Genomic DNA, 57,058 nt, shown 5'->3' on the forward strand with positions numbered 1-57,058 from the left:
TACGGGAGGACTCGCACCTCCAAGATTGCGCCCATGCTGGGCGCACACGACAAAAGCCCGCCTTTTTCAAGGCAGGCTTCTGTACACCGCACCGGTCATTAACAACCGGTCAGACGGGTTAGATGCGCCGCAACGACTTAGTTGTCGTTGTTACCAATCGTGGCGCTGACGCGCTGACGTAGATCGACGCCGTCAATTGGGAAAGTCGCTTCAACACGCCGAGCGCCCGTATACCGCTTTTCCCAATAGCTGTTGTCCATGTCGTCCACACGGATCGTGCTGCCCGTGGACGGCGAATGAACAAACTTGTTGTCGCCGATATAAATCCCGACGTGCGAGAACGAGCGGCGCATGGTGTTGAAAAACACGAGGTCACCCGGTTTGAGCTCGCTCACGCGAACTTTCTCGCCAACGCGGCTCATCTCTTCCGCACGCCGCGGCAACGTCATACCCAGCGTGTCCTGAAACACGTAGCGCACGAAACCGCTGCAGTCGAGACCGGAATCCGGCGTATTGCCGCCCCAGCGATAGCGCACGCCGATCATATTGAGCGCGCCGACGACTACATCGCCCGCCTTGCTCGCCATGCCGGAAAGGAAAGAACGCGTGCCGCTGGAAGGGTTTGCTGTCACATTACCGGAGCCAGAAACGGGGTAAATCTCGTTAGCTGCCCGGGTCGATGCGGAAACGCCATTGCTGGCATTTTGGCTTGAATTGTTGACTTCGTCGGCGAACGCGCCCGAAGTTGCTGTCATCATCAGGCCGATCAACATGCTGGCTGCTGCGCGCGCGCATGTTTGAGTCAAAGTTAATTGCTGCATCGGTCGGTAGTTTTGGGTGAAAAAGTCTGAAAAATCAGAGTCATGCGGAAAAGTTGGCTTGATACTAGCCAGATATTATTTACATGTCAAAAGGCATAGAAAAATACAATTGAGATACGCACCTAATTGGTGAAAATTAGGCCGCGATCGCGGCTTTCAGTAACTTTCTTGTGTATTCGTGGGACGGCGTGGCAAAAATATTCTCCACATCGCCGGTTTCCACGACACTTCCGTCCTGCATCACCACGACCCGGTGCGCCATCGCGCCAATGACCTCCAGGTCATGGCTGATGAATACGTAACCCAGGTTGTACTTCCGTTGTATATCGGCAAGCAGACGCAAAACTTGATACTGAATTGACACATCCAGTGCACTGGTCGGTTCATCGAGGATCAGGATGCGCGGTTCGAGCACCAGCGCTCGGGCGATCGCAATGCGTTGCCGCTGACCGCCGGAGAACTCGTGCGGGTATCGATTCAACGCCGTACGGTCTATTCCGACTTCGCGCAGAACCGCCACCACCTTGGCGTGGCGCGCTGCAGCACTAAGTTCCGGACGATGCAGCGCCAGCCCCTCGCCCACGATCCGCTCAATGGTCTGACGTGGCGACAGCGAGCTATACGGGTCCTGAAACACCACCTGCATATTTGATCGCAAAACGGTTTTTTCGCGGCCGCGATAATCGCCGAGCAAGCGTCCCTGGAATTCCACCTTGCCGTGCGACGTGCGCTGCAAACCCAGCAACGCCATCGCCAAAGTGGATTTCCCCGACCCCGACTCGCCCACGATACCCAACGTTTCACCCTGGCGCACCGTCACGGAAACGCGGTCGACCGCCTTGAACGCGCCGCGCCGGAACCAGCCGCCTACGCCCGCCGTCTTCGTCGCGAATTCCACGGATACCTCGTACGCGTCGAGCAATATGGGCGACAGCGGCAGCACCGGCAACACCGTGCGCTCCGGTCGGCTCTCAAGCAATCGCACCGTATAAGGATGCTGCGGCGACGCGAAGATGCCCTGAACGGTGCCGCTTTCCACCAGCACGCCTTGCTCCATCACCGCCACGCGCAGCGCGAATTTCCGCACGAGGTTGAGATCGTGCGTGATCAGCAACACGGCCATGCCGCGCGACGCGGCTTCGTCGCGTTGCAACTCCAGCAACAATTCCACGATCTGCGCGCGGATGGTCACGTCGAGCGCGGTCGTGGGTTCATCGGCGAGAAGAAGGCGCGGACGGCATGCGAGCGCCATCGCGATCATCGCGCGCTGCCGTTGTCCACCCGAAAGCTGATGCGCGTACCGGTCGATGCGCTTTTCCGGCTCCGTGATTCCCGTGCGCGCGAGCAGATCGATCGCTCGCCGACGCGCATCGCGAGCGGACACACCATCGTGGAGTTGAATGGTCTCCATGATCTGGTCGCCGATGGTGTACAGCGGGTTGAGCGCGGTCATCGGCTCCTGGAAGATCATCGCGATATCCGAACCGCGCAGCTTGCGCATCGCCGGTTCGCTTTTGGTGAGCAATTCCTCGCCATCCAGGCGGATCGAGCCGCTCAGCTCGGCATCGCGTAACAGCCGCAGGATGGACAACGCCGTCACGCTCTTGCCCGATCCCGATTCGCCGACCAGCGCCACGCGTTCGCCGGCTTCAATCTTGAGGCTCACGCCATCGACAGCCATGGTGTCGCCAAAGCGCACTCGCAAATCCGTGATTTCCAGCAATGGCGCGCTCATTGACCGCCTCCGGCTTTGACGGCGTCGGAGATGCGCGTGTCCAGCGCGTTACGCAGCGCGTCGCCCATGAACGTGAGCAGCAACAACGTGGCGACCAGCACGCCGAAAGTCGACAGCGAGATCCACCACGCGTCGAGATTCGCCTTTCCTTGTGCAAGCAATTCACCCAGCGATGGCGTCGGCGGCGGCACGCCAAGGCCCAGGAAATCGAGGCTGGTCAACGCAAGGATCGCTCCGCTCATGCGAAAGGGCAGGAAGGTGATAACGGGCGTGAGGCTGTTCGGCAGGATGTGACGCCAGATGATCTGAGCATTGGACAAGCCCATCGCCCGCGCCGCCCGCACGTAATCCTGCGTGCGATTGCGCAGGAACTCGGCGCGCACATAGTCCGATAACCCGATCCATCCGAACAACGACAGCAGCACGACCAGCAAAATCAGACTCGGCTCAAAGATGGACGCGAAAATAATCAGCAGATACAACTCGGGCAACGCACTCCAGATTTCGATCAGGCGCTGACCGGTCAGGTCGGTGCGGCCGCCAAAGTAACCTTGCACCGCGCCGGCGAGCAGACCGAGCACGGTGCCTATCGCCGTCAGGACCAGCGCGAAGATGACCGAAACGCGGAAGCCGTAGAGCAACCGGGCGAACACATCGCGGCCGCGATCGTCGGTGCCGAGCCAGTTTTCACGTGATGGCGGCGCCGGATTCGATGCCTTCGAAAAGTAGTTGAGCGTGTCGTAGTAATAGTGGTTCGGCGGATAAACGGCGAAGTTGTTGCCCTCGCTGAAACGGTCGCGAATGTACGGGTCGAGGTAATCGGCGGGCGTCGGAAAATCGCCGCCGAACGTGGTCTCGGCGTACGTTTTAACCAGCGGGAAATAAAGATGTCCCTGATAACGGACGACCAGCGGTTTGTCATTCGACCACAGCGGTCCCGCGAGACTGATCGCGAACGCGATCACGAAAATCACCAGGCTCCAATAGCCGAGCCGGTTGCTTTTGAAACGTTGCCAGACGCGTTGTCCCGGCGTGATCGAAACCGGCACGCTGAGCGGCTGGGCGTCGCTGTCGCGAGGCGTACGGAGCAGGGAACGGTTCAACTCAGCGCTCCAGTTGTTCGAATTGAATGCGCGGATCGACCCAGACATAACAGAGGTCGGAGATCAGCTTGGCGGCAAGTCCGATCAGCGTGAACAGATACAGCGTGCCGAGCACGACCGGATAATCGCGCCGCACGACGGACTCGTAGGAAAGCAGGCCGAGGCCATCGAGTGAAAACAGCGTTTCGATCAGCAAGCTGCCCGTGAAGAACGCCCCGATGAACGCGCCCGGAAAACCCACGATCAGCGGCAACAACGCGTTGCGGAACACGTGCTTCCACAGCACCCTTCTCTCCGATAACCCCTTTGCCCGCGCGGTCAGAACGTACTGTTTGCGGATTTCATCGAGAAACGCGTTCTTGGTCAGCATGGTGACGACCGCGAAACTGCCGACCACCGAAGCAGTGATGGGCAACGTGATGTGCCACAAATAGTCGGCTATCTTGCCGCCGAGGCTCAACGTAGCCCAGTTATCCGATGTGAGGTTGCGCAACGGAAATAGCTGCCAGAACGATCCGCCGCCGAATAGCACGAGGAGCAGCACGCCGAGCACGAAACCCGGAATGGCGAAGCCGATAAGCACCAGCAAACTGGTGGTGAAATCGAAGGTGGAACCGTTGCGCACCGCCTTCGCGATCCCGAGCGGCACCGATATCAGATAAGTCAGAAAGAACGTCCATACGCCGATGCTGATCGACACCGGCAGCTTCGACACAATCAGCGACCACACGCTTTGATGACGAAAATAGCTGTCGCCGAGATCGAAACGGGCGAAGCGTCCGAGCATCAGACCATAGCGCTGGAGCGGCGGTTTATCGAAGCCATAAAGCGCGCGAAGCTGTGCGATCTGCTGCGCATCCACGCCCGTATGCTGGCGCATGCCGAAGCTCGCACCTTGCTCGCCGCGCCGCAATTCGTGCACGGCTTGCTCGACCGGGCCGCCCGGCACGAACTGGATCACGCAGAACGTGAGCGTGAGGACCCCGAGCAAGGTCGGGATCATCAGCAAGATGCGTTTCAGGATGTAGCTCCACATGGGCGCGGTCCGCTTGAGTGATTGAGTGCGTGGGTTACTTTGTTGCGGCGGCAGGCGGCTTGAACCACCATGTCGATGTGATCCAGTCTTCGGCGGTGTAATACAGCGGCAAGGTCAACGGATACGCGAGCGTGTTTCGATACGCCACCCTGTGCGTCGCCGAATACCATTGCGGGATCACATAGTAGCCATGCATCAGGACCCGGTCGAGCGCGTGGGTGGCATCGAGCAGTTGTTCGCGTGTTTGCGCACCGAGCAAGGTATGCACGATCGAGTCCACGGCCGGCGACTTCAGCCCGTTGATGTTATCCGAGCCCTGCTGGTCCGCCGACTTGCTGCCAAAACGCGTCTCTTGTTCCGTACCGGGAATCTGCACGTCGGGCATGCGCAAGGTGGTGACGTCGAAGTCGAACGCGTCGAGCCGCTTCTGAATCAGCGCAAAGTCCACCGTGCGGAAATTCGCGACAATCCCGAGTTTCTGCAAATTGCGCTGGTACGTGGCGACCACGGGTTCCATCGATCCCCCGCCGCCCGTGTCGTCGAGAATCTCGAATACGAACGGCTGACCCTTCGCGTTGCGCAACGCGCCGTTGCTATATGTCCAGCCCGCATCGGCGAGCAGCTTGCGCGCCTTGATCAGGTTCGTGCGCAGCGAACCGGGCGGATCGGTGTCCGGCTGCTTCACCATGTCGCCGAAAACAGCGGGGTCGAGTTGTGCGCGTAACGGTGAGAGGATCGCGAGTTCGCCCGCACTCGGCTTGCCCGTCGCTTGCAGATCGGTATTCGCGAAAAAGCTGTCCGTGCGCGTGTACTGGCTGAAAAACAGTTGCCGGTTCAGCCACTGGAAATCGAACGCGAGATCGAGCGCTTGACGCACGCGCACATCCTGGAAGATCGGCCGGCGCAGGTTGACGAAAAAACCCTGCATGCCCGTGCCGTTGTGATTGCGGAATTCACGCTTGATCAATTCGCCGTTGTCGAAGCGTTTGCCGATGTCGCGACGCACCCAGTTGCGCGCAATATATTCGACCAGCGCGTCATACTCGCCGGCCTTGAAAGCCTCGAGCCGCGCGACGCCATCCGAATAGAGCTTGTAGGTAATGCGCTCGAAGTTGAACGTTCCCACCCGCACCGGCAGCGTATTGCCCCAATACGCCGGGTCGCGCTTTAGCGTGAGCGTCCGGCCATTGTCGTATTGTTCGATGAGATACGGACCGCTAGCTATCGGCTTCTGAAACGCGAGTTGATCGAAGGGAATGTGGCTGCCGTCGGGCTTCATGCCCCACTTGTGCGAGAACACCGGAATCGCGCCGGCGATAAACGGCATCTCCCGCGTGCGCACCTTGAAGTCAAAGCGGATGGTGAGCGGATCGAGAACGACCGCGCGTGAAATCTGGCCGAAATACACCGCATATTGCGGCGCGGCTTGCGGGCTTTTCAACGTATCGAACGAATATTTGACGTCATCGGCGGTGACTTGATCGCCATTCGAAAAATGCGCCTTGGGGTTGATATGGAACGTGACGGAAAGACCGTCGGGCGCAATGCTGATGTCGTCGGCGAGAAGACCATAAGCCGTCGATACCTCGTCCAGACTGCCCGTTGCCAAGCTCTCGAACATATAACCGAGCCCGGGCGCGGGATTGCCGCGCTGGGTGAACGGGTTGAATTTATCGAAGCTCGTGAGCCGGTTCGGATTCGCCAAAACAAGCGTGCCGCCGCGTGGCGCATCCGGATTGACATAGTCGAAATGCTTGAAACCGGCAGGATATTTCGGCTCGCCGTACTGCGCGATGGCGTACGCGGCGAACGCCGCTTTCGGAACCGCGAGCCCGCCGAAACCGAACAGCAAGCTGCCAGACAGAAGAACGAGAAGACCGAGGACCCGTCGGGAGCCAGTCGCCATGAGTGCCTTTATAAGTACCAGTGAAACGATAATCGGAAAAACAGCTCGAGGCCCCAAGCGCTATGAGCATTAAGCGACATGAGGCGATGTGAGAGAATTCTACTAAAACCACTGTCCCGGGCATTGTAACGACGTGCGCAACGCGTGGCGCGCGCAGTCCGGCGCATGTGCGATATCGACTTCTTAAGGAGCATTCATGGGATTTCTCGCTGGAAAACGGATTCTGCTGACGGGCTTGTTGTCGAACCGCTCGATCGCCTATGGCATTGCGGCGGCTTGCAAGCGCGAAGGCGCCGAACTCGCCTTCACCTATGTCGGCGACCGCTTCAAAGACCGTATTACCGAGTTTGCGACCGAATTTGGCAGCGATCTCATCTTTCCGTGCGACGTGGGTAGCGACGAGGAAATCGATGCCCTCTTCGTCTCGCTGAAAGAACGCTGGGAAACGCTCGACGGTCTCGTGCATTCCATCGGCTTTGCGCCGCGCGAAGCAATTTCTGGAAATTTCCTCGATGGCATGACGCGCGAGAATTTCCGCATCGCCCACGATATTTCCGCGTACAGCTTCCCGGCACTCGCCAAAGCCGCGCAATCCATGCTCTCCCCCGATGCCTCGTTACTCACGCTGAGCTATCTGGGCGCCGAGCGCGCAATCCCGAACTACAACACGATGGGTTTGGCGAAGGCTTCGCTTGAGGCGAGCGTGCGGTATCTGGCGGTGTCGCTTGGCGACAAGGGCGTGCGCGTGAACGGCATTTCGGCGGGTCCGATCAAGACGCTGGCAGCAAGCGGTATCAAGGGATTTGGCAAGATTCTCGAGTTCGTCGAAAACAACGCGCCGATGCGCCGCAATGTGACCATCGACCAGGTGGGTAATGTGGCCGCTTTCCTGTTGTCGGATCTGGCGGGCGGCGTGAGCGCCGAGATCATTCACGTCGATAGCGGCTTTAATGCGGTCGTCGGCGGGATGGCTGCGCGAGCGGCGTCTGAATAATTTGTAATGCCTCTATAAAAGCACCTGCTTCTTTAGCCGCCGATATGAAGTCAAAAGCCGTCCCGCTTGCGCGGGACGGCTTTTTTAATGCGTCTAACGAGAGTGCTTAGTTGCGATGGCCGCCGTTCCCGCCGTGGTTGTAATTGCCGCCGTGGTTATAGTTTCCACCACCGTGGCCGCCGTATCCCGGGCCGCCATGACCGTAGTTCCCACGGCCGCCATTGTGCCGATACCACTCGTCACGGCCCCAATAGCGGCGGCCATCGTAGTATCGATTTCCATACCAGCCGACCACGATGCCCGGCTGCACATAGACAGGAGCCGGTTGATAGACGACCGGCGGAGGCGGTGGCGCGTAATAAGGCTGCGGCGCCACGTAGACGGGCGCAGGAACCCCGATGTTGATCCCCAGCCGCACTTGAGCGTGCGCGATGCCGGATAGGGTAACGAGGCAAAGACCAGCAACGCCAGTCAGGATCCGGATGCTTTTTAACTTATTCATGTAAAGGCGCGCCTCTAGCCGTCATTGTTCAGGTGGAAGCGAATATAGCGGATCGCCTTCAATCCGGTACTTCAACTTTGTAAGTTGTTCTTCAGCGAAGGGGTATCGTCTGCTGAAAGCTTACTCTTTGTTACATCATGAAAAACCGTGAATCGGGGACGCCATTGGATGAAAAGCGGGCGGCGCTGGAAAAACAGAGGCCACCCGGCTTTCGCCGGATGGCCTTAGGGCCAGCTTCCTGACGGGCGCTGTCGCAGCCGGTTTAGTAGCCGCGATGATCGTAATGACCGCCGTGACCGTGATAGCGGTACCAGTCGTCACGGTTCCAATAACGGCGGCCATCCCAGTAACGATCACCATGCCAGCCGATTACGACGACCGGAGCGGCAGCATACACCGGCGGGGGCGGCGCATACACGACAGGCGGTGGCGGCGGAGCGTAGACCGGCTGCGGCGCGACGTACACCGGCGCGGGCACGCCGACGTTGATACCAACCCGCACTTGGGCCATTGCCGTACCGGCCATTCCGAGCGCCCCGATTGCAATCGCGCCGGCGAAAATTGAAGTCTTGAGTTTGTTGTTCATTTGGAGTGCACCTCAACGGAGTAGGTTCGTTGAGTAAATCTTAGCGGAACGCCCGGGTCTAAATGTTTCAAGTTGGTAACTCCGAATTACGACTGCCAACAGGGTGTGACACAACATTTCTTCAGCCAAACGTCCATTCTCTCGCGAGTGAGACAATCGGTGAATTTTGGAGAGACACATCATGATCGACGGCCTGGTTTCCGGACGTCTCTACGGCACGGCGCAAGTGCGTACGGGTCAGCACGGCACGCATTTCGTGACATGCCGGGTTCGCGCTTCGGCCGGCGATGGCGAGAGTCTGTTTGTGAACGTGATCGCCTTCGACGACACCGTCAAGGACGCGCTCCAGGCGCTCGATGACGGCGACAGCGTGTCGCTCGCCGGCGCGCTCACGCCGAAAACCTGGATCGACAAGCAAGGTAACGCGAAACCGGCGCTGGACATGGTCGTGCATGCGGTGCTGACTGCCTATCACGTACAGCGCAAACGCCGGGCGATACGGGGTGAAACGGGACAAACAGAGCCGCAAAGTCCCGACGACCTGGACGACGACGAAGTCTGAAGTGCGTTCGGGCGCTCGCGCCGGCATGTCGGCTACGCGAAGCGCCCTGCCCGACCGCTAGCGGTTCAACGCCTGAATCAACGGATGATCGCAGTAGATCCGGTTTTCATAGACCTGGCCGTTGCTGTGACGCACGCAGTCCACGCCTTCGAAGCGCAGCGGCACATCGCCATGCGTTCCCGTCGCAATCCATCGAATGAAGACCGTATCGCCGCGACTCGCGTGGTCGGCAACTTCCAGCCTGAAATCCGGAACGCGGCGCAGCAGTTCATGCAGTGGCCGAACATAGGCTTCCACGCCCTCTAACGGCGCATGCAATCCCGGCCAATATCCTTCGATATCCGTCGCCAGCTCATCGCTCGGCCGGTTGAAGTCGGGCGCGGCCCAGAAAGCGGCGTACTTCTCCACGCACCATGCCGGGCCCATCAGGGTGCTGTCGAGGAAACCGGTAATGCCGGCAAACCGTCCATCGATGGAAAATTCGCCTACGTCCGTCCCGCTCGCCATTTGCCGGCCGGTGGCATCGATCAGACGCCAACTGAAGCGGATGATTGCACCCGTTGCATCGATTCCGCCGACACGCTCGAATGTCAACCCAGGCATCTGTGCCTGAAACGCGCCGATCATATCGGCGAATTCTTTCGGGCCGGCGCTGCTCATCATCGGGTCGGTGTAGCGAGCGCCGTCGAGCAAAACCCGCTCGGCCAACGCGCTGCGGCGCGACGAGTCCGTCTCGTTCCATGTATCGATATAGCGGCCCACCAGAACGTCATGCTCAGTCATGATTCTCTCCTTCGATAATCTATGAGGCTATGGCGGCGCTGGATTAGCGCGGCCTGGGAGCAATAATCCGGACGAGCATGTCGTGCGTCGATTACCTGACAGGTAATGGAGCGGCACGCGGCGGTTTGATAAGGTTATGAGCATGAACACACTGACTGCAACGGCTGTGGGGGCTGCTGGGACTGTTGGAATAGGCCCGATGATCAAGCACTGGCGCGAACGGCGACGCATGAGCCAGCTTTTCCTGGCCAGCGAGGCGGAGATTTCGAGCCGGCATCTGAGTTTTATCGAAACGGGGCGCGCCGCGCCGAGCCGTGCGATGGTGCTGCGGCTGGCCGACTATCTTGAGGTGCCGCTGCGTGAGCGTAACGAGTTATTGACCGCGGCAGGCTTCGCGCCGGTGTTCCGGGAACGCTCGCTCATGGATCAATCGATGCAGCCCGCGCGAACCGCTGTCGAGCAAATCTTGAAGGGGCATGAGCCCTATCCGGCGTTGGCTATCGACCGGCATTGGAATCTGGTGTCGGCGAATGGTGCGGTGGCTGCGCTTATCGCCGATGCTGATCCGTCCTTGCTTGAACCGCCCGTGAATGTGTTGCGGCTGAGTCTGCATCCGCGAGGGTTAGCGTCGAGGATTGTGAATCTCGGGCAATGGCGCGCGCATTTGCTGGAACGGCTGGGGCGCCAGATCGCACTCACGGCTGATCCGCAGTTGGGCGCATTACGCGATGAGTTGAAGAGTTATGCGGGCGGAACGGGTCAGGACGACGCGGGGGAATCTTCTATCGTGATTCCGTTTGTGTTGAACACGGCCGCGGGACAGTTGTCGTTCATCAGTACAACGATGATATTCGGTACGCCAATCGATATTACGCTGTCGGAGCTGGCGATCGAGTTGTTCTTTCCAGCGGATGAAGCGACGGTAGCGGCGTTCAAGCAATGACCAGAACGCGCAAGCGGCTTGGGCGCGCATGCCGTAGCGAGTGAGCGACCGTCGGATGCCCTTTACTCGAAGTTGCCGCACGTCTTAGTTAACCTGCATCTGCAGCCAATCGAGCGCGTGAATCCGGTTGCCCACTGCTCAAGCTCGGACGGATCTCAGGATTGAGAGCATCAATGACTGGCAGCACCATCTATGACAATAAAATACTAACGGCAGACCCGATGCCTCCATCGCAAAGGTGCGTTTTACTCGCGTCATTGCCGAAGAGGGTATTGCTCAATACGTTGATTCGATTCGCAGGGACCATCTCCGTTAGTGTCTGGAGAACATCCGAATCCGAACCGCTCTTCGCAAGGCAATCATGCTAGTGAAAATTCTTGCCAAGAAACTCGCGCACGCGTTTGACCAATCCTGCGTCCTTTGCCCAAATGTTTGAGTCCGCATTTAAAGCGTATTTTTTGCCCGTTTCGACGGCTTGTGTTTCTTCGGGACTCGGAAAGGCGCTACTCGCATAGTCCTTCTTGCGATACAACATGTAGCAGTGCCATGAATCCGTTTTCAGTTCTGTTGCCATGTTCGCCCGGTGTCGAAACCCATCAGCCGTCTGAAGCAATCCTTTGCGCTTGCGAAAAGGCGGCGCATTGTTTTTAACAATGCAGAATCTCTCTACTGATGCCGATCCGAAGGTGCGACATTTGACTAAAAAATTACAAACAAGAAGGGCACGGATTGCCCCAGATACGGCGTCCGCAGACCCCGCGAATAGCTGAGTAAGTAGGGAATTGGAATTCGGGCTCGGGCGTAGCAGAATCGCGCGGCGTATTATGGACAGCAATCTAAGATGAAGCTAGATCACAGGACTGCGTCGGCATTGCGACCGTCACATCAGCTCATGGGCACAATATGATGCCCCAAAAAACAAAAACCCCGTAAGTCGTTAGACCTACGGGGCTTTGCATTCTTCTGGCGGAGACGGAGGGATTCGAACCCTCGATCCAGGTTTTAGCCCAGATGCTCCCTTAGCAGGGGAGTACCTTCAACCTCTCGGCCACGTCTCCTGCACTTTTTGTCACGCGGGAGTCAGCGCGACGAAGCCAAGATGATAGCGGGTTAGCGGCTGCGGGTCAATTTCATGAGACAAAATTTTTCATCTCGTGAATTGCATCAAACAACGGTTCGCAGCGTGTTTCGGCTACAGCCCAACAATCCACTGCACGCTGTCACACCCTCTTCCGCTGTGTTTCAACCGCGATCCAGCTCGAACACCTTATGCAGCGCACGCACGGCAAGCTCGGTGTATTTTTCGTCGATAAGCACCGAAATCTTGATCTCCGACGTCGAGATCATCTGGATATTGATGCCCTCTTCCGCCAGCGTGCGGAACATCGTGCTCGCGATACCCACATGCGAGCGCATGCCCACGCCGACCACCGACACCTTCGACACCTTCGGATCGCCCCGTACCTGCTCTGCTTTCACGTGGTCCTTCACCTGGCTCGTCAAGATCTCCATGGCGTGCGCGTAATCGCCGCGGCCAACCGTGAACGTGAAGTCGGTCTTACCGTCCACGCTCGTGTTCTGGATGATCATGTCGATGTCGATATTCGCATCGGCCACCGGTCCGAGGATCTGGTATGCAATACCCGGCTTGTCGGGCACGCCCATCACGGCAATACGCGCTTCGTCGCGCTGAAATGCGATGCCCGAGATAACAGCTTTTTCCATGGTCTCGTCTTCTTCAAAAGTAATCAGGGTGCCCGAGTGCATTTCGGTTTCGAGCGGAATCAACGGGTCCGTCAGGCTCGACAACACACGCGTCTTCACCTGATATTTGCCGGCGAATTCCACCGAACGGATCTGCAGCACCTTCGACCCGAGGCTCGCCATTTCCAGCATTTCTTCGAACGTCACGCGATCCAGCCGGCGCGCTTCTTCGACCACGCGCGGATCGGTCGTGTACACACCATCGACATCCGTATAAATCAGGCATTCGTCGGCTTTCAACGCCGCCGCAATCGCAACGGCCGACGTGTCCGAGCCGCCGCGTCCAAGCGTTGCGATATGCCCGTCGGGATCGACGCCCTGGAAGCCCGTGACCACCACGACCTTGCCTGCATCGAGATCGGCTTGCACACGCGTGCCGTCGATGTCGCTAATGCGTGCTTTCGTGAACGCGCTGTCGGTCTTGATCGGCACTTGCCAGCCGGCGTAACTGACCGCTTCGAGCCCTTCCGCTTGCAACGCAATCGCGAGCAGGCCGACGCTGACTTGCTCGCCGGTGGAGGCAATCATGTCGAGTTCGCGGGGGTCGGGATGGGCGGTGATTTCGCGCGCGAGACCCAGCAGGCGGTTCGTTTCGCCAGACATGGCCGACGGGACGACGACCATCTTGTGGCCGGCCTTGTGCCATTTCGCGACGCGCTTGGCGACGTTCTTGATGCGCTCGACCGAGCCCATCGAAGTGCCGCCGTATTTATGTACGATGAGTGCCATTGTCGTTTTGAACAGGAGGAAAAGCCGCGCTGGCGCGCCGTTTGATGCGCCGCGTACTGCACTACTGCACGTATTTCACGTGTTGCATCAGAAGCCGGCTTGAAGAATCACAAGCAACGCCCTGGATCGGTGCGATCGACGACTTAAGCGTGACGACGAAGCGCGGTGGCCGCACGCGCAAGGTTGGCTCGCGCGCAAAAAGCAATTCTGGCGGCTAAAAACGCGTCTTCTGGACGGAAAAGCTGCTTGAAAAGCGTTGCGGGAAACCGGTAAACGTACCTGATCGAGGCCCAAAACACAAGCCGGAACGGGCGATTCGACGGGTTCATTGGCCGTTCGCAGGCATGTGTCAAGAAAAGTTGACCGGATTTATTCGCGCGCGTGAAGTGCCAAAGAAAATCGGGGCAGATCGAGTTTTTGCGCGCAGCGGCTAGCGGCTCAAGCTACGACAAGGTCCGGCTGCCATTCGATCCGTCTATATGCAGCGTCGCCGCCTTCATCACGCCCATTACTGACTTCAGTGCACACCCGATTAATGCCAATCGACGGCACGAACAGCAGGATCTCGCCGAGAAACACGAGCGGGACATCGCGTTTCCATCCCGGCACGCCGCGTTCCTGGAACAGGTTTTTCAGGGTCCGGCCAGGTCCGTCCGCACTCAAGCGCAAGCGCTCGCCGCCCGCGCGCGAACGCGCGCAAAGCGGCGCGGCGCGCAGCGTGGCTTCGGAAACGGCATCTTCATCGACTTGGGCCGCAGGTTTGAACACAAACGTCCCGCGCCAATGCGGCAGGCGCCAGATGCTTTCGCCATCCCAGTTCAGCACGCTCGCCATGCGCGCCGGGTTTGCGCCATCGTCGAGATCGGCGGGGTCCGCGCTGTCGCCCTTTTCCCAGAAGATCGCATCGCGATACGCCCGCAAGCAAAACCCCGCGTGATCGATGCGAAGCGCGTGGCCGTCGCGGGACATCGCAGCATCGCGCAGTTGCCGCAGCACCTCGCCGATACGCGCCGCCGACGCGGCTTGCAGCCCGAGCGAGCGCATCCAGTAGCGCAGCAAGTTGATCGCGCGTTCATCGTCGAGAGCGAGTACCGCCGACAAGGTTAATGCCCCTTCTTCGTCACCTTGCGCCGATGCCATGTCGATGCGCGCGAGTTCATCGAGCAACCTTTGCGCCGATGCCGCATGCGACGCGGTCCGCGCCAGCGCATCGCGGAAACCGGGGAAATGCACGGCAAGCGCCGGGAGCACGTCATGACGCAACGCGTTGCGTGCATAGCGGGTATCGGCGTTGGATTCGTCGTCGATCCAGCGCAGATCACGCTCATGCGCGTAGTGCTCGAGTTGTGCACGCAACAGATGCAATAACGGCCGCACGCGCGGCGTGGAGGCACCATCGGCGCGCTGCGGCGCCATCGCGGCAAGGCCGGCCACGCCCGCGCCGCGCAGCAATTGCAGCAACACGGTTTCGGCCTGATCGTCGGCATGATGCGCGAGCCAAAGCGCGCTTGCGCCGTGCTCGGCGCACAACTCGTCAAGCGCGCGGTAACGCGCGTCACGTGCAGCCGCTTCCAGACTCTCGCCGCCTTCACGTACCACGTCGACCTGACGCGACGCGAACCTCACGCCCAATGCTTGCGCGAATGCGTGGCAATGCGCGGCCCAGGCATCGGCATTCGGACTCAGGCCGTGATGAATATGCAGCGCCATCACGCGTGATGGCCCCGCGCATCGAACCGCGGCATCGAGCAATGCGGTCGAGTCGAGGCCACCGCTTAGCGCAACGGCAATAGAGAATTGAGGAGAGGCTGTCACATCGGCAAACGCCGCGCGCACCGCATCGATCACGAGGCGGCTGGCGGGAGTGTCAATGTCGGAGGATGTCACGGGAGTCGGCTTGTCAAGTTGCCTTCAACGCACATTCGAGGCACCTGCAGGGCGCGTTGAAGGCACCCCTTGTCAGGGCAAACTGCATGGAGCGAACCATGAGCGTCGCGCTCAATCGCGCTCAAGCTTCACGCACCCGGCAGGTTTTCCTTGAACTTGCCGTACGCCATCAGCTTGTCGAAGCGGCGTGCACGAACGTCAAGCGCATTCATGCCGTGGAACTGGCGCAGCGTATCGGCCAATGCACGGCGCAGCAATGCTGCCATGCCTTTCGGATCGCGATGCGCGCCGCCCAGCGGCTCGTTGACGATCTTGTCGATCAGTCCCAATGCCTTCAGCCGATGAGCCGTCAAACCCAGCGCTTCGGCCGCTTCCGGCGCCTTCGCCGCGCTCTTCCACAAAATGGACGCACAGCCCTCCGGCGAGATCACCGAATAGGTTGAAAATTGCAGCATCAGCACGCTGTCAGCCACGGCAATGGCGAGCGCTCCGCCAGAACCGCCTTCGCCAATAATGGTCGCCACGATCGGCGTCTTCAGCTCGGCCATCACGTACAGGTTACGACCGATTGCTTCCGATTGCCCACGCTCCTCTGCCCCAATACCCGGATACGCACCCGGGGTATCGATGAACGTAAAAATGGGCAAGCCGAATTTCTCCGCCAGACGCATGAGCCGCTCAGCCTTGCGATACCCCTCCGGACGCGGCATGCCGAAATTCCGCGCTGCGCGCTCTTTCGTGTCGCGGCCCTTCTGCTGGCCGATCACCATGCAGGGCTGGCCGTTGAAGCGCGCCAGACCGCCGACAATAGCCAGATCGTCCGCATACGAGCGGTCGCCGTGGAGTTCGTGGAAGTCGGTGAAAAGCTCGTTCACATAGTCGAGCGTGTACGGGCGCTGCGGATGGCGCGCGATCTGCGAAACCTGCCAAGGCGTCAGGTTTGCATAAAGATCTTTGGTGAGTTGCTGGCTCTTCTTCGACAGCCGCTCTATTTCTTCCGAAATATCGACAGCGGAATCGTCCTGAACGAAGCGCAATTCTTCGATCTTCGCTTCGAGTTCAGCAATAGGCTGTTCGAAATCCAGAAACGTGGTCTTCATATTGTTCGAATCCTAAAGCATCGGGCAGCGCGTATTCTAACCGCGCCGGCCTCACTAAATTTCGGGTCGCAACTATCGATTATAAGATATCAATAGCCTTCCGACTCGCGCCGGACGAAGCGACCGGAAATTTTAGTGATCGGCGGGAACGGGGTAAAGGCTGCGCCACATGTACCAGGTCGCGACGGTGCGCCACGGTTCCCAGTTGGCCGCGACTTCGCGCGCTTCGCTCCGGGTCACGGGTTCGCCGCTGAAATAGTTGACGCTGATGGCCTGGATCAGGCCGAGGTCATCGAGCGGCAGGACGTCCGGGCGCGACAAGTTGAAGATCAGGAACATTTCCGCCGTCCATCGTCCGATGCCGCGAATCTGCGTGAGTTCCGCGATCACGGCTTCATCTTCCATGGATGTCCAGCTATCCACGTGCAGTGCGCCCGACACGAAATGCTGCGCGACGTCGAGAATATATTCGGACTTGCGCTTCGATAACCCGCACGACTGCAACTTCACCGGCCCCACCTTGATGAACTGCTGCGGCGCGAGCGTCGGGCACGCCCCTTCGACGCGCTTCCAGATAGCCTGCGCCGCTGTCACGGAAATTTGCTGGCCGACAACCGAACGCGCGAGCGTCGTAAAAGGATCGTCGCGATTGATCAGATGCACCGGCCCGAACTTCGGAATCAGCTTCTTGAGGATACGGTCGCGCTTGACGAGATCAGCGCACGCCTTGTCCCAATACTCTGGACGAGCCGCTTCAGCCGACAAGCCGGGGGTCTGCACCGGCACGGTTTTCTCAGTCGTGATCGCACGCGACTTGCGGACAATCTCACCGTCGGTCTGCGGTGCGCGCACGAGCGCCTGCGTTGCACCAGTGCTAACGTCGGTCTCGTCGGCTTTCACATTGAGCACGCCATTGCCGTCACCGCTCGGCTTGCTGCTTACCTTCTTCGGTGACGCTTTCGGCGCAGTTGCGCGCACGGACTTGCGTGCACGAACGAGACCATTCGTTTTAGCGTTCGATCTCACAGCGCCGTCATGGTCCACGCCATTGATCGCACGTTTCTTTGGTACCGCCTTGCGTTCTCCGTCGTGACCCGCACCGTTGGCGAGCTTCGCCTCGGGCGCCGATACCTTCGACGTTTTCACTTGCGTACGCCGCGCGACCGTGCTCGGCGGCGTTGCAATACTTCCGGACGCGGCTCGTTTAGCCGGCGTCTTTCTGGCCGTTGCCATCATGCCTCCTACCTGGCGAGTCGATCAAAGGGAACGAGAGGCGCTTAAGCGCGGCGCCATTCGGTCAACCCACCCGGTTTGTCTTCAAGTGCAATCCCGGCTTCGAGCAATTCGGCACGAATCCGGTCTGCTTCGGCATAGTTCTTTGCCTGCTTCGCAGCAACGCGAGCGGCGATCATCATGTCTATATCGGCAGGCGTGAGGTTTTCCGCACCCTCTTTGCCTACTGTTTCGCGATTGCTTCGCGGTGTGTCCTGAAGAAACGCACGTGGCTCACGTTGCAACAATCCGAGCAAAGCGGCCAGCGTCTTCAATTGACGTGCCAGCACGGCATCTTGCGAGCGATTCACTTCGCTCGCCAATTCGAACAACACGGCGATAGCCACCGGCGTGTTGAAGTCGTCGTTCATCGCCGCGCGAAAACGTTGCGCATGCGTTTCGTTCCAGTCGAGCGGCCCGGCATCCGGCGTCACGTCTTTCAATGCCGTATACAAACGCGTGAGCGCCCCACGTGCATCGTCTATATGAACGTCGCTGTAATTGAGCGGCGAACGATAGTGTGCCCTCGCAATAAAAAAACGCACAACTTCCGCATCGAATTTTTCGAGGACTTCACGGATGGTAAAGAAGTTGCCCAGCGACTTCGACATCTTTTCACTGTCGATCTGCACGAAGCCGTTATGCATCCAGTAGTTCACGAACTGAACGCCCGTTGCCGCTTCGCTCTGCGCAATTTCATTCTCATGGTGCGGAAACTGCAGGTCCTGACCGCCGCCGTGAATGTCGAAACGATCGCCCAGCAAGGTGCAGCCCATGGCCGAACATTCGATATGCCAACCCGGCCGGCCACGTCCCCATGCGGAGTCCCAGCCCGTATCCGGCGGCTCCCCTTCCTTCGCGCTTTTCCACAATACGAAGTCGAGCGGATCCTGCTTGGCGTCGTTGGCAGCCACGCGTTCGCCCGCGCGCAGGTCTTCGATCGACTTGCCCGACAGCTTGCCGTAGCCCTCGAACTTGCGGACCGCATAGTTCACGTCACCGTCCTTGCCCTGATACGCGTAACCGTTTTGCACGAGCGTCTGGATCATGCCCAGCATCTGCGGAACGTAGTCGGTGGCACGCGGTTCGAGGTCGGGACGCGCGACGCCGAGCGCATCGAGATCGTCATACATGGCCTGGATGAATCGCCCGGTCAGCGCTTTGATCGGTTCACCGTTTTCCACCGCGCGACGAATGATCTTGTCGTCGATGTCTGTGATGTTGCGCACATAAGTCACGCTGTATCCGAGCGTGCGAAGCCAGCGCTGGACAATATCGAACACGATCATCATGCGTGCGTGCCCGACATGACAATAGTCATACACCGTGATTCCGCAAACGTACATGCGCACTTCTCCGGCACGGAGCGGCACGAAAGGTTGCTTGTCACGCGCGAGCGTGTTGTAGATGCGCAATGAGTTCATAAACGATGGTGCGTGGGATAGTGCGTGGGCCGGGACATCCGTGTTTCGACTGCTGGCCAATTTTGTGACTGCGAATGTGACTGCGATCGTGGCGGCGTGCTGCATGTCCGCATTCGTTCGCGCTCGTTTCCGGCCGACGATAACAACAGTGCAACAACGGTGCATTTTTGCACTGCTGCGACCATGCTACAGGTAGCCGTGAAACGGCAGCAACATCGAGAACGACAATGAGACGAGCAACGAGAACGATGACAACGCGAACATCAGCGATGTGACACGTTCCAGCAAGTTCCAGCACGTTCAACATGTTTGACCTGGCCCGGCTTCGAAACTTCAAGCGCTGGGAACCGTGCGCGCCGGCGCGAGAAAACTTGGGCAGTCACACTGCATCAAAACGGAGGCGGCCGCGAGTGGCTTAATGACTGTCTGAACGTTCAGCGGAACGTGGCAGACGTTTTGTTAGAATGGGTCGGAGTATAACATCCAGACCAGAGCCTATGAAACCTTCAAGCGGCCGCGCATCAAGCGCTGCCAAGCTAGCGGCGACCGCCCTTGCAACCGTCACATTCGGCCTTGGCGCAACGTTTTTGCCGCTTGCGCCGGCGTTTGCACAAGTCTCCACCGCCACCGCGGATGACACTCCTGCTATCGACCTGGCCATCTCGCAGAAGCAATGGCCAAGCGCGCTGACGCAACTCGACGCACGCCTGAAAACCAATCCGCGCGACGTCCAGGCCAAGTTCAAGCGTGCAACGGTGCTCGCGCGTTTGAACCGGGACGACGAAGCTATCGCCGCGTTCACGGAGCTCACCGAGGCCTACCCCGAACTGCCCGAGCCGTATAACAATCTTGCCGCGCTCTACGCGAAGAAGGGCCGCTACGACGAAGCACGCGTCGCGCTCGAAACAGCGACGAAGGCGAATCCCAGTTACGCGCTGGCGTACGAAAACCTCGGCGATCTTTATCTGCGGCTCGCGAGCGAATCGTATAAGCGGGCGCAGTCGCTCGGATCGAAGAGTCCGTTGACGGCGCAACGCGTGGGCGACATCCAGAAGATCGTGTCACCGCCGCCGCGACGTCGTCCGGAAGCTGCGGCTGCCGCGGCCGCGGCCGCATCGGGTGCTTCGCATGTCAGCGCTGCTTCGGGCGCAGCGGCGGCTTCGGCGGCCACGGCCGCGTCTTCGCCGAGTGCGACCTCTGGTGACTGGACAGTGCCGGCAACGGGTACCACGCCGGACACAACGCCTAACACTAACGACATGTCGTCGCCGCTTTACTCGCCGTTTGGCGGACCCAGCGTGCCGCTTTCGACCACGCCTTATTTCGCGCCGACGAATCCTTGAATCCAATCCGGCAGGATCGAACGTTCAGTCGACCAGACATCTGGATGGTCGAACGTTCGACAAGTCTTCACCCGTAACTGCTCCAACCAGAGGATCGATTGCTCATGAAAAGTTTGTTGTTGGCGCTCGGCAGCGCTGCACTCATTGCCCAGGCACCCGCCTTCGCGCAGTCGTCGCAGACTGCTGCCCATCCGACCGTGCTGCTCAAGACGTCACAAGGCGACATCAAGGTTGAGTTGTATCCTGAGAAGGCGCCGAAAAGCGTCGCCAACTTCCTGGACTATGTAAAGTCCGGTCAGTACAACGGCACGATTTTTCATCGTGTGATTCCGGGCTTCATGATTCAGGGTGGCGGGTACACGACCAGCTTTGTCGAAAAGCCCACGCGTGCGCCCATTCCGCTTGAAAGCAAGAACGGGCTGAAGAATACGACCGGCACGCTCGCCATGGCGCGTACGGGCGATCCGGATTCGGCCACTTCGCAGTTCTTCATCAACACGGTCGATAACACCGGCCTCGATTACCCCAACGGCGACGGCAACGGTTATGCCGTGTTCGGCAAGGTGGTCGCGGGCATGGATGTAGTGAAGAAGATCGAAGGCACGCCGACTACGACACGCGGCCCAATGGGCGATGTGCCGCAAACGAACGTCGTGATCCAGTCGGCTAGCGTCGTCGGGAAGTAAAACGCCGGGGGAACAAGGCGCCGCCGCTCGCCGTCACGGCGAGGGGGGCATGAAGCAGGCATACGCCGTGCGCATCGCGTATTGCCCTATCTACTCTTGAAAAGGAAAGGAACTCATCATGGTCGAACTGCATACGAATCACGGCATCATCAAGATTGAACTGAACGCTGAGAAGGCGCCCAAGTCGGTCGAAAACTTTCTGAACTACGTAAAGAAAGGCCACTACGACAACACCGTTTTTCATCGCGTGATCGACGGTTTCATGATCCAGGGCGGCGGTTTCGAACCCGGCATGAAGCAAAAGCCGACGGACGCGCCTATCGACAACGAAGCGAATAATGGCCTGAAGAACGAACACGGTTCCGTCGCCATGGCACGCACGAATGACCCGCATTCGGCCACCGCGCAGTTCTTCATCAATGTGGGTGACAACGAGTTCCTGAACCACTCGTCGCCGTCGCCGCAAGGCTGGGGTTACGCGGTCTTCGGCAAGGTCGTGGAAGGCCTCGATATCGTCGACAAGATCCGCAAGGTCAAGACGGGTTCGAAGGGCTTTCATCAGGACGTGCCGGTGGATGACGTCGTGATCGAAAAGGCTGTCGTCGCCGGGGAATGATCGACTCGACGCACAGCGGGATCGGAACAGTTGAAACAGCGGGCGCGAAAGATACAGCGCGCCCGCTGTTTTTCATTTCCGACCTCCATTTGAGCGATGCCATTCCGCACACTGTGGCGGCGTTCGAGCATTTCATCGAAGTGACGGCGAACGATGCCGACTCGGTGTTCATCCTCGGCGACCTGTTCGAATTCTGGGTGGGCGACGATGTGCTGGCAACATCGGTGGCCGGGTCACGTGCTGCGTTCGCGAGGCGCATGGCGGCGTTGATGCACACGTTGTCAGAACGCGGTATTGCGTTGTATGTGATGCATGGCAACCGTGATTTCCTGCTCGGCAAGCGCTTCATGCTCGCCGCCGGGGCGCTGCCGTTGCCCGATCCGTTTGTTATCACGGCGTTCGGCACGCGCATTGTGGTGGCGCATGGCGATGCGCTTTGCACGGCCGACCCTGCGTATCAGCGCTTTCGGCGGTTTGCGCGTAATCCCGTTGCACAACAACTATTCCTGAGCTTGCCGCTGAAGCTGCGCTTATCGATTGCGGAGCGCATGCGATCAACCAGCGAAGACGGCAGGATGCGACCGGTGGACGCGAAATATGACGTCACGCGTGAGGCGGTGGCGAAGCTGTTCGCAAGCACCGGCACTCACACGATGATCCACGGCCATACGCATTTGCCCGCACGTCATCGGGAAACTGATGGCGTTCGCTGGGTCATGCCGGATTGGGAACTGGATCACGGCGAGCCGCGCGGCGGATATCTGCGCGTGGACGCCGAAGGTATTCTGGCTTTGCCGCTCGCCTGAGTTTGAACGGCGACGCTTTTCAGCGCCGCGCTGCTTCGCCTTTCATCGCATCGGAGAGACGCTTCAGGTCGATGAACGCGGCAGTCTCGACGCCGCTGATCGCATCGATACGCGTGCCCAGTTTCTCAAGCGCCGCGACAATCTCATCCACACGATGTGCCTGCGTAGACGCATGATCGATCAATCCGTGGATAGCAAGTGACACGGGATCATCGGCGTTAGGCGTGATGCCGTACGCGCAGAACGCTGCACGCTCCGGCACACCCGAGCCTTTTTGCGCGGGTTTGACGGTAGCCGGCATCACCACACGCGCCGGATTGCCGACGGCCGTTCCGCCCGCCGGAACCCGCTTCACCACCACCGCGTTCGAGCCAATCTTCGCTTCCGCGCCGACCGTGAACCCACCGAGCACTTTCGCGCCCGCCCCGACAATCACGCCGCGCTCGAGCGTCGGATGCCGTTTTGCGCCACGCGCGAGCGACGTGCCGCCCAGCGTCACGCCCTGGTAGATCGTGCAGTCATCGCCAATTTCCGCCGTTTCGCCGATCACCACGCCCATGCCATGATCGATGAACACGCGCCGTCCAAGCGTCGCGCCGGGATGAATCTCGATGCCCGTCATGAACCGCCCGAACTGCGAGACAAATCTCCCGAGCCAGCGCCAGCCCGCGCGCCAGCAAGCGTGCGCAATGCGGTGCAGGACGACGGCGTGAAAGCCCGGATAACACGTCACGACTTCCCAGGTGCTGCGGGCGGCCGGATCGCGCTCGCGGATGGCGACGATGTCTTCGCGGAGTCGATTGAACATGGCGGTGGCTCTGTGGGTGTCGGGGTGTCGATTCCCGGATCCACGGCTCAGCACGGATTCGGGAATCGATAGTTCGATTTCCGCAGATTGTAGGACGGCCAATAGAAGTTCGCTGCGATGCCCCCGCTGGCAAAGCGGTCAGGGTTAGATGCGGGCATCGAAACGCAGATCGCTTTATTCGACACGACACACGGAATAAAACCACTGCTCCTCCGCGCTTTTGACACGCCCGCAGTCTTCCTACTGTTTGATCTTTAGAAGAATATGCTTGGCGATGCCGCGCAGGATATTCACTTCCTCGTGCTCAAGTCCGGAGCGTGAAAAAAGCCGCCGCAGCCGCGACATCAGCTTCTTCGGGTTGGCGGGATCGAGGAAATCGAGTGTGACCAGCGCCTGTTCCAGATGGGCATACATGCCCTCAATTTCGTCGCTGGACGCGCTGGGAGCGGACGTTGCCAGGTTCGGCGTTGTTGAAACAGCTGGAATACCGTCCGCGCGACTGAGCAGCGCCAGCCGCAATTCGTAAGCCAAAACCTGAACCGCTTGCGCCAGATTCAGCGAGCTATAGGCGGGATTCGCCGGAATGTGCGCGAGCGCGCTACAGCGCTCCACATCGGCATTCGACAAGCCCACGCGCTCGTTACCGAACACGAACGCAATAACGCCCGAATTCCCCGCTTGCCCTCGATCCGCGAACTCGCAAGCCTTCTCCGCGGCGGCGCGCGGCGCCATTTGCGGCGGCCCGTATTCCCGCGAACGCGCCGTCAATGCAACCGACCAATGCACGCCAGTCAAGGCATCGGCGAGTGTTTCGACGACTTGCGCCGACGCGAGCACGTCGTCGGCGCCGCTTGCCATCGCGATCGCTTCCGGCTCGCGCGTGACAAACGCGATTTTCGGTGCGACGACGACCAGCCGGGAAAATCCCATTGTCTTGAGCGCGCGCGCGGCCGCGCCCACATTGCCGGGATGGCTCGGTTCGACCAGCACAAAGCGAGTCGATGCAAACACGTGGTCCGGGAAGTTTGATGAGGTGTTCTGGTCCAAGGGGAAATGCTTGCCGGAAGGTTGAAAGAGACGTCATGGTATCGCCGCGCGGCCCATCCGGCGACCCTTGCGCCGACATTAGCTGCGCACTCGACTTTGTACTCGTCGCGCGCCGGCGGCCGACTCGGGTAAAATACCCCATTCGCGTGTGTCTGCTGTTGCTGGTCGCTGTTATCAGGCGCTATTGCAGGTTCAAAGAAGGCACGCGCCCCGCTCTTCTTCAATTCGTTGCCGTCGACACACGTCGTTTTTGCCCGCTGGTTTGGGCCGTTTTCCGTTCGGCGTTGGGACTTCACACACGACTTCGTGCGCGTGCGTGGAGCGCCGCCGCCGGCCAAAGGACTATTTTCATGCATCCGATGCTCAATATTGCTGTCAAGGCCGCTCGCCGCGCCGGACAGATCATCAACCGCGCGTCGCTGGACCTGGACCGCATCCAGGTCAGCAAAAAACAGCATAACGACTTCGTGACGGAGGTCGACAAGGCCTCCGAGGCGGCGATTATCGAAACGCTGACTACGGCCTATCCGAAGCACTCGATCCTCGCCGAGGAATCCGGTGCGCAGGACAAGGATTCGGAGTTCCAGTGGATCATCGATCCGCTCGACGGCACGACCAATTTCATCCACGGTTTCCAGTATTACTGCGTCTCCATCGCGCTTGCCCACAAGGGCATCATCACGCAAGCGGTGGTGTACGACCCCACCCGCAACGACCTGTTCACCGCATCGCGCGGCAGCGGCGCTTATTTGAACGAGCGACGCATTCGTGTGGCAAAACTGGATCGTCTCGGCGACGCGCTGGTCGGCACGGGCTTTCCGTTCCGCGACGGGGCGGGCCTTGAAGCGTATGGCAAGCTGTTCTCGCAGATGACTGAAGCCTGTGCCGGCTTGCGCCGCCCAGGCGCTGCCGCGCTGGATCTGGCGAATGTGGCCGCAGGCCGGCTTGATGCGTTCTTCGAGCAAGGCATCAACGCATGGGACGTGGCTGCGGGCAGCTTGCTGATCACCGAAGCCGGCGGGCTGGTGGGTAACTACACGGGCGAATCGGATTTCCTGCACAAGAGCGAGATCGTAGCGGGCAACCCGAAGGTCTACGCCCAGATGATCAAGATCCTCGATCCCTTCACCACCGCGCGCCAAAGCGCTTGATGGCAGGAGGAGATTGAAAAAGGCGGCTACGGCCGCCTTTTTGTTATCAGCGTGCGCTTCCTCAAGGCAAGCTCACAGCGGCTACGAATGCGGGCCGACATGCCCTGCTACCGTCCGAAAGGCTAACGTTGGCCCGCGCAATCTGCACGCCATCGCCTGCTCCGCTAAAGTGTCCTGCTCGCCGTCCGCGGCATCCCTCACCCTTTCTGCCGCCGCTTCTCTTCCGTCTAATGAAAAAAGGCTTCTATACGATCATTGCCGCGCAGTTCGTTTCGTCGCTCGCCGACAACGCGCTGCTGATCGCTGCCATAGCGATGCTTTCGGTGATGCATTCCGCGTCGTGGGTCACCCCGCTGCTGCAGATTTTCTTCACGGTGTCGTACGTGCTGCTCGCGCCGTTCGTGGGTGCATTCGCCGATTCCATCCAGAAACGCCACGTCATGTTCGTCTCGAACGCGCTGAAGGCCGGTGGCTGCGCGCTGATGATCCTTGGCGTGCATCCCATGATCGCTTACGGCGTGGTCGGCCTTGGCGCCGCAGCGTATTCCCCGGCGAAATACGGCATCCTCACCGAGCTTTTGCCGCCCGAAAAACTCATCCCGGCGAACGCGTGGCTTGAATCGGCAACAGTCGGATCGACAATTCTCGGTACGGTGATCGGCGGTGCGCTGGTCAGCCAGTACGTTCAGCATTTCATTAGCGGCTCGCATCTCGTGCTGATTCGCTCGGCAGCCGACGCCGCCATGTTCGCCGTCATGATCGTTTATGCCGCGGCTGCGGTGATCAACATCGGCATTCCGGATACCGGCGCGCGATACCCCAACCGGCTCAAGGAGCCGTCAAAGCTCATTGGCGATTTCATCCACGCATTCAAGGTGCTATGGGGCGACAAGCTGGCGCAGATCGCGCTGTGGGTCACCACTTTGCTGTGGGGCGCGGCGGTGACGCTGCAATTGCTGGTGCTTAAGTGGGCGGCGGCGAACCTGGGTTTGTCGTTATCGAAAGCGGCGGTGCTGCAGGGCGTGACGGGGCTTGGGATTGCGATCGGCGCGAGTGCCGCCGCCGCGTGGGTGCCGTTGCGCAGTTCGCTCAAGGTCCTGCCGATCGGCGTGGTGACAGGCGCTGTGGCTATCGGCATGGCGTTCTACAACAAAGACCTGTTTCCGGCAGGTTCCGGCGTGCATATCGGCCCACTGTTCGCGCCGCTTTACATCCTGGGCGCTTATCCGCTGATGATTTTGCTGGGTGCGCTGTCGGGCTTTTTCATCGTGCCGATGAACGCCATCCTGCAGCATCGCGGCGCAACGCTGCTGTCTGCCGGTGCGTCCATCGCGGTCCAGAATTTCAACCAGAACCTTGCCGTATTGTCGATGCTCGGCGCGTACGCGCTTTTGCTGACGACCAACCTGCCCGTAGAATGGATTATTGTGGTGTTCGGCGTGTTTATCTGCCTGATGATGTGGCTTGCCATGCGGCGGCACGCGCGCAACGAGCGGACGGTGGATCTGGGCGCGCTGGTTGAAGAGTGATCGCGTGACTCGCGTGACATTCATCAGGGTGCGGGAACGGAATCTGCTGCATGCTTTGTTCGGCCGGAAAGAAAGTCGCGCCCTTCGCAGAATGCATAAATTGAAACGCGGAGTGCGTGGTTTGAAATTAAGCAAACGACACGTCAAAGGAGCTGCAAATGGGTCTGTTCACACGTTCCACACTCGATAGCAACATCAATGGCGCGGCCAAAGTGGGCCATCGCGCGGTTCAGGGCGCAAGCGACGCTGTCGATACGGCCAGCACGCAGTTGCGCGGCCTGCTCGACGAGCTCGACAGTTCAATCCGCGATGCGAAGGATATCGACGTCGACAAGTTGCGCAAGGATTTGCAAGCCAAGCTGAAAGCGGCGCGCACCCAGTTCGACGGTTCGTCGTCCGCCATCGCCGGGCGGCTCAATGACGCTGCCGGTTACGCCGACGAATTCGTACACGACAAGCCGTGGCATACGCTCGGCGCAGTGGCGGGACTCGCGCTGCTTGTCGGATTTCTGGCAGGACGTTCTTGATTGGGCTTGTGTGACATTCGTGGAATATGTAAAAACGCCGGCATGCCGGCGTTTTTGCTTTTGGACGGTGCTTTCTTTGCCGCTGGGGCACGAGGGCAAGTGCGCAAGGTTCCGCGTCAAGCCACGTCCGTCTGCGTCACGTTAAGCCACGTTAAACCGCGTTAGCCGTTTGGCTGACATTCCCGCGACGAGCCGACGCGGTACACTCGTGGCCTTAAGCACCTTCGCACAAATCACGCACGCAAGATGGGTACGCATATCTCCGTTTCGTCTACCACTCAAGACTTGAGTCCCGCCGCGCAGACACCCGGCGTTGCCGTGGACCTGTCGCACCACACTCCCATGATGCAGCAGTATTTGCGCATCAAAGGGGAGCATCCTGGCACGCTCGTGTTTTACCGGATGGGCGACTTCTACGAGCTATTTTTTGACGACGCCGTCAAGGCTTCGCGCCTGCTCGACCTCACGCTCACTCAGCGCGGGGCGTCGGGCGGAAACCCGATCAAGATGGCCGGCATCCCCCATCATTCGTGCGAGCAATATCTGGCGAAGCTCGTGAAACTCGGGGAATCCGTCGCTATTTGCGAGCAGATCGGTGATCCTGCGACATCGAAGGGACCGGTCGAGCGCAAGGTCGTGCGTGTCGTCACGCCCGGTACGCTGACCGATGCCGCGCTCCTCTCCGACAAAAACGATGTCTTCCTGCTTGCCCTCTGCCCGGCGCATAACCGCCGGGGAGTGGTCACGAGCGTCGGACTGGCCTGGTTGAATCTGGCGAGCGGCGCGTTGCGCCTTGCCGAAGTCGCGCCTGATCAATTGAGCGCGGCGCTCGAGCGCATTCGCCCGGCTGAAACGCTGATCGCCGACTCGTTTTCCACGACCAACGCACCGTTCGAAATCCCGAACGTAGGAGCCACCACGCGGGCGCCGGCATGGCACTTCGATATCGACTCGGGCACGCAACGTCTGCGTGAGCAACTCGATGTCGCGAGCCTCGACGGCTTCGGTGCGCACTCGCTGACCTGCGCGTGCGGCGCCGCGGGCGCGCTGCTGCTGTACGCAGCCGCAACGCAGGGTCAGCAACTGCGGCACGTGCGCAGTCTGAAGGTGGAGTACGAATCGGAGTACATCGGTCTCGACCCAGCCACGCGCCGCAATCTCGAATTGACCGAGACCTTGCGCGGAACGGAGTCCCCCACGTTGTGCTCGCTGCTGGACACGTGCTGCACGACCATGGGCAGCCGTCTGCTGCGTCATTGGTTGCATCATCCACCCCGCGATTTCACCATTGCGCAAGGAAGGCAGCGTGCAATTGGCGCATTGCTCGATGCGCCCGCAACCGCGAGCCTCGATGGTTTGCGCGCAGCGTTACGGCAAATTTCGGATATCGAACGGATTACGGGGCGGCTCGCGTTGCTGTCGGCAAGGCCGCGCGATCTCTCCAGCCTGCGCGATACCTTCGCAGCATTGCCCCAACTGCGTGAACGGCTGGCTGCCGTAAAGATGCATTCGGCATCGCTGGAACGCATCGACGTATCGCTTGAGCCGCCGCCTGAATGCCTCGCGTTGCTGAGCCGCGCAATCGCACCCGAACCCGCCGCGCTGATCCGTGACGGTGGCATCATTGCGCGCGGTTACGACGCTGACCTCGATGAGCTTCGCGACATCTCCGAAAACTGCGACCAGTTCCTGATCGACCTCGAAACGCGTGAACGCACGCGAACGGGCATCGCGAACCTGCGGGTCGAGTACAACAAGGTGCATGGCTTTTATATCGAAGTCACGCGCGGCCAGACGGACAAGGTTCCCGATGACTATCGCCGTCGCCAGACGCTGAAAAACGCCGAACGTTACATCACGCCGGAGTTGAAGACCTTCGAAGACAAGGCGCTGTCCGCGCAGGATCGTGCACTGGCACGCGAGCGCATGCTTTACGACGCGCTGCTGCAAACGCTGTTGCCGCACATTGGCGATTGCCAGCGCGTCGCGGCTGCGCTCGCCGAACTTGACCTGCTTGGCGCGTTCGCAGAACGGGCGCTCGCGCTCGACTGGATCGCACCGGCATTCGCGGGCGACGCAGGCATCGACATCGAGCAAGGGCGGCACCCCGTGGTGGAAGCGCAGGTCGAGCAGTTCATCGCGAACGATTGCTGCCTGAATACCGAGCGCAAGCTGTTGCTGGTCACCGGACCAAACATGGGCGGTAAGTCGACGTTCATGCGACAGACCGCATTGATCGCACTACTCGCTTATGTGGGCAGCTATGTGCCCGCAAAACGCGCGCGCTTTGGCCCGATCGACCGGATCTTCACCCGCATCGGCGCCGCCGACGACCTCGCTGGCGGCCGTTCCACCTTCATGGTCGAAATGACGGAAGCGGCAGCCATTCTCAACGACGCCACACCGTCGAGCCTTGTGCTGATGGACGAGATCGGCCGCGGTACGTCCACCTTCGACGGCCTCGCGCTCGCATGGGCTATCGCGCGTCATCTGCTATCGCATAACGGCTGCCATACGTTGTTCGCCACGCATTACTTCGAACTGACGCAGTTGCCTGCCGAGTTCGCTCAGGCAGCGAACGTGCATTTATCGGCGGTCGAACATGATCACGGCATCGTGTTCCTGCACGCGGTGAACGAGGGACCGGCGAACCAGAGCTACGGCTTGCAGGTCGCACAACTTGCTGGCGTGCCACCGGCTGTCATCAAGGCCGCGAGGAAGCATCTGGCGCATCTGGAGCAGCAGTCGATCGGCCAGCCGTCACCGCAATTCGATCTGTTCGCGCCGCCTGTTGTTGAAATTGCTGACGCCCACGAACACGAGGAACCAGCCGAAGCGCAGCCACACCCTGCGCTTGACCGGCTGCGCGCAATCGACCCGAACGACTTGCGCCCACGCGACGCACTCGATCTGCTCTACGAACTACATGAGCTGGCGTCGAACGCTCCGGATGCGTCGCGTTAGCATTAGCGCTGGCATAAAGGCGGACGCTGCCATCGACTGGCCGGGTGCGCGGCGCATGGTGCCCAGCCGCGTCATCGTGACTGGTTTAGGCGCACTCCTCCTGCTGGCCGGAGGATCGCGGCACGCGAGCGCTGAGGCGCCGACGCTCGCGCCCTCGGCGCCGCTCACATTCGCGATCGCGTCGAATGGTCTCGACAAGCCCAGCGGCGAAACTGCGTTCCAGCATCTTCTCGATGCCATAGGACAAGAGCGGAACACGTCCTTCATTGTCTACAACGGCGACCTCAAAGGCGAGGCAGAACCGTGCCGGGATTCGCTCTACGATACCCGCCAGCGAATCTTCGACAGCTCCCGCAAACCGGTCGTCCTGCTGCCCGGCGGCAACGACTGGGCATCTTGCGCTCTCGCGCAAGCAGGCAGTTACGATCCGGTCGAACGGCTCGATTTCGTCCGCCAATTGTTCTTCAGTGACTCGACTTCACTCGGTCGGACGCCCATGAACGTGATCCGCGAAAGCGATGTCGCGCGCTTCCGGCCGTTTCGCGAAAATGTCCGATGGCAAGCCAACGGCGTTGCGTTCATTGGCTTGAACGCGCCCGCGCCGAACAATCACTATCTGACCGCGGGCGGGCGCAATGGAGAATTCGAGGACCGCTCTGTCGCGAACGCGTTCTGGCTGGAACATGCGGTGGAAACTGCACGACGCTCGGAGATGCGCGCGGTCGTCGTGATCCTCCAGGGCGACCCTGACTTTGCCCGTTATGAGCGTCGCGATCGTTTCGCATGGCTACGCTTTTCTCGCGGCGACGCGTCGCGCGATGGTTTTCTCGAGCTCAAGCGCAGCTTGGTCAAAGCCGCCGAATCGTTTCGCGGGCCGGTGATCGTGATCCATGAATCCGATACACCGATACCGAGGGGCTTTCGTATCGACCAGCCTTTGCGCAACGATAAAGGCACGGTGGTATCCAATCTGACGCGGATCGCGATTGGTTTGAAGAAACCACAATCGCAATGGCTGGAAGTGGAGTCCGACTTCGCACTGCGGCCGCCCTTCCGGGTGCGCGTGCGCGACGTGATCGTGCGGCCGGCGTCAGCCAGCCAGGCGCCGACCGTGCCCGCGTCGTCGTCGATACCCTCGTCGGCGGCTTCGCCTTCGTCGTCTTCCGCCTCGTCGCCATCGATACCCGGCGTCGAAACCGACACTCCCGGGCCTTCATCGTTTTTCCAGCAGATGCAGCCCGTGCAGCCATCGCAACAAACGCAACAGCAGTTGCAACGCCCTGCGCCAGACACGGGCACGCCCGCTTCCCCGGCGCCGCCCATACTCAACTTGAACCCTCCCGCAAACCTGCCGCCGATCCTGCCCGTGCCATCAATTCCGGCAAGCAGCGCATCGGGATCGGGTACCAGCCAATGATCGCAATCACGGATCATTACGCGAGATAAAACAAAGGCGCAGCAACCTGCCTGCGCCTTGTTTCACATCGTTTCAATCGGCCGTATAAACGCCTCAGTGCAAGGTCGGGCCAGCGTCCTTGCCTGGCTCTTCGTCGTCCTCGTCGAGGACTTCAAGACCGTCGAGGCCATGCGCGTGCTGATGTTCCTTTTCATCCTCGGTGGCTTCGCGGACTTCCTGCACGTTCAGCGCGAAACGCAACGCCATGCCCGCTAGCGGATGATTGCCGTCGAGCACGACTTTATCTTCTGCCACGTCGGTGACCGTGTAGATCAGCGAATCGAGTTCGTCCTCCCCGTCTTCCGGGGTGCCTTCAAACTGCATGCCGACTTCGAGCGGTTCCGGAAACCGGCCGCGCGCCTCGACTTTCACGAGATCGGGATCGTACTCACCGAACGCATCCTGCGGTTCGAGCTGCAACTGGGTCTGATAGCCGGCTTCCTGACCGTCGAGTGCTTCCTCGATCTTGGGGAACGTGCCATCATAGCCGCCGTGCAGATAGACCATCGGCTCGTCGCTTTCCTCGATCAGATTGCCATGAGCGTCCGAGAGCTTATAGGCTACTGATACGACGGTGTCTTTTGCGATTTTCATTGGATTCTCCAAGATACAAGCCTCAATTATACGATGCCAGCGCGGTCCCCTAACGTTCCCTCAAGTCCCTTCGCGGTGCCGCTTCCCGACGAACCTTCCACCCTGCTCGGTAACCTCACGCCTGCGCAATTCATGCGCCGGTACTGGCAGAAAAAACCGCTCCTGATCCGTCAGGCGATTCCTGACATTCAAGCACCGCTATCGCGCGACGACCTGTTCGAACTCGCCGATAGCGAAGACGCGGAATCGCGCCTCATCACGCATTTTCGCAAGTCCTGGGCAATGGAGCACGGCCCTTTTGCGCCCGATGAATTGCCATCTGTGAAAAAGCGTGACTGGACATTACTTGTGCAAGGGGTGAACCTGCACGACGACCGTGCCCGCGCGCTGCTCGACCGCTTCCGTTTTATCCCCGACGCCCGCGTCGACGACCTCATGATTTCGTACGCCACCGACGGCGGCGGCGTGGGCGCGCACTTCGATTCCTACGACGTCTTTCTGCTGCAAGTTCACGGTAAACGGCGCTGGCGCTTTGGCGCGCAGCGCGATCTCTCGCTAAAAGAGGGGTTGCCGTTGAAAGTTTTACAGCACTTCGAAGCGGATGAAGAATGGGTACTGGAACCGGGCGACATGCTTTACTTGCCGCCTCACATCGCCCATGACGGCGTGGCTGAAGGCGAGTGCATGACCGCCTCCATCGGCTTCAGGGCGCCTTCTGCAAGCGAACTGTCAGGCCAGTTCCTGTATCACCTTGCTGAGCGCCTGGACGACGCCCGCAGCGCTGGCAACACGGGCAGCAAGGATGGCGCTCAACGCTATCGCGACCCGGCCCAGCCGGCGGTAAGCCACCCGGCGCAACTGCCTCAACTCATGATCGACCGGGTTGGCGCGATCCTTGCAAACATCGAATGGGATGAGAAGGACGTTGCTTCATTTCTCGGCACATATCTGAGCGAACCGAAGCCGAATGTTGTATTCGATCCGCCGCGACGCCCTTTGAATGAGAACCGGTTTATCGAGCGCGTGAAACAATCCGGTTTGAAACTCGATAAAAAAACCGTGTTGCTTTATGACAAGCACACTTATTTTATGAATGGCGAGCAGGATTTAATGGCGGGAAAGCTGAAAAAATGGCTCCCCGAACTCGCCGACAAACGCTATTTGGAGGGGAAACGCTTTGTAACACTCTCAGGCGATTCGTCAATGACAGTGCTACTGCACGAGTGGTATTGTGCGGGCTGGATACAAGTTGACGCAAACGCCTAGTGTTTGGCCTATCTTGCTGTTCCGCGGGTTGAAATGTATGAGAAAGACAACGTATTGTCCCCTGATTTATCGACGGTCGATACGAAAGTGCATATAATTTCCGCCCAAGCCGTAGGAAGTCTCACAGACATACATAATGTGAGTCCACAACGGCCCGGGTCGGTGTTGGAGCACACATTACCGGTACTTTGCGCTGTTGCTTACCTTTAACCATAAAAGGACGTGATCATGAAGAAATCTCTCCTCGTAGCATCCCTGTTGGCTGCTGTTGCTCTTGCTGCATGCAACAAGTCTAGCGATACGGCTGCTCCGGGCGCTGCTAGCGATACCTCGGCTGCTTCGGCACCTGCTGCTGCTGCTTCGGATTCTGCAGCTTCGGCTAGCGACGCAGCTTCGAGCGCTACGGCTGCTGCAAGCGACGCAACTGCGGCTGCTGCATCGGCAACCGACGCAGCATCTGCAGCTGCTCCTGCTTCGGGCGCAAGCCAGTAAGCACCTAGTCAGGGGCCTAGTTTTTCGCTCTTTTAGCTGTTTCATCTAGCTGAAAACGAAGCCTCCGCAATAAGCCTCGCAGAGTTTCATTCTGGGAGGCTTATGAAAAAACCGGCCCTCGGGCCGGTTTTTTTACGTCTGCTGGTTTCGGGTGTAAAGCTTGAATGCCACTATGTGGCGATATGAAGCGATATGCCGCAGCGCTTATACGGAACCGCAGCGCGGTTTCATAGCTTTCATAGCGACAGCCAGTCGAATCCATCGGCTTGTGTAGCCACTACAATATCGGCCGGCGTACCACCCAACACGGCGGCGAGCGCCGCCTGGGCCAGTTCAGGCAAGTTGTTTTCCCGGCTTAGATGAGCGGCCACCAGATGCCGTAGCTTCGATCGATCGAGCGCTGCGAGAATTCCTGCTGCAGCGTCGTTGTTCAGGTGTCCATGCATTCCGCCAATACGCGCCTTGAGCGACGCCGGATAGCGGCTCGTAGCGAGCATCCCGACATCGTGATTCGACTCGAGCACCAACGCATCGCAACCACTCAGTACATTCGTGATGTGGGCTGTAGCGCCCCCGACATCCGTCAGGACCCCCAAACGGCTCACGCCGTCCGAGAACACGTACTGGAGGGGCTCGCGCGCGTCGTGGGGCACAGTGTAGGGAAGCACTTCCAAGTCCCCCACCATCACGCTCTCGTCGCCCCACAGCACGCGTAGATCGACCGGCGCGTCATCGGCACCCACTGCGTGCGCCGTGCCCCAGCTCATGTGCAACGGAATGGAGAATTTGCGCGCCAAAGTCAGCGCGCCACCAATGTGATCCGCATGTTCATGCGTGATAAGAATGGCGTCGATCTGGTCTGCCCGCACGTCGAGCCGCGCGAGGCGCCGCTCGACCTCTTTCGCAGAAAAACCGCAATCCAGCAGCACGCGCGTGGTGGTCGTGCCGCTGACCGACTCGATCAGCAACGCATTGCCTTCGCTGCCGCTGCCGAGACTGGCAAAACGCATGGGCAAAAACCTAGTTCAACTGCGCGTGCAACAACGCGACGATCCGTTGTGCGTCGGTGGATGTATCCACCTGCCCGTTGGCATCGACGACGGCAATTTCCGTCATTGCGTCAGCCTTCGGACGCACGTTGACCATGAACTCGCGCCCGGGCTTGGGTGTGCCGCCACCGAAGAACTTGCCGAGCAAACCTTCTTTCTTCAACTCCTGCATGGAGTCCGAGAAGCGCACGTAGTACAGCCCCTTCGCCCGATCGCGGTTGTCGACAGTGAAGTTGGTCCGGTCGAGCGCAAGACCTACACGCAGCCAGGCACTATCGAACGGCTCGGAAAGATCGAGCGTGGACGGACCACCTGTCGGATCCACCGAGGCCGTCGCGCTTGCCGGGCGTGCATCGGTGAGCAACTGCTTGGCCTGTGCGTCGGTGAGACCAAACTTCTCCATCAGCTTCGCGAGGAATGCGGCTTCAAGCGCAGGGTTGCGCGGCCGTTCAACCCATTTCGATGACGTCTTGTCCTGGCCCGTCAGCACTTCTTCCATCGCGCTGTGGCTGATGGAAATGTCCGTAGAACCGCTTGCGCCGCGCTCGACCAGCGTACGGAACTGATCGCGCGTACCCGATGAATACGCAAAGTCGACCAGCTTCCCAATGCTCTTCCTGAACCAGTCGTCCGGAATGTTCGCGCGATTTTCAGCCCAGTCGGTCTGCATGATGCCGGTAGACGCGGCATCGGTCTTGAGCGTGAAACCGTTCTCTTCCCAGAACTCCTGCAACTGCGGCCAGAGTTGGTCGGGGGAACGGCCATCGACGACGAGCCAGCGGCGATCGCCGTCACGCTCCACGTGCATGCCGAACGGGTCTTGCGGATTCGGCACGCCCACGGTTGCATTGCCTGCGGGTGTAAGCGCACGGGGCGCGGCACCGCCAAGCGTATTCAGCTTGGGCGGTGCGGCATAACGCTGGCTGATATCCGCCGTGGTCAGATCCGACGGCACGGTCAGCGTAGGCGCCGTTTCAGCACCCTTGTAATTGACCCGATCCGGCGCGAGCCAGTCGTTCAATGTGTCACAACCGGCAAGCGAGATCAGCGTGCCGATTCCAAGCGACAGCACGCTCAGGGTGCGAGCGTGATTGAATAAGGCAGAACGTTTCATGAGGTCCTTCGTGATGCTGAATGCGCGTTGCCTGGAAGCTAAGCCGGGAACGGGTCGATGAACGACGGGTTGATGACACTCGCTGGCTGGCCAAACGCTAATAAGGCCGAAACCACTGCATTGCAGCGGGACACACATTTAAATGCGTCCCGCCGCCGGCCGTCAGGCCAGAAGTCCTGTTTCGCGCAATGCGTCGCGCACGGCGTCGTGATAGCGCGCATCGAGCGGCGTCAGCGGCAGGCGAATTCCGCTTTCCATCCGCCCAAGCGCAGCAAGCGCCCACTTCGCGGGGATCGGGTTCGACTCGCAGAACATCTGCTTGTGCAGCGACAGCAAGCTCAGGTGAATCTTGCGCGCGGTGATCGCGTCGCCGGCAAGCGCGGCGCGGCAGAGTTCGCTCATTGCTTTCGGCGCGACGTTCGCGGTCACCGAAATATTGCCGTGGCCGCCGAGCAGCATCAACGCGATGGCGGTCGGATCGTCACCGCTGTAGATCGCGAAATGCGCCGGCGCGTACTTGATCAGGTTTGCCGCACGGTCGATATTGCCCGTTGCCTCTTTCACGCCCACGATCCCCGGAACCTCAGCGAGGCGCAGCACGGTATCGTGGTTCATGTCGGCAACGGTCCGGCCCGGAACGTTATACAGGATCACGGGCAGGTCGACGGATTCCGCGATTTTGCGGAAGTGCTGGTACATGCCTTCTTGCGTCGGCTTGTTGTAGTAAGGAACGACTTGGAGGGTGGCGTCGGCGCCGACTTCCTTCGCGGCTTTTGCAAGCTCGACCGCTTCGGAGGTGGAGTTGCCGCCCGCGCCGGCGATGATCGGAAAACGCTTGGCCGTATGTTCGACGGCCGTTTTCACCATCAGGATGTGTTCGTCCACTGAGAGCGTAGCCGATTCACCGCTGGTGCCGACCACGACGAGGCCGTTCGAGCCCTCTTGCGCATGCCAGTCGATCAGTTTTCGAAACGCCGGCAGATCGAGACTACCGTCCTCTTGCATCGGGGTGACGATGGCAGGAATGCTGCCGCGGATCTGGATGCCGCCGTGTGTTCCGTTTGTCATGAAACGCTATGAAATTGGTCGGTAAACCGCGATTGTAGCGGATTAGCCCTGCAGTACGTAACGAACGGGATCTGACCCATTGTTACGTTCCGTAAGGCCTGTTGGCATGGGCCGCAGCGGAGCGGCGGCGACAATGCGCTGCACGCAGGATGCACGCGGCACGTTGATAAATCCATCCTGATAAGCGATGACCCGCAAGCGGCCCCGCACGGCGTCGAGCAGTTCGCCGGGATTGAGCAGGAAGTCCGGGCTCGATGGCTTGCCAAATCCGACCCGCTCGTTGCCCGCGGCGAAGGTTTCGTAGAGCAGCACGCCGCCTGGCGCGAGGGCATCGAATAGAAACGGGAACAGCGCCCGATGGAGATAATTCGTCACCACGACCGCAGCAAATTTCTCGTCGTCCCGCAGCGGCCAGCTTGCATTTTCCAGATCGACGCAACGGGTCGTCACATGCTCCACGCCAGCGAGGTTCGCCAAGGCGGTTTCATCGCGATCGAGCGCCAGCACCGGATGCCCGCGCAACGCGAAATAGCGCGCATGACGGCCGTTGCCCGACGCGACGTCAAGCACCGCGCCGCCCTGCTCCACCAGATGCGACCACTGCTCAATCCACGCACTGGCGGTGGTGGGCGGCGTGGGCGACTTTTCTTGCGCTGACGTTGCGGGCATTGCGGTCATCAGTTGTACGAGAGGCCCATCGCGTCGCGGACATCGCGCATGGTCTCTACCGCGAACTTGCGCGCCTTGTCGCAACCGTCCGCCGCGATCGCGCGTAACAGTGACGGATCGTCCATGTATTTCTGCGCGCGTTCCAGCATGGGTTGCTGCTCGCGCAAAATGCCTTCGATCACGGGTTGCTTGCATTCGAGGCAGCCAATGCCCGCGCTGCGGCAGTTCGTCTGCACCCACTTGTGCGTGGTTTCATCGGTATAGACCTGATGCAGTTGCCACACCGGGCACTTGTCCGGATCGCCTGGATCGGTGCGGCGAACCCGCGCCGGATCAGTCGGCATGGTGCGCACTTTCTTCGTGATGGTCTCGGCGTCTTCGCGCAAGCCGATGGTATTGCCATACGACTTCGACATCTTCGCGCCATCGAGTCCCGGCATCCGCGACGCTTCGGTCAGCAGAGCCTGCGGCTCGACCAGAATGATCTTGCGCGCGCCTTCCAAGTATCCGAACAGCCGTTCGCGATCACTCATGGAGAGGCTCTGCGATTCCTGCAGCATCGCACGCGCTTTTTCGAGCGCTTCGTCGTCGCCTTCCTGCTGATACGCGACTCGCAACTCGTGATAAAGCTTTGCGCGCTTGCCGCCGAGTTTCTTCGCGGCATCGAGCGCCTTCTCTTCGAAATCCGCCTCGCGCCCGTACAGATAATTGAAGCGCCGTGCGATCTCGCGCGTCATTTCCACATGCGGCACCTGGTCCTCGCCGACCGGCACGAGCGAGCCGCGGTACAGCAGGATGTCGGCAGCCATCAGCACCGGATAACCCAAAAACCCGTACGTGGTCAGGTCCTTTTCCTTCAGCTTCTCGATCTGCTCTTTATAGGTCGGCACGCGTTCGAGCCAGCCAAGCGGCGTGCTCATGCCGAGCAGCAGCGCAAGCTCGGCATGCTCTGGCACGCGGCTCTGGATAAAGAGCGTGGCCTGCGCCGGATCGATGCCCGACGCGAGCCAGTCGATCAGCACTTCCCACACGTTCTTCTCGATAACTTCGGGCGTTTCGTAGTGGGTCGTAAGCGCGTGCCAGTCGACGACCGCAAAAAAGCACGGGTACTCGGACTGCAGCCGCACCCAGTTCTTGAGCACGCCGTGATAGTGGCCTAGATGCAGCGAGCCGGTCGGCCGCATGCCTGAGAAGATACGGTCAGGGAACATGGATTTATTGTAAAAGCGAGGCAAGGGGATTCAGGACGGCCGACACCGCGACATACCCGGCGCTCACCAGCGGCCCGAGCCAAAAACGCGTCAAAGTGCCGGTCATGACGAGTGCCATCACGATGAAAAAACCATAAGGCTCGAGGCGCGACAACATGATCGATGCACGTACGGGCAGCAGCGCCATGAGCACGCGTCCACCATCGAGCGGCGGCAACGGAAACAGGTTGAGCACGCCGAGTACGAGGTTCACGCCAACGCCGGCCGCGGCCATGCGCGTAAAAAACGGTTCGCTGACGTTAAACGACCCGAGCAGCACCGCGATCACACCCCAGATCAGCGCCTGGACGAAGTTGCTCGCGGGGCCCGCCGCCGCCACCCACAAGCTGCCCCAACGCGGATTACGCAGGTTCCCGAATGCCACCGGCACCGGCTTCGCGTAGCCGAACATGAAGGCGCCACTTGTGACGAAATAGAGGATCAGCGGAATAGCCAGCGTGCCGACGGGATCGATGTGGCGCATTGGGTTGAGCGACACGCGACCGAGCACGTAGGCCGTGTTGTCACCCAGCAAACGGGCCGCATAACCATGAGCGGCCTCATGCAGCGTGATCGCGAAGATCACGGGGAGCGCGTAGACCGCGATGGTTTGTATCAGGGAGGAATCCATAGCTCGCTATTGTATCAAGCAGTTGTGGCGCCACTCATTGGCGGACGGTTTGGCGTTCGCCCAGGGCGATGGGGCGCGAGCGTCGAAGCAGTGTGTCGCGCCCGGGCGATTCGCCCGAACGCAGCGTCACTGCGTATTGTGTCATCGTGCGCGGTTTTCAGGCGTTTTCAGCGGTAATACCGAATGGTTCCAGACTGCCCAGACCGGGGCGCACCAACACAGGTTCGCTGCCGGTCAGGTCGATGACCGTGGACGGTTCCATCGGGCATGCACCCGCGTCGATGACCAGATCGATCTGTTTTTCCAGCCGCTCGCGAATCTCTTCGGCGTCATTGAGTGGATGGGTGTCGGGCGGCAGGATCAATGTCGAACCGAGCAGCGGCTGACCGAGCGCTTCGAGCAATGCGAGCGTGATGGCGTGATTCGGCACGCGCAGGCCGATCGTCTTTCGCGACGGGTGCGACAGGCGCCGCGGCACTTCCTTCGTCGCCTGGAGCACAAACACGTAAGGACCGGGCGTAACCGATTTAATCAGACGATAATTCCGGTTATCGACGATCGCAAAATTCGACAATTCCGACAAATCGCGCACGAGCAGCGAGAGCAGTTGTTTCTCATCGAGTCCGCGAATCCGGCGGATCCGTTCAACGGCGTCTTTATCGTCGAGATGGCACGCGAGCGCGTAGCTTGAATCGGTCGGCAACGCGACGATGCCACCATCGTTGATGATCTGCACCGCCTGGTTGATCAGTCGCGGCTGCGGATTGTCAGGATGAATTCGAAAGAATTGAGACATGACCAGATAGACGTAAGTGGGTTGTCCGGAAGCTTGCTGTCAACCGTCGCCGACACGCTCGACGCACGCGTTGCGTTTTTTGTATTTTTTCGCACTCGGATAAGAGCGCTGAACGGCTCCGTGCGAACACGCGAGAATACCCGCAAATGCAGGCAGTTGCGCGACAAACAGAAGTTGTTGGATGCAAAGATCGGGCGCAGCGCTTGCAGGATCAAACGGGGATCAAGCGAGGTTCAAAGCGCGGCCCAACCATGAGCCGACGCTGTAAAGCGTCAAACCAGGCATTCCCACACCGGCTTGAGATCGGCGGGAAGTTGCGGCAACTGTCCGAGGTCGATACGTCCCTCGCCTGCCGCATGAAAATCTGAGCCGCGCGACGCAAGAAAGCCGTATCGCCGCGCAACTTCCGCATATTCGCGATACTGGTCCGGCGTGTGGCTGCCGGTCACGACTTCAATGGCCCGGCCGCCGAGCTGGATGAATTCATCGAATAACGCGGCGAATTCGACCGGCGAGAAATCGTAACGCCCGGGATGCGCGATCACCGCCTCGCCGCCCGCCGCTTTGATCCATTTCACGGCATCGGCCAGTTTCGACCAGCGATGGCCGACGAAACCCGGCTTGCCGTCGCCGAGATATTTCGAGAACACGTCCGAGGTGGATTCCGCGTAACCCTTTTCCACCAGATACCGTGCGAAATGGGTGCGCGAGATCATGGCCGGGTCGTTCACATAGTGCAGCGCGCCCTCATAGGCGCCCGGGATACCGATGCTGGCCAACGCCTCGCCTATGGCTTCACCGCGTGCCTGACGGCCGCTGCGTGTGGCTGCGAGGCCGTCGATCAAACCCTGATTGTCCGCATCCACATTCAGCCCGACGATATGCACCGTCCGCCCCGCCCATGTCACCGAAATCTCCACCCCGCCCAGATACGCCATGCCGAGCCCCTGAGCGGCTTCGCGCGCCTCGCGCTGGCCGCCAAGCTGGTCGTGGTCGGTGAGCGACCACAGCGTCACGCCGCCCGCGTGAGCGCGCGCGGCGACCTCGGCCGGAGAAAGCTGGCCGTCGGAAACAGTGGAATGGCAATGCAGATCGGCGTTCATCATGGAAGCTCTGGTAATTAGCAACCATTCTACTGCAACGCGTCAAATGGGTTCTAGCGCTTGACCGATCGTTCGATTACCCGATCCAACCCCGCCTGGGCTCACGCGCAAAACGTCTCGATCAGGGCCGCCACCCGCTCCGGCTGATCGTGATGAAGCATATGGCCCGCGTTATCGACGGTCTCCTCGCGCCAATCGCTGAACGCCTTGAAACGCTGCTTGAATTCATCGATAGGAACATCGCCGGCGATCATCGCGAGCGTCGGAGAAGCGAGCGCTTCGACGTGCAGAACCTTCGCCCGTACCTGCGACCAGACGGCCATCACCTCGTCCAGCCGATACAGCAACGGCCCGCGCATTTTGTGCGCGGGGTCGGCGAGCAGATGGAAACGGCCGGTATCGTCGGGCCTGGCCCAGTGTTGAGCCAGGAAGCGTGCTTTCGCCAGCGGCAGGCGCGCATTCGTGCGGATTAGCCGCTGGGCGACGTCATCGAGCGTGGCGTACGTGTTGAGCGTCGGCAACGCGCGCAAATCATCCAGCCATTGACCGAGGCGCGCGGGCGACCGCTCCGCTCGGGCGGCTGCCATGCCGAAGCCCTCGAGATCGACCACGCGCCGCACCCGCTCGGGCCGCACGCCTGCGTAGAGGCAAACAACGTTCGCGCCCATGCTATGGCCCACCAGGTTCACCGGTTCTCCACGCTGCGACACAGGCGCGTAGTGGTCGAGGAGCGCGTCCAGATCCGCCAAATAGTCCTGAAACCAGTAATGGCCGCTCTTTCCCTGCGCGACCGGCCAGTCCGAAAGCCCAAAACCACGTGCATCGGGCGCGATCACCTGCCATTCGCCAGCGAGGGCATCGACGACAAATTGAAACGACGCCGAGATATCCATCCAGCCATGCAGCATGAACAAGGCGGGCGCGTCGGGAGAGCCCCATCTGCGTACGTGAAGTCGCGTGCCGCGCGTGGTGACGAATTCGGAGACGGGCGTTTTTAAAATGGTCATTGGGGAGTCGCGGAAGCTTCCGTGGAATCGATGTCGTCCAGACCCGCCAGCGCGCGCAATTCGGCTTCGTCGAATCCGGCTTCGCGCCGTGCTTCGAAGTTGAACGGGCCGCGGAGTTTGGGCGCGTGATATTGCTCGGCAACTTGCGCGTAAGTGCTACGCGGATCGGCGCCGGACTCGCTGCACAAGTGCCGGAACCAGTGATTTCCGATCAGCACGTGGCCGATTTCATCGTGGAGAATCACATCGAGAATGGCCGCCGATGCATGGTCGCCCGCTTGAGCCAAGCGCCGGCGAATCGGCGGCGAAGCGTCCAGCCCGCGTGCCTCCAGCGTGCGCGGCACGAGCGCCATGCGGGCGAGCACGTCGCCACGCGTGCGCTCCGCCATTTCCCACAGGCCATCGTGCGCGGGAAAATCGCCGTATTGATGGCCGAATTCGGCCAAGCGCGCGCTCAGCAACGAAAAATGACGCGATTCCTCGGCAGCGACCTTGAACCAGTCGCGATAAAACGCGTCCGGCATTGAAGGGAAACGCCAGACGGCATCGAGCGCGAGATTGATCGCGTTAAATTCGATATGCGCCAGCGCGTGCAGCAACACCGCACGCCCGGCGTCCGACTGCATGCTGCGCCGTTTCAACGATGATGGCGCGACCAGTTCCGGCGCGGCTGGCCGGCCTGGAAGATCAAGCGGATCAGGAAGGTGGGCAGTGGCGTCGAGCGTGGTTTCGTCCGCCAACAATCGCTCGTAGAAACGCTGGGCAGCGTTCGCCTTGGTGGCGGGATCGCGTTCCCTGAGCAACGCTAGTGCAGTCGGCCGGACACTGGTGAACGCAGAATAATCGAGCTGTTCGGACATGATTGCGGGTGCTTTTGGATATTTGTGCGGCGCTTTTGAACGGTGGCGGTTGGTCGGTAGCACCGCCCGGAGCGTCGCTGCCCGATGGGCTGGTTCACAGTCCGTGGATCCGGGGCATAAAAGCGCCATAAAAACCGGGCCGCGCGTCGCATTGGCGCAACCGGCTAAAATAGCACTTTCCGCGGAAGATTTTTGGCTTGAGGCGTGCCGGGGCCGCAGTCTATAGCATCGACGATACCGGCCTGGAATCGCTTGAGATTTGAGAATCACACTCGATTTCAACCAATTTTCATCCAATTGTACCGGTCACGCCCGCGCTTTCAGGTCTGTCCGCCAATCCGCGCTCATGGCTCGCATCAAGCCCTCACTGGAGACAAAGTGGCAATCTATAAGCTCGGCGATGCCGCCCCGACTATCCACGAAAGCGTCTTTGTCGCCGATACGGCGACCATCATCGGCCGTGTGACGCTGGAAGAAAACTCAAGCGTGTGGTTCGGCGCCGCGCTGCGCGGCGACAACGAGCCCATCGTGCTCGGGAAAGGCAGCAACATCCAGGAAGGCGCGGTGCTTCATACCGACCCGGGCTTTCCGCTGACGATTGAAGCCAACGTGACCATCGGCCATCAAGCCATGCTGCACGGTTGCACGATCAAGGAAGGCGCGCTGGTCGGAATTCAGGCCGTGGTCTTGAATGGCGCGGTAATCGGCCGCAACTGTCTGGTTGGCGCGGGCGCTGTGGTGACCGAAGGAAAGACCTTCCCCGACAATACCCTGATCCTCGGCGCACCCGCGAAAGCCGTGCGCGAGCTCACGGAAGCAGATATTGCCCAGATGCAGGCCGGGACGCGTGGTTACGCGGACCGTCGCGAATTTTACAAGGCGCAACTCGTGCGGATCGGCTGAACGCCGGTCGACACGCATTACGCCGTCGATCAAAGGACCCAAGCGTGGTTAACGACCAGCTTCAAAAATTCATGTTCAACGCGGCGCCCGTGCGCGGCGAAATCGTCTCGCTACGCGACACCTGGCAGGAGGTGCTCACGCGCCGCTCGTACCCCACGCCCGTGCAAAACGTGCTCGGCGAAATGATGGCTGCGTGCGCCCTGCTGTCGGCGAATCTGAAGTTCGATGGCACGCTCATCATGCAGATCTACGGCGACGGGCCAGTGACCATGCTTGTCGTCCAATGCAATTCGGACTTGTCGCTGCGGGCAACCGCGAAACTGGCTGAATCCATTGAAGGCGCGAGCGAAGCACCCGTGCCAATCACGGATGACATGACGCTCCCCGATCTGCTCAACCGCAACGGCCAGGGCCGCTGCGTGATCACGCTCGATCCGCGCGACAAGAAACCCGGGCAGCAGGCTTATCAGGGCATCGTGCCATTGAGCGGTGAGCATGGACCGCTGGCATCGATGGCAGAAGTGCTCGAACACTACATGCATCACTCGGAGCAGCTCGACACGCGCATGTGGCTTGCCGCGAACACCGAGCGCGCCGTGGGCATGCTGCTGCAAAAGCTTCCCGGCGATGGCGGTATCGTTCCGCATCCGGGTGAACACGACGCCGATACATGGCAGCGCGTTTGTCACCTCGGCGGCACGCTGTCGAACGAAGAGTTGCTGAAAGAAGAACCGGAAGTGGTGTTCAAGCGGCTCTTCTGGCAGGAAAACGTGCAGCATTTCGAGCCGGCGCAAGCGCGTTTCGAATGCACCTGTTCGCGCGAAAAGGTAGGCGGGATGCTCAAGATGCTCGGCCGCGGCGAAGTGGACAGCGTGGTCGAAGAACGCGGCAGCGTGGAAGTGCACTGCGAATTCTGCAACCAGCGCTACGAGTTCGATCCGGTGGACGTGGCGCAACTTTTTGTGGCCGCTGAAATCTCACTAGGCGTGAGCCCGGCGCCGGATCAGCGGCACTGAATTCGCCCCGTCTCGCTGGCTCTGTAACAAGACGTCGCAGTATCGATGTTTGCCGTCCCGCCGCGTGGCATGATCCGTTTCCGCCTAGTGTCCGGCCCGCTGGAGGTCGAAATGAAACCGTTGCCATGTGTATTGACGAAACTGACTGCAGCGCTGTCCGGCGCAGCGTTGCTCGCGCTCGGCGGCTGCATGATGGATCCGCCGGGGCCCTCGCCCATTTATAGCCGCTTGCCGGCTGCGCAGAACCAGGCGGCGCAGCCGCTTTCACCGGCCGAGCAACAGCGCTATAACCAGATTGACCGGCAAGTGCTGGCCGAACAACAGCAAGCAATGACTGCCGAAGCCGCCGCGCAGGCTTATTCGCAGTACTATCGCGTACCCGTCACGGTGTACGGGGGCTATTCGAGCGGCGGCTGGGGTAACCGGTGGGGAACAGGTTTCGGCTATGGATACCCGGGATATTACTGGTAGGACCTTGGAGATGTCCTGAGACATCCCAAGAAAAAAGCTGTTTCAACTCACGTTGAAACAGCTTTTTTTGCGTCCGGTGCTTCGATTGACGCGCGACGCGCTAACCCGCCGGCTTCTTCTTCGCCGCGTCCATCTTGTCCTTCGTCGCTTGCCGCTCGAATGCCCGGCGCTCTTCCTTCGAACGCGACACCGGATTAGGCACGACACGCAACGGCGCGGCGGACACTTGCCCGCGCGTGGAAGCACTTGATTGCGCGTTCACTGAGTTAGCAGGCGCCGGCGAATTCGGCGAGACGAATTGCACGAAGACCTCGCTGTCCTTCATCATGCCCATTTCGTAACGCGCGCGCTCTTCAACAGCCGATGTACCGTTCTGCAAGTCCGCTACTTCACCCTGCACGCGTTCATTGCGCAGTTTCAGGTCGGCGTTTTTCTTTGTCTGGTTGACGAGTTGCTGCTGCAGTTCGTGGACACGTAACCAACCGCCGTGTCCCCACCACAGTGGATACTGGATCATCGCCAGCAGCAGGATCAGAACAAAGGTGACAATCCGCATTTAAGAGGCGAGAAAAACGCTAACACTTCAACTAGATTTGGCGCTGCCTCGCGTTCACGAGAATGCGAGGCAGCGGACTGGATAAATCAACGGCGTCCGGACTAACTAACGTCCATTCCGGCCGAAGCTTTAGCGCAGATTGTAGAACGCCGACTTACCCGGATAACTCGCGATATCGCCGAGATCTTCTTCAATGCGCAGCAACTGGTTGTACTTCGAGATCCGGTCGCTACGCGACAACGAACCCGTCTTGATCTGACCAGCGTTCAGGCCGACTGCAATATCTGCAATCGTCGAATCTTCCGTTTCGCCCGAACGATGCGAGATGACCGCAGTGTAACCCGCGCGCTTCGCCATTTCGATAGCTGCAAAGGTTTCCGTCAACGTGCCGATCTGGTTGATCTTGATCAGGATCGAATTGGCGATACCCTTGTCGATGCCTTCTTTCAGGATGCGCGTGTTCGTCACGAAAAGGTCGTCACCGACCAGCTGGATCTTCTTGCCGAGTTTATCGGTGAGAATCTTCCAGCCGTCCCAGTCGCTTTCGTGCATGCCGTCTTCGATCGATACGATCGGGAATTTATCGGCAAGCGTAGCCAGGTAATCCGTGAACTCCGCCGACGACAACTGCAAACCCTCGCCTGCGAGCTGATATTTGCCGTCGTGGTAGAACTCGCTCGCGGCGCAGTCCAGCGCCAGCAAAACGTCTTCGCCCGCGCGGTAGCCCGCTTTTTCGATGGCCTGGACGATGGTCGACAGGCACTCGTCGTTGCTGCCGAAGTTCGGTGCGAAACCGCCTTCATCACCTACGGCCGTGCTCATGCCGCGATCGCTCAAGATTTTCTTGAGCGCGTGGAACACTTCAGCGCCGCAACGCAGCGCTTCGCGGAACGTCGGCTGGCTGACCGGGACAATCATGAATTCCTGGATGTCCAGGCTGTTGTTCGCGTGCGCGCCGCCGTTCACGATGTTCATCATGGGAACGGGCAATTGCATGGCGCCCGAGCCGCCAAAGTAGCGGTACAGCGGCAAACCAGCTTCTTCCGCAGCGGCCTTCGCAACCGCCATGGAGACAGCCAGCATGGCGTTTGCGCCAAGGCGCGACTTGTTGTCGGTGCCGTCGAGTTCGAGCAGGGTTTTGTCGAGGAAGGCTTGTTCCGATGCATCGAGGCCCATGATGGCTTCGGAGATTTCGGTATTGATGTGTTCAACTGCCTTTAGCACGCCCTTGCCGCCGTAGCGGCCGGCTTCGCCGTCGCGCAGTTCGATCGCTTCACGCGATCCGGTGGATGCGCCCGACGGCACCGCAGCGCGGCCCATCGTGCCAGACTCCAGCAGGACGTCACATTCGACGGTGGGATTGCCTCGCGAGTCGAGAATCTCGCGACCGATGATATCTACGATAGCACTCATGGTTTCCTCAAGAAATGACGGTGAATCAGGTCAGACAGCAGGTCGGTGTTTAACATCTCGCCAAGGCGCGAACGCTTGGCTTCAGAGGCCTTCTACGACCATCATGTTCAATTCTGCTGCGCCCGTTGGCACGTGGCGCGCCGCTTCGTATTGAGCGGAGTGATCCCGTTTTGCGGCCCTTCTCGTGGTCAATATGGTCTAAGAACGCGAGTACGGCCATGATGGGCGCATTGATCCTGCAAACGCCCCGCTCCGCCCTTCACGCACCAGAAACTTACCACCGTATGCTTCAATCGCCTTCAATATCAACGATTGAAGCCTGGCGAATTTATCGGGGTCAGTGTGGCTCGCGCGCATGAAGACAAGCTCTCTCCATGACACTCTCCACCGGTACGTGACGGAGGTTGATGCTTAAGCGAACGCCCGCGCTTGAATTCACGGGGCGCTCGCAGCGTCTTTAACTGAAATCGGCCTCGAGGAACGGCCCGCGCTTAACGGCCCGATCCAATGCGACGAGTGTCTCCAGCAGTGCTTCCATTCTGTGCAGCGGTACGGCGTTCGGCCCGTCGGATTTTGCGTTCGCCGGGTCCGGATGCGTCTCCATGAACACGCCCGCCACGCCTGCCGCAATGGCCGCGCGTGCCAGCACCGGCACGAACTCGCGCTGGCCACCTGAACTCGTGCCCTGCCCGCCCGGCAACTGGACGGAATGCGTGGCGTCGAAGACGACCGGAGCGTTGGTTTCCCGCATGATCGCGAGCGAGCGCATGTCGGAAACCAGATTGTTATAACCAAACGACACGCCGCGTTCGCACGCCATGAAACGATCGTCCGACAAGCCGGCTTCGCGGGCAGCGTCGCGGGCTTTATCGATGACGTTCTTCATGTCGTGCGGCGCAAGAAACTGGCCCTTCTTGATGTTGACCGGCTTCCCCGAACGCGCGCACGCGTGGATGAAGTCAGTCTGGCGGCACAGGAACGCGGGCGTTTGCAGCACGTCCACAACCGACGCAACCGCCTCGATCTCGTGCTCCGAATGAACATCGGTGAGAACAGGCAGGCCGAGTTGCTTTTTCACTTCGCCGAGAATCCGCAGGCCTTCATCCATGCCAAGACCGCGGAACGACTTGCCGGAACTGCGATTGGCTTTGTCGTACGACGATTTGTAGATGAACGGGACGCCTACCTTCGCGCAGATTTCCTTGAGGCGGCCGGCGACGTCGATCGTCATTTGCTCCGATTCAACCACGCACGTGCCCGCGATCAGGAAAAACGGCTGGTCGAGACCCACTTCGAAATCACACAGCTTCATGCTTGCGCTCCGACAGAAACCGCCACGGCCGGCGCGGGTGCAGGCTCAGCAGCAGTGCTCACCGCACCGTTCGCCTTCAGCGCCAGATGATGCGCGCGCGCCGCTTCGACAAATTCCTTGAACAACGGATGGCCATCGCGCGGCGACGACGTGAATTCCGGGTGGAACTGTACGCCGACGAACCACGGGTGCATGGATTCCGGCAACTCCATCATTTCCGGCAGATCTTCGCTCGGCGTACGCGCGCTGATCACCAGCCCGCCCGCCTCGAGTTGCGGCACAAAACGGTTGTTCACTTCGTAGCGATGCCGATGACGCTCGTTCACGTCCGTTCCGTAAATGCGTGCGGCCATGGTGCCCGGCTTGATCGGACATTTTTGTGAACCCAGGCGCATCGTGCCGCCCAGATCCGACTCTTCCGTGCGCTTTTCAACGCGGCCCGCGCGGTCATACCATTCGGTGATGAGCGCTACAACCGGATTAGTCGTCGATGAATCGAACTCCGTGCTGTTTGCATCGGTAAGACCCGCAACGTCGCGAGCGAATTCGATCACGGCCAGTTGCATGCCGAGGCAAATGCCCAGGTACGGCGTCTTCGATTCACGTGCGTATTTGATCGCCTTGATCTTGCCTTCTGTTCCGCGCGCGCCGAAACCACCCGGCACGAGCACGGCGTCAAGATGCTTCAGACCGGCTACGCCGTCCGTTTCGATCTGCTCGGAATCGATGTATTCGATATTGACCTTCGTCGACGTATGAATGGACGCATGCTTGAGCGCCTCGATCAGCGACTTGTACGACTCGGTCAATTCCACATACTTGCCGACCATGCCGATGGTGACTTCGTTCTGCGGGTTCTCGAGTTTCTGGACGAGGCCGGCCCACATGCTGAGGTCGGCGGGTTTCGCCGTGAGCTTGAGCTCTTCGCAAATGATGTTGTCGAGACCCTGGTCGTGCAGCATCTGCGGAATCTTGTAGATGCTGTCCACATCCCACACCGAAATGACCGCGTCTTCCGGCACATTGGAGAACAACGAGATCTTCGCGCGTTCGTCGCCGGGAATCGGGCGATCCGCGCGGCACAGCAGCACGTGCGGCGAGATACCGATTTCGCGCAGTTTCTGCACGCTATGCTGCGTGGGTTTCGTCTTGAGTTCACCGGCCGTCGCAATGTACGGCACCAGCGTCAGGTGCACGAAACACGCGCTGTTGCGCCCGAGCCGCAGGCTCATCTGGCGCGCGGCTTCGAGGAACGGCAGCGATTCGATGTCACCCACCGTCCCGCCAATTTCCACTATGGCCACGTCGGGCTCGCCGCACGTGGCCGCAGCCGCGCCGCGTTGCAGGAACGCCTGGATTTCGTTGGTGATATGGGGAATGACCTGAACCGTCTTGCCGAGATATTCGCCCCGGCGTTCCTTGCGGATCACCGACTCGTAGATCTGACCGGTCGTGAAGTTATTGGCCTTGCGCATCTTCGTGCTGATGAAGCGCTCGTAATGGCCTAAGTCGAGATCCGTTTCCGCACCGTCTTCTGTCACGAACACTTCCCCGTGCTGAAACGGGCTCATCGTGCCGGGGTCGACGTTGATGTAGGGATCGAGCTTTAAGAGGGTGACTTTCAGACCGCGCGATTCGAGGATCGCTGCGAGGGAAGCGGCGGCAATACCCTTGCCGAGGGAAGACACTACGCCGCCGGTGACGAATACATATTTGGTCATCGCTAGGTGCTCGCGGGAAAAACGGATTATACCCGAAAGACGCCTCGGAACCCAGCGCGGGAGGGGGCCGCGTTGGAACCCGATTCACTGCAAGCGGCGGACTTTAATTGCGGCTTTTAATGGTGCTTCGCCATGGTATGCCGTCTTACGTGTCAAGCCGCAGCCCGTTAAGCGTGCGCTGCAATGCGCGGGCTGTTTCCACCGGGTGTTCCATTGGAAACAGATGACTACCCTCGATCCATTCGAAATGCCCGCCCACAATACGCCGCGTCATATCCAGTCCAACGTGGCGAACCTCCTTCGAATGCGTTCCCGCGATAAACCCGACCGGCACCGGCACGCCATGCGCGACCCGCGCACCCAGCGTACGCGGCAACGTCTTGTAGATGCGAAACTCCACCTCGCGATCAAAAGCCAGCTTGCGTTGGCGGTGGATGGCGGCTGCTTCAATGGTCCCGTCAATGCCGCTTTCAGTACCACTCCCAGTTCCACTCCCGTTACCCGCCTCCGTCGGAATTGCGAAATCGATGTAATCCGACAGCATCCGCTCGTCCCAGCGGGCGAACGCGGTTTTCGCATGAAAGTGACGCCACGCATCTTCCCTGCTCGGCCAGTGCGTGCGCCGGTTTTTAGTGGCGGCGGCAGGCGAAAGCCGCGTGTCGAGCCCGGTCCATTGCGATAAACGCAGGACACTGCTACGCCAGCCGGCGATCACCGGCGAATCCAGCATCACAACGCCTTTCACCCAATGCGGCCGCTTGAGCGCCGCCATCAATGAGAGATAACCGCCCAGCGAATGCCCGACCAGCCACACTTTCACGTCGGCTGGACGCCTCGCATCGATGTCTTCGAGCAGTTGATCCACCAGATGCGGCCAGTCGCGTGTCACCGGAAAACGCGGATCGTGACCAAAACGTTCGACCGCGCGAATTTCGTAATCGTCGGCGAGCTCGGCGAAGATCGTCCGATAGGTCGATGCAGGAAATCCGTTCGCATGCGAAAAATGCAGGATGTCTTTCAAGCGGCGTGTCCTCTCTTTTTACAACTCTATCTTTGTGACGCTCTTTCCAGCGTCTCATTTTTAACGGTGGATTCACCGTCCCATCCAGTAACGCGCGTGCGTCTGCCTGAAACGCTCGATAGACACGTCCGCCGACACTTCCATACGCGCCGCTCCGTCTTCGTCGCTGCGTGATAACTCGATATTTCGCAGGCGATACCGCTCGAAAACCGTCGGATGCGGATGGTTAAATCGGTTGCGGTAGCCTACCTGAAATACCGCGACGCGCGGCCTCACGGCGTCGAGGAAAGGCTCGGTAGACGAAGTCTTGCTGCCGTGATGCGGCACGATCAGTATGTCGGCCTGGAGCCAGGCGAGGTCAGGTTTCCTGAGTTGCAAAAGCTGACGTTCGACGTCGGCTTCAATGTCGGCGGCCAGCAGCGCCGAGCGTCCCGCCCCGCTCGTCACTTTCAGCACGCATGACGTGGCGTTCGGTTTTGTGGCGAAAGGTCCGGCCTGTGGCCACAGCACGTCGAACATCACGCCGTCCCATTGCCATCGCTGTCCCGCGACGCAGCGCAACAATGCGCTTCCATGATCCCGCGCCGCTTTCCACAATGGTTCGCGCGGTCGCAGCGACGCCAGGAATTGCCGTACCCGAATGCTCTCAAGCACTGCGGGCGCACCGCCCGAGTGATCCGAATCCGAGTGGCTGATCATCAGCGTATCGAGGGTCGAAAGGCCATGCGCAAATAGATACGGCACGACAAGCCGCTCGCCTGCGTGCGTGGATTCGGGGCCCGGACCCGCATCGAAGAGCAAGGTGTGATGCGTGGTTTCGATCACGATTGCAGACCCCTGGCCGATATCGAGCGCCGTCACGCGAAACGTGCCGTTCGGAGGCGCGTGCGAGACAGGAAGCGCGAGCGGCAACCACGTGAGCGGAGCGGCGAACCGCAGCGGCCAGCCGCGCGGAGCGAGCGCCCACAACACGCCGAATGCCGCTGCTACAAGCGCGAAACCATCTGGCTGCGGCAAACGCCAGAGCGTCCATGTGGGTCCAGACAGGTGGGCAAGCGCGTTGAACATTGGGACTAACAAGCTGTGCGCCGCGCGGTACGCAAATACGTCGAGCGGTGCGGGAAGCAAGACGGCCACAAGGACGGTCGGCGTAACAAGAAAGCTGATCCAGGGAATCGCGAACGCATTAGCAAGCGGCCCAAGCAGTGGGATCTGGAAAAACCAGTACGCGGTGAGTGGAGCGAGTCCGAGCGTGATGGCGTATTGCACGCGCGCACTCGATGCAATCCCGCGGCCGATCCGCCGAGCCGTAGGTCCAAGCCGCGCCAGCAAGCGAACGCGGACTCGCCCAATCATGTCGCCGAGCCGGTCGCGAATGTGGCGGCGTGGCTGAGCGTTGCGTTCATTGCCTTGATCACTGGATTCGGCGGGTTCGTCCGGCGAACCGCCTTCATCTGCGTGAGGCGCCGCGAACTCCTCCGCGAATCCGACCGACGCCTGGCGCCCGCGCGATGCAATCGCGAACAGGATGGCGGCCACGGCACAGAACGATAACCAGAATCCCGCTGCCGTCACCGCCCATGGATCGGCCAGCAGCACCAACCCCAGCGCCCACGCAAGCACCAGCGAAGACGCGGGCCGGCGGCCGCTCAACACCGCGAGCGCGACGAAGCAGAGCATCCACATCGATCGTTGCGCGGGGACGTTGAATCCGGCGAGCGCGGCATAGAAGGCTGCGAATACCGCCGCACCAGCTGCCGCCGCTTTTTGCGCCGATACGATCAGCGGCGCGGGCATCCCGCGCCAACGCAGGCGGCGCCATAACCCGCCACTCAATAACGCCGCGAGTCCCGCGACAAAACCAATATGCAGTCCGGAAATCGCGACCAGATGGCTGGTGCCGGTCGCGCGCAGCAAGGTCCAGTCAGCGTCGCTAACCATGTCCTGTGCGCCTGTTGCCAACGCTACGATAATTCCCCGATGCGGGGCGTCGTCTAGCGCCTTTAAAACCCGCCCGCGCAACCGCGAACGCCAACGATCGATCGTGAGCGCGAAACCATGCGCATCGGCAGGCAAACGCCGCGCCGCGCCCGGCATGGAAACGTAACCGATCGCGCGAATGTTGCGGGCGAGCAGCGCCACTTCAGCATCGCGGCCACGAAAATTGGCATTGCCATGCGGGCGTTTTAATCGCGCGACCAGTGTCCATCGTTGACCGGCCCAAAGAGCGGGCGGCGGCGCCTCGGCAGGACCGCTTTTTGATCCGTCCAAGGTCAGCCAAGACAGTTGTACGACCCGAGGGAAGTTCGGCAAAGCGGCTTCATTCGATTCGACTTCAAACAAGAACCGTGTGCTGTCCGCGTCTTGCAATGGCAGTCCGCGCACGAATCCCGTCAACTCGATGTTGCGGTTCTCGAACGCAACGGGCAAGACGCGTTGCAATCGCGTCTCTGCGCGCCAGGCGGCGTAACCAAAGCCAATAATCAGTGCAGCCGCAATCACGCCAACGTGGGACATAAACCGCGAGCGCGCAGGCAAGCGCGAGCAGGAGCAGAAGCCCCCACAAAACAAGAGCACCAGGCAACACAGCTTGCTGCTGCAAACACGCGATTCCCAGCGCAAAGCCAATCAAGATACCCCGCACGCCCGCTCCTCAAGAACTCGACGCGAGCGCAGACGCATCGAAGGAAAGTGTCGCCCTTCAATGCCTGCAATCGAACGAATACGAAGAACTGATTATGCGGAGATAAGGCTGAGCCGCGGCAGTGCGGCGTGCGCGTTAGCCGTTGTGCCTAGAGAAAGCGTCTCTTCACCAATGCTGCGCAATTCTGCAAGCACTCGCGCGATGCCAGGCACCTGATCCGGCGCGTTGCGATGCTTGTAGAGCCATGAAGGCGCGATATCGGGCGCATCGGTTTCGAGCACGATCGCGTCCAGTGGCAGCTCTGCGGCGAGACGTCGAATCTGGCGAGCCCGCTCGAAGGTCAGGTTGCCGCCAAAACCGAGCCGCATGCCGTGCGCGAGAAACGCTTCGGCCTGCTGAAAACTGCCGTTGAAGGCGTGCGCGATACCGAGTTTGACGGAGAACACGCGTAAGCCCTTGAGCACTTTGTCCTGCGATTTGCGCACATGGCAGATCACCGGCAAATCAAATTCGCGTGCGAGCTTGAGCTGCTCGTAATAGAAGAAGGTCTGGCGCGCATCGTCGAGGCCGGGCACGAAATAGTCCAGCCCGATCTCGCCGATACCCACAAACCTCGGATCGTCCATGCTCGCGGCAATTTGCTCGCGCAGCACGCGCAGATCGTCGTCCTGCGCTCGTGGGGTGAACAATGGGTGAATGCCGAGCGCGTAAGCACCGCCCTCAATGCGATGCGCAAGCTCGCGCACCCGGTCGAAATTCTGGCGCTCCACACCTGGAATCACGATCCGCGAGACGCCCTCTTTCAACGCCGATGCCGCGACATCATCGCGGTCGACATCGAATTCAGATGCATCGAGATGGCAATGCGTGTCGATCCACATGCAACGCCTCCAGCATTCCAGCGCTTATCCAGCTATTAAACAGGGACGACCGGCTCCTCGAACAACACACCGTCACGCAAACGCATGATGCGGTCGCAGCGCGCGGCGAGATCGGGGTCGTGCGTGACGATCACGAAGCTCGTTTCGAACGTCTGCGACAACTCCAGCATCAAATTGAACACCGTGTCCGCGGTGGCGCCGTCAAGGTTGCCGGTCGGCTCATCGGCGAGAACGCATGCCGGGCGCGTAACCAGCGCGCGTGCAATCGCCACACGTTGACGCTCGCCGCCCGACAATTCCCCCGGCCGATGTTTAGCCCGATGGCCAATCCCCACGCGATCGAGCACGGCCATGGCTTCCTTGCGCGCGTCCGTTTCGCTCATGCGGCGAATGCGCAGCGGCATGGCGACGTTATCGAGCGCGCTGAATTCCGCCAGCAAATGATGAAACTGATACACGAAACCGAGCGCACGATTACGCAGCTCGTTGCGTTCGCGTTCACGCAATGCAGTGAACGGCTTGCCGAGCAGCGAGACCTTGCCCGCGCTGGGTTCGTCGAGACCGCCGAGCACGTGCAGCAGCGTGCTTTTACCTGATCCCGAGGCGCCGACGATCGCCAGCTTCTCGCCGCGTCGGACCTGCAATTCTGCGTTGTCCAGCACTTGCACGTTGAAGCCGCCTTGCACGAACGTCTTCGAAATCGCCGTCGCCTCAAGCACGATGTTGCTGTTGTTATCACTCATAGCGCAGTGCCTCCGCCGGGCGAACCTTCGCGCCGCGCCAGCTCGGATAGAGCGTCGCGAGCGATGACAATACGAATGCGATAAGGCCGATCCGCGCGACGTCGGCGGGAACGAGTTCGGACGGCAATTCGCTGATGAAATACACCGACGGCGGCAGGAACTGCACGCCCAGAAGATGCTCGATCATGGGCACGAGCCACGGAATGCTCCACGCGATAAGGCACCCCAGCGTCACGCCGAGCGCCGTACCGATAAAGCCAATGGTCACGCCCTGGATCACGAAGATCTTCATGATCGAGCCGGGTTGCGCGCCAAGCGTGCGCAAGATGGCGATGTCCGCTTGTTTGTCGGTCACCGTCATCACCAGCGACGAGACGAGGTTGAACGCCGCCACCGCA

The 57,058-nt window shown here is 60.1% G+C and carries 53 protein-coding genes and 1 tRNA gene (1 of these 54 cut by a window edge); 17 read left to right on the forward strand and 37 right to left on the reverse strand.

The genetic code is table 11. The features are described from left to right. Positions 1-137: 137 nt before the first annotated feature. From ACSQ83_RS25490 to ACSQ83_RS25510, 5 genes are all read right to left on the reverse strand, one after another. Positions 138-821: a C40 family peptidase gene (locus ACSQ83_RS25490; RefSeq protein ID WP_414948233.1), complete on the reverse strand. Its 684-nt coding sequence runs from the start codon at positions 819-821 to the stop codon at positions 138-140. A 136-nt stretch (positions 822-957) separates the two neighbouring features. After that, positions 958-2,556, reverse strand: a complete 1,599-nt coding sequence (locus ACSQ83_RS25495) for an ABC transporter ATP-binding protein (RefSeq protein WP_436230047.1) — start codon at positions 2,554-2,556, stop codon at positions 958-960. Continuing rightward, entirely contained in the window at positions 2,553-3,707 is a 1,155-nt protein-coding gene (locus tag ACSQ83_RS25500) for an ABC transporter permease (protein WP_414948230.1), read from the reverse strand. The genes ACSQ83_RS25495 and ACSQ83_RS25500 overlap by 4 nt, the downstream gene beginning before the upstream one ends. Then, positions 3,661-4,695, reverse strand: a complete 1,035-nt coding sequence (locus tag ACSQ83_RS25505; protein ID WP_436230048.1) for a microcin C ABC transporter permease YejB — start codon at positions 4,693-4,695, stop codon at positions 3,661-3,663. Before ACSQ83_RS25505 ends, ACSQ83_RS25500 begins: the two co-directional genes overlap by 47 nt. A gap of 34 nt (positions 4,696-4,729) precedes the next feature. Next, positions 4,730-6,601 carry an extracellular solute-binding protein gene (locus ACSQ83_RS25510; RefSeq protein ID WP_436230049.1) on the reverse strand — a complete coding sequence of 624 codons (1,872 nt, stop codon included), beginning with the start codon at positions 6,599-6,601 and terminating at the stop codon, positions 4,730-4,732. Between the two features lie 196 nt (positions 6,602-6,797). On the opposite strand from ACSQ83_RS25510, the gene fabI reads away from it, so the two are divergent. Continuing rightward, a complete protein-coding gene (gene fabI / locus ACSQ83_RS25515; RefSeq protein WP_436230050.1) occupies positions 6,798-7,595 on the forward strand; it encodes an enoyl-ACP reductase FabI in 798 nt (265 codons plus the stop codon). A gap of 106 nt (positions 7,596-7,701) precedes the next feature. On the opposite strand, the gene ACSQ83_RS25520 is transcribed toward fabI, so the two are convergent. Together ACSQ83_RS25520 and ACSQ83_RS25525 are read right to left on the reverse strand one after the other, a co-directional pair. Then, positions 7,702-8,097 (reverse strand): hypothetical protein, encoded by a 396-nt coding sequence (locus ACSQ83_RS25520; protein ID WP_436230051.1) that lies wholly within the window; start codon positions 8,095-8,097, stop codon positions 7,702-7,704. 262 nt (positions 8,098-8,359) lie between these two features. Next, positions 8,360-8,683, reverse strand: a complete 324-nt coding sequence (locus ACSQ83_RS25525; protein ID WP_414948224.1) for a hypothetical protein — start codon at positions 8,681-8,683, stop codon at positions 8,360-8,362. Between the two features lie 181 nt (positions 8,684-8,864). On the opposite strand from ACSQ83_RS25525, the gene ACSQ83_RS25530 reads away from it, so the two are divergent. Beyond that, complete coding sequence (locus ACSQ83_RS25530) at positions 8,865-9,245, forward strand: single-stranded DNA-binding protein (RefSeq protein WP_414966943.1); 381 nt, start codon at positions 8,865-8,867, stop codon at positions 9,243-9,245. Between the two features lie 57 nt (positions 9,246-9,302). On the opposite strand, the gene ACSQ83_RS25535 is transcribed toward ACSQ83_RS25530, so the two are convergent. Further along, positions 9,303-10,028: a nuclear transport factor 2 family protein gene (locus ACSQ83_RS25535; RefSeq protein ID WP_414948222.1), complete on the reverse strand. Its 726-nt coding sequence runs from the start codon at positions 10,026-10,028 to the stop codon at positions 9,303-9,305. A gap of 142 nt (positions 10,029-10,170) precedes the next feature. Between ACSQ83_RS25535 and ACSQ83_RS25540 the strand changes: the two genes are divergently transcribed. Next, a complete protein-coding gene (locus ACSQ83_RS25540) occupies positions 10,171-10,971 on the forward strand; it encodes a helix-turn-helix domain-containing protein (protein WP_414966941.1) in 801 nt (266 codons plus the stop codon). A gap of 364 nt (positions 10,972-11,335) precedes the next feature. Here ACSQ83_RS25540 and ACSQ83_RS25545 read toward each other — a convergent pair whose 3' ends face one another. The 7 genes from ACSQ83_RS25545 to cysS all read right to left on the reverse strand — a co-directional run bounded on the left by ACSQ83_RS25545 (position 11,336) and on the right by cysS (position 19,147). Then, positions 11,336-11,545, reverse strand: coding sequence for a hypothetical protein (locus tag ACSQ83_RS25545; protein ID WP_414966940.1), 210 nt, complete (start codon positions 11,543-11,545; stop codon positions 11,336-11,338). A 390-nt stretch (positions 11,546-11,935) separates the two neighbouring features. Beyond that, positions 11,936-12,029, reverse strand: a tRNA-Ser gene (locus ACSQ83_RS25550). A 184-nt stretch (positions 12,030-12,213) separates the two neighbouring features. Continuing rightward, complete coding sequence (locus ACSQ83_RS25555) at positions 12,214-13,464, reverse strand: aspartate kinase (protein ID WP_414948219.1); 1,251 nt, start codon at positions 13,462-13,464, stop codon at positions 12,214-12,216. Between the two features lie 438 nt (positions 13,465-13,902). Continuing rightward, on the reverse strand, positions 13,903-15,351 hold the full coding sequence (gene tilS / locus ACSQ83_RS25560) for a tRNA lysidine(34) synthetase TilS (protein ID WP_436230052.1): 1,449 nt from the start codon (positions 15,349-15,351) through the stop codon (positions 13,903-13,905). A 128-nt stretch (positions 15,352-15,479) separates the two neighbouring features. Beyond that, positions 15,480-16,451 carry an acetyl-CoA carboxylase carboxyltransferase subunit alpha gene (locus ACSQ83_RS25565; RefSeq protein WP_031363946.1) on the reverse strand — a complete coding sequence of 324 codons (972 nt, stop codon included), beginning with the start codon at positions 16,449-16,451 and terminating at the stop codon, positions 15,480-15,482. 132 nt (positions 16,452-16,583) lie between these two features. Beyond that, positions 16,584-17,684 (reverse strand): DNA-3-methyladenine glycosylase family protein, encoded by a 1,101-nt coding sequence (locus ACSQ83_RS25570; RefSeq protein ID WP_436230053.1) that lies wholly within the window; start codon positions 17,682-17,684, stop codon positions 16,584-16,586. Positions 17,685-17,728: 44 nt separating this feature from the next. Then, on the reverse strand, positions 17,729-19,147 hold the full coding sequence (cysS, locus tag ACSQ83_RS25575; RefSeq protein WP_436230054.1) for a cysteine--tRNA ligase: 1,419 nt from the start codon (positions 19,145-19,147) through the stop codon (positions 17,729-17,731). A gap of 464 nt (positions 19,148-19,611) precedes the next feature. Between cysS and ACSQ83_RS25580 the strand changes: the two genes are divergently transcribed. The 4 genes from ACSQ83_RS25580 to ACSQ83_RS25595 all read left to right on the forward strand — a co-directional run bounded on the left by ACSQ83_RS25580 (position 19,612) and on the right by ACSQ83_RS25595 (position 22,598). Further along, positions 19,612-20,490 (forward strand): tetratricopeptide repeat protein, encoded by an 879-nt coding sequence (locus ACSQ83_RS25580; protein WP_436230055.1) that lies wholly within the window; start codon positions 19,612-19,614, stop codon positions 20,488-20,490. A gap of 104 nt (positions 20,491-20,594) precedes the next feature. Further along, positions 20,595-21,176, forward strand: coding sequence for a peptidylprolyl isomerase (locus ACSQ83_RS25585; RefSeq protein WP_414948215.1), 582 nt, complete (start codon positions 20,595-20,597; stop codon positions 21,174-21,176). Positions 21,177-21,294: 118 nt separating this feature from the next. Then, entirely contained in the window at positions 21,295-21,792 is a 498-nt protein-coding gene (locus tag ACSQ83_RS25590; RefSeq protein ID WP_047896501.1) for a peptidylprolyl isomerase, read from the forward strand. After that, on the forward strand, positions 21,789-22,598 hold the full coding sequence (locus ACSQ83_RS25595) for a UDP-2,3-diacylglucosamine diphosphatase (RefSeq protein WP_436230056.1): 810 nt from the start codon (positions 21,789-21,791) through the stop codon (positions 22,596-22,598). Before ACSQ83_RS25590 ends, ACSQ83_RS25595 begins: the two co-directional genes overlap by 4 nt. A gap of 19 nt (positions 22,599-22,617) precedes the next feature. On the opposite strand, the gene cysE is transcribed toward ACSQ83_RS25595, so the two are convergent. Together cysE and ACSQ83_RS25605 are read right to left on the reverse strand one after the other, a co-directional pair. After that, a complete protein-coding gene (cysE, locus tag ACSQ83_RS25600; protein ID WP_414948213.1) occupies positions 22,618-23,406 on the reverse strand; it encodes a serine O-acetyltransferase in 789 nt (262 codons plus the stop codon). A 240-nt stretch (positions 23,407-23,646) separates the two neighbouring features. Next, positions 23,647-24,453, reverse strand: a complete 807-nt coding sequence (locus ACSQ83_RS25605) for an RNA methyltransferase (RefSeq protein ID WP_436230057.1) — start codon at positions 24,451-24,453, stop codon at positions 23,647-23,649. A 350-nt stretch (positions 24,454-24,803) separates the two neighbouring features. Here ACSQ83_RS25605 and ACSQ83_RS25610 point away from each other — a divergent pair, with 350 nt between their 5' ends. The 5 genes from ACSQ83_RS25610 to ACSQ83_RS25630 all read left to right on the forward strand — a co-directional run bounded on the left by ACSQ83_RS25610 (position 24,804) and on the right by ACSQ83_RS25630 (position 32,041). Further along, on the forward strand, positions 24,804-25,604 hold the full coding sequence (locus ACSQ83_RS25610) for an inositol monophosphatase family protein (protein ID WP_436230058.1): 801 nt from the start codon (positions 24,804-24,806) through the stop codon (positions 25,602-25,604). A gap of 230 nt (positions 25,605-25,834) precedes the next feature. Further along, the gene (gene lplT / locus ACSQ83_RS25615; protein ID WP_436230059.1) at positions 25,835-27,133 is read left to right on the forward strand and encodes a lysophospholipid transporter LplT; all 1,299 of its coding nucleotides are present in this window, start codon (positions 25,835-25,837) and stop codon (positions 27,131-27,133) included. A 158-nt stretch (positions 27,134-27,291) separates the two neighbouring features. Then, a complete protein-coding gene (locus ACSQ83_RS25620; RefSeq protein WP_414948209.1) occupies positions 27,292-27,660 on the forward strand; it encodes a DUF883 family protein in 369 nt (122 codons plus the stop codon). Between the two features lie 246 nt (positions 27,661-27,906). After that, on the forward strand, positions 27,907-30,624 hold the full coding sequence (mutS, locus tag ACSQ83_RS25625) for a DNA mismatch repair protein MutS (protein ID WP_436230060.1): 2,718 nt from the start codon (positions 27,907-27,909) through the stop codon (positions 30,622-30,624). Next, the gene (locus ACSQ83_RS25630; protein ID WP_414948207.1) at positions 30,611-32,041 is read left to right on the forward strand and encodes a hypothetical protein; all 1,431 of its coding nucleotides are present in this window, start codon (positions 30,611-30,613) and stop codon (positions 32,039-32,041) included. The genes mutS and ACSQ83_RS25630 overlap by 14 nt, the downstream gene beginning before the upstream one ends. Before the next feature lie 93 nt (positions 32,042-32,134). Here ACSQ83_RS25630 and ACSQ83_RS25635 read toward each other — a convergent pair whose 3' ends face one another. Continuing rightward, positions 32,135-32,674, reverse strand: coding sequence for an FKBP-type peptidyl-prolyl cis-trans isomerase (locus ACSQ83_RS25635; RefSeq protein WP_031363930.1), 540 nt, complete (start codon positions 32,672-32,674; stop codon positions 32,135-32,137). Positions 32,675-32,707: 33 nt separating this feature from the next. Between ACSQ83_RS25635 and ACSQ83_RS25640 the strand changes: the two genes are divergently transcribed. Both ACSQ83_RS25640 and ACSQ83_RS25645 read left to right on the forward strand, forming a co-directional pair. Continuing rightward, positions 32,708-33,940 (forward strand): JmjC domain-containing protein, encoded by a 1,233-nt coding sequence (locus tag ACSQ83_RS25640; protein ID WP_436230061.1) that lies wholly within the window; start codon positions 32,708-32,710, stop codon positions 33,938-33,940. A 228-nt stretch (positions 33,941-34,168) separates the two neighbouring features. Next, positions 34,169-34,432, forward strand: coding sequence for a hypothetical protein (locus ACSQ83_RS25645; protein WP_414948205.1), 264 nt, complete (start codon positions 34,169-34,171; stop codon positions 34,430-34,432). 236 nt (positions 34,433-34,668) lie between these two features. On the opposite strand, the gene ACSQ83_RS25650 is transcribed toward ACSQ83_RS25645, so the two are convergent. The 10 genes from ACSQ83_RS25650 to ACSQ83_RS25695 all read right to left on the reverse strand — a co-directional run bounded on the left by ACSQ83_RS25650 (position 34,669) and on the right by ACSQ83_RS25695 (position 43,979). After that, positions 34,669-35,442 (reverse strand): MBL fold metallo-hydrolase, encoded by a 774-nt coding sequence (locus ACSQ83_RS25650; protein ID WP_436230062.1) that lies wholly within the window; start codon positions 35,440-35,442, stop codon positions 34,669-34,671. A 10-nt stretch (positions 35,443-35,452) separates the two neighbouring features. Continuing rightward, complete coding sequence (gene bamC / locus ACSQ83_RS25655) at positions 35,453-36,595, reverse strand: outer membrane protein assembly factor BamC (RefSeq protein ID WP_436230063.1); 1,143 nt, start codon at positions 36,593-36,595, stop codon at positions 35,453-35,455. Between the two features lie 162 nt (positions 36,596-36,757). Continuing rightward, positions 36,758-37,663 (reverse strand): 4-hydroxy-tetrahydrodipicolinate synthase, encoded by a 906-nt coding sequence (gene dapA / locus ACSQ83_RS25660; RefSeq protein ID WP_414948202.1) that lies wholly within the window; start codon positions 37,661-37,663, stop codon positions 36,758-36,760. A 42-nt stretch (positions 37,664-37,705) separates the two neighbouring features. After that, positions 37,706-38,341: a class I SAM-dependent methyltransferase gene (locus ACSQ83_RS25665; protein ID WP_436230064.1), complete on the reverse strand. Its 636-nt coding sequence runs from the start codon at positions 38,339-38,341 to the stop codon at positions 37,706-37,708. Then, a complete protein-coding gene (locus ACSQ83_RS25670) occupies positions 38,341-39,543 on the reverse strand; it encodes a tryptophan--tRNA ligase (protein ID WP_436230065.1) in 1,203 nt (400 codons plus the stop codon). Before ACSQ83_RS25670 ends, ACSQ83_RS25665 begins: the two co-directional genes overlap by 1 nt. Positions 39,544-39,547: 4 nt before the next feature. Then, positions 39,548-40,213: a site-2 protease family protein gene (locus tag ACSQ83_RS25675; protein ID WP_436230066.1), complete on the reverse strand. Its 666-nt coding sequence runs from the start codon at positions 40,211-40,213 to the stop codon at positions 39,548-39,550. 157 nt (positions 40,214-40,370) lie between these two features. Continuing rightward, positions 40,371-41,009 carry an L-threonylcarbamoyladenylate synthase gene (locus ACSQ83_RS25680; protein ID WP_414948198.1) on the reverse strand — a complete coding sequence of 213 codons (639 nt, stop codon included), beginning with the start codon at positions 41,007-41,009 and terminating at the stop codon, positions 40,371-40,373. Between the two features lie 272 nt (positions 41,010-41,281). Continuing rightward, positions 41,282-42,112: a 3',5'-nucleoside bisphosphate phosphatase gene (locus ACSQ83_RS25685; protein ID WP_436230093.1), complete on the reverse strand. Its 831-nt coding sequence runs from the start codon at positions 42,110-42,112 to the stop codon at positions 41,282-41,284. A 101-nt stretch (positions 42,113-42,213) separates the two neighbouring features. Then, the gene (locus tag ACSQ83_RS25690; protein ID WP_436230067.1) at positions 42,214-43,119 is read right to left on the reverse strand and encodes an alpha/beta fold hydrolase; all 906 of its coding nucleotides are present in this window, start codon (positions 43,117-43,119) and stop codon (positions 42,214-42,216) included. Then, positions 43,116-43,979 carry a ferritin-like domain-containing protein gene (locus tag ACSQ83_RS25695; protein ID WP_436230068.1) on the reverse strand — a complete coding sequence of 288 codons (864 nt, stop codon included), beginning with the start codon at positions 43,977-43,979 and terminating at the stop codon, positions 43,116-43,118. Before ACSQ83_RS25695 ends, ACSQ83_RS25690 begins: the two co-directional genes overlap by 4 nt. A gap of 378 nt (positions 43,980-44,357) precedes the next feature. Between ACSQ83_RS25695 and ACSQ83_RS25700 the strand changes: the two genes are divergently transcribed. The 3 genes from ACSQ83_RS25700 to ACSQ83_RS25710 all read left to right on the forward strand — a co-directional run bounded on the left by ACSQ83_RS25700 (position 44,358) and on the right by ACSQ83_RS25710 (position 46,369). Continuing rightward, on the forward strand, positions 44,358-44,882 hold the full coding sequence (locus ACSQ83_RS25700; protein WP_414948195.1) for a gamma carbonic anhydrase family protein: 525 nt from the start codon (positions 44,358-44,360) through the stop codon (positions 44,880-44,882). Between the two features lie 44 nt (positions 44,883-44,926). Continuing rightward, on the forward strand, positions 44,927-45,898 hold the full coding sequence (gene hslO, locus ACSQ83_RS25705; RefSeq protein WP_436230069.1) for an Hsp33 family molecular chaperone HslO: 972 nt from the start codon (positions 44,927-44,929) through the stop codon (positions 45,896-45,898). Between the two features lie 111 nt (positions 45,899-46,009). Next, positions 46,010-46,369 (forward strand): hypothetical protein, encoded by a 360-nt coding sequence (locus ACSQ83_RS25710; protein WP_414966936.1) that lies wholly within the window; start codon positions 46,010-46,012, stop codon positions 46,367-46,369. Between the two features lie 100 nt (positions 46,370-46,469). On the opposite strand, the gene ftsB is transcribed toward ACSQ83_RS25710, so the two are convergent. From ftsB to ACSQ83_RS25755, 9 genes are all read right to left on the reverse strand, one after another. After that, a complete protein-coding gene (gene ftsB / locus ACSQ83_RS25715) occupies positions 46,470-46,925 on the reverse strand; it encodes a cell division protein FtsB (protein ID WP_299707698.1) in 456 nt (151 codons plus the stop codon). 129 nt (positions 46,926-47,054) lie between these two features. After that, positions 47,055-48,338, reverse strand: coding sequence for a phosphopyruvate hydratase (eno, locus tag ACSQ83_RS25720; RefSeq protein WP_097262069.1), 1,284 nt, complete (start codon positions 48,336-48,338; stop codon positions 47,055-47,057). Positions 48,339-48,795: 457 nt separating this feature from the next. Continuing rightward, a complete protein-coding gene (gene kdsA / locus ACSQ83_RS25725; RefSeq protein WP_436230070.1) occupies positions 48,796-49,650 on the reverse strand; it encodes a 3-deoxy-8-phosphooctulonate synthase in 855 nt (284 codons plus the stop codon). Next, positions 49,647-51,371, reverse strand: coding sequence for a CTP synthase (locus ACSQ83_RS25730; protein WP_414948190.1), 1,725 nt, complete (start codon positions 51,369-51,371; stop codon positions 49,647-49,649). The genes kdsA and ACSQ83_RS25730 overlap by 4 nt, the downstream gene beginning before the upstream one ends. Before the next feature lie 145 nt (positions 51,372-51,516). Further along, complete coding sequence (locus ACSQ83_RS25735; protein ID WP_436230071.1) at positions 51,517-52,392, reverse strand: alpha/beta fold hydrolase; 876 nt, start codon at positions 52,390-52,392, stop codon at positions 51,517-51,519. Between the two features lie 72 nt (positions 52,393-52,464). Next, a complete protein-coding gene (locus tag ACSQ83_RS25740) occupies positions 52,465-54,969 on the reverse strand; it encodes a DNA internalization-related competence protein ComEC/Rec2 (RefSeq protein WP_436230094.1) in 2,505 nt (834 codons plus the stop codon). Between the two features lie 159 nt (positions 54,970-55,128). Next, a complete protein-coding gene (locus tag ACSQ83_RS25745) occupies positions 55,129-55,917 on the reverse strand; it encodes a TatD family hydrolase (protein ID WP_436230072.1) in 789 nt (262 codons plus the stop codon). Positions 55,918-55,952: 35 nt separating this feature from the next. Beyond that, complete coding sequence (gene lolD / locus ACSQ83_RS25750; protein WP_414948186.1) at positions 55,953-56,660, reverse strand: lipoprotein-releasing ABC transporter ATP-binding protein LolD; 708 nt, start codon at positions 56,658-56,660, stop codon at positions 55,953-55,955. Further along, a protein-coding gene (locus ACSQ83_RS25755; RefSeq protein ID WP_436230073.1) for a lipoprotein-releasing ABC transporter permease subunit crosses the window boundary here: on the reverse strand, positions 56,653-57,058 show its final stretch. Its footprint extends 848 nt past the window's final position; the window shows 406 of its 1,254 coding nt (coding positions 849-1,254); its start codon lies beyond the right edge, outside the window; the stop codon is at positions 56,653-56,655. The genes lolD and ACSQ83_RS25755 overlap by 8 nt, the downstream gene beginning before the upstream one ends.

It is taken from the genome of Caballeronia sp. LjRoot29 (genome assembly GCF_964252755.1).
In the GTDB taxonomy this organism is placed as follows: domain Bacteria; phylum Pseudomonadota; class Gammaproteobacteria; order Burkholderiales; family Burkholderiaceae; genus Caballeronia.

What these genes read in the sequence shown, in the direction of transcription:
- ACSQ83_RS25490 (WP_414948233.1), bottom strand. Translation starts at nt 821, where the DNA reads ATGCAGCAATTAACTTTGACTCAAACATGCGCGCGCGCAGCAGCCAGC.
- ACSQ83_RS25495 (WP_436230047.1), bottom strand. Translation starts at nt 2,556, where the DNA reads ATGAGCGCGCCATTGCTGGAAATCACGGATTTGCGAGTGCGCTTTGGC.
- ACSQ83_RS25500 (WP_414948230.1), bottom strand. Translation starts at nt 3,707, where the DNA reads ATGTCTGGGTCGATCCGCGCATTCAATTCGAACAACTGGAGCGCTGAG.
- ACSQ83_RS25505 (WP_436230048.1), bottom strand. Translation starts at nt 4,695, where the DNA reads ATGTGGAGCTACATCCTGAAACGCATCTTGCTGATGATCCCGACCTTG.
- ACSQ83_RS25510 (WP_436230049.1), bottom strand. Translation starts at nt 6,601, where the DNA reads ATGGCGACTGGCTCCCGACGGGTCCTCGGTCTTCTCGTTCTTCTGTCT.
- fabI (WP_436230050.1), top strand. Translation starts at nt 6,798, where the DNA reads ATGGGATTTCTCGCTGGAAAACGGATTCTGCTGACGGGCTTGTTGTCG.
- ACSQ83_RS25520 (WP_436230051.1), bottom strand. Translation starts at nt 8,097, where the DNA reads ATGAATAAGTTAAAAAGCATCCGGATCCTGACTGGCGTTGCTGGTCTT.
- ACSQ83_RS25525 (WP_414948224.1), bottom strand. Translation starts at nt 8,683, where the DNA reads ATGAACAACAAACTCAAGACTTCAATTTTCGCCGGCGCGATTGCAATC.
- ACSQ83_RS25530 (WP_414966943.1), top strand. Translation starts at nt 8,865, where the DNA reads ATGATCGACGGCCTGGTTTCCGGACGTCTCTACGGCACGGCGCAAGTG.
- ACSQ83_RS25535 (WP_414948222.1), bottom strand. Translation starts at nt 10,028, where the DNA reads ATGACTGAGCATGACGTTCTGGTGGGCCGCTATATCGATACATGGAAC.
- ACSQ83_RS25540 (WP_414966941.1), top strand. Translation starts at nt 10,171, where the DNA reads ATGAACACACTGACTGCAACGGCTGTGGGGGCTGCTGGGACTGTTGGA.
- ACSQ83_RS25545 (WP_414966940.1), bottom strand. Translation starts at nt 11,545, where the DNA reads ATGGCAACAGAACTGAAAACGGATTCATGGCACTGCTACATGTTGTAT.
- ACSQ83_RS25555 (WP_414948219.1), bottom strand. Translation starts at nt 13,464, where the DNA reads ATGGCACTCATCGTACATAAATACGGCGGCACTTCGATGGGCTCGGTC.
- ACSQ83_RS25565 (WP_031363946.1), bottom strand. Translation starts at nt 16,451, where the DNA reads ATGAAGACCACGTTTCTGGATTTCGAACAGCCTATTGCTGAACTCGAA.
- ACSQ83_RS25570 (WP_436230053.1), bottom strand. Translation starts at nt 17,684, where the DNA reads ATGGCAACGGCCAGAAAGACGCCGGCTAAACGAGCCGCGTCCGGAAGT.
- cysS (WP_436230054.1), bottom strand. Translation starts at nt 19,147, where the DNA reads ATGAACTCATTGCGCATCTACAACACGCTCGCGCGTGACAAGCAACCT.
- ACSQ83_RS25580 (WP_436230055.1), top strand. Translation starts at nt 19,612, where the DNA reads ATGGGTCGGAGTATAACATCCAGACCAGAGCCTATGAAACCTTCAAGC.
- ACSQ83_RS25585 (WP_414948215.1), top strand. Translation starts at nt 20,595, where the DNA reads ATGAAAAGTTTGTTGTTGGCGCTCGGCAGCGCTGCACTCATTGCCCAG.
- ACSQ83_RS25590 (WP_047896501.1), top strand. Translation starts at nt 21,295, where the DNA reads ATGGTCGAACTGCATACGAATCACGGCATCATCAAGATTGAACTGAAC.
- ACSQ83_RS25595 (WP_436230056.1), top strand. Translation starts at nt 21,789, where the DNA reads ATGATCGACTCGACGCACAGCGGGATCGGAACAGTTGAAACAGCGGGC.
- cysE (WP_414948213.1), bottom strand. Translation starts at nt 23,406, where the DNA reads ATGTTCAATCGACTCCGCGAAGACATCGTCGCCATCCGCGAGCGCGAT.
- ACSQ83_RS25610 (WP_436230058.1), top strand. Translation starts at nt 24,804, where the DNA reads ATGCATCCGATGCTCAATATTGCTGTCAAGGCCGCTCGCCGCGCCGGA.
- lplT (WP_436230059.1), top strand. Translation starts at nt 25,835, where the DNA reads ATGAAAAAAGGCTTCTATACGATCATTGCCGCGCAGTTCGTTTCGTCG.
- ACSQ83_RS25620 (WP_414948209.1), top strand. Translation starts at nt 27,292, where the DNA reads ATGGGTCTGTTCACACGTTCCACACTCGATAGCAACATCAATGGCGCG.
- mutS (WP_436230060.1), top strand. Translation starts at nt 27,907, where the DNA reads ATGGGTACGCATATCTCCGTTTCGTCTACCACTCAAGACTTGAGTCCC.
- ACSQ83_RS25630 (WP_414948207.1), top strand. Translation starts at nt 30,611, where the DNA reads ATGCGTCGCGTTAGCATTAGCGCTGGCATAAAGGCGGACGCTGCCATC.
- ACSQ83_RS25635 (WP_031363930.1), bottom strand. Translation starts at nt 32,674, where the DNA reads ATGAAAATCGCAAAAGACACCGTCGTATCAGTAGCCTATAAGCTCTCG.
- ACSQ83_RS25640 (WP_436230061.1), top strand. Translation starts at nt 32,708, where the DNA reads ATGCCAGCGCGGTCCCCTAACGTTCCCTCAAGTCCCTTCGCGGTGCCG.
- ACSQ83_RS25645 (WP_414948205.1), top strand. Translation starts at nt 34,169, where the DNA reads ATGAAGAAATCTCTCCTCGTAGCATCCCTGTTGGCTGCTGTTGCTCTT.
- ACSQ83_RS25650 (WP_436230062.1), bottom strand. Translation starts at nt 35,442, where the DNA reads ATGCGTTTTGCCAGTCTCGGCAGCGGCAGCGAAGGCAATGCGTTGCTG.
- bamC (WP_436230063.1), bottom strand. Translation starts at nt 36,595, where the DNA reads ATGAAACGTTCTGCCTTATTCAATCACGCTCGCACCCTGAGCGTGCTG.
- dapA (WP_414948202.1), bottom strand. Translation starts at nt 37,663, where the DNA reads ATGACAAACGGAACACACGGCGGCATCCAGATCCGCGGCAGCATTCCT.
- ACSQ83_RS25665 (WP_436230064.1), bottom strand. Translation starts at nt 38,341, where the DNA reads ATGACCGCAATGCCCGCAACGTCAGCGCAAGAAAAGTCGCCCACGCCG.
- ACSQ83_RS25670 (WP_436230065.1), bottom strand. Translation starts at nt 39,543, where the DNA reads ATGTTCCCTGACCGTATCTTCTCAGGCATGCGGCCGACCGGCTCGCTG.
- ACSQ83_RS25675 (WP_436230066.1), bottom strand. Translation starts at nt 40,213, where the DNA reads ATGGATTCCTCCCTGATACAAACCATCGCGGTCTACGCGCTCCCCGTG.
- ACSQ83_RS25680 (WP_414948198.1), bottom strand. Translation starts at nt 41,009, where the DNA reads ATGTCTCAATTCTTTCGAATTCATCCTGACAATCCGCAGCCGCGACTG.
- ACSQ83_RS25685 (WP_436230093.1), bottom strand. Translation starts at nt 42,112, where the DNA reads ATGAACGCCGATCTGCATTGCCATTCCACTGTTTCCGACGGCCAGCTT.
- ACSQ83_RS25690 (WP_436230067.1), bottom strand. Translation starts at nt 43,119, where the DNA reads ATGACCATTTTAAAAACGCCCGTCTCCGAATTCGTCACCACGCGCGGC.
- ACSQ83_RS25695 (WP_436230068.1), bottom strand. Translation starts at nt 43,979, where the DNA reads ATGTCCGAACAGCTCGATTATTCTGCGTTCACCAGTGTCCGGCCGACT.
- ACSQ83_RS25710 (WP_414966936.1), top strand. Translation starts at nt 46,010, where the DNA reads ATGAAACCGTTGCCATGTGTATTGACGAAACTGACTGCAGCGCTGTCC.
- ftsB (WP_299707698.1), bottom strand. Translation starts at nt 46,925, where the DNA reads ATGCGGATTGTCACCTTTGTTCTGATCCTGCTGCTGGCGATGATCCAG.
- eno (WP_097262069.1), bottom strand. Translation starts at nt 48,338, where the DNA reads ATGAGTGCTATCGTAGATATCATCGGTCGCGAGATTCTCGACTCGCGA.
- kdsA (WP_436230070.1), bottom strand. Translation starts at nt 49,650, where the DNA reads ATGAAGCTGTGTGATTTCGAAGTGGGTCTCGACCAGCCGTTTTTCCTG.
- ACSQ83_RS25730 (WP_414948190.1), bottom strand. Translation starts at nt 51,371, where the DNA reads ATGACCAAATATGTATTCGTCACCGGCGGCGTAGTGTCTTCCCTCGGC.
- ACSQ83_RS25745 (WP_436230072.1), bottom strand. Translation starts at nt 55,917, where the DNA reads ATGTGGATCGACACGCATTGCCATCTCGATGCATCTGAATTCGATGTC.
- lolD (WP_414948186.1), bottom strand. Translation starts at nt 56,660, where the DNA reads ATGAGTGATAACAACAGCAACATCGTGCTTGAGGCGACGGCGATTTCG.